Genomic DNA, 54,864 nt, shown 5'->3' with positions numbered 1-54,864 from the left:
CCTTTCGTTTTCAGCTATAGACAAGAAAAACGAAAACGGGAGGGTTGCCATATGTATCTGTCGCCCCGTCATGCCGAAATCATCCAGATAGCCAAGGATCAGGGCCGCGTGCTGGTCGACGATCTGGCCACGCATTTCAACGTGACGCCGCAGACCATCCGCAAGGATCTCAACGATCTGTGCGACCAGCGGCTGCTCTCGCGCATCCATGGCGGGGCGCTGTTCCCGTCCGGGATCGAGAACATGGAGTATGAGGCCAGACGCAAGATCGCCGCCGAAGAGAAGGAGGCCATCGGTCGCGCGGCGGCCAGGCTGATCCCCGACAACGCCTCGCTGTTCATCAACATCGGCACCACGACAGAGTCGGTCAGCAAGGCGCTGCTCGATCACAACGGCCTCATGGTTATCACCAATAACATCAATGTTGCCAACAGGATGCGGATATATCCTTCGATCGAGGTGGTGATCGCCGGCGGTGTCGTTCGCGGCTCCGACGGTGGTGTCGTCGGCGAAGCGGCGGTCGATTTCATCAGGCAGTTCAAGGTCGACTACGCGGTGATCGGTGCCTCGGCGATCGATCATGACGGCGCACTGCTCGATTTCGATTTTCGCGAAGTCAAGGTGGCGCAAGCCATCATCGCCAATGCCCGGCATGTCATCCTCGTTTCCGACCAGACCAAATTCGAACGCACGGCGCCGGTTCGCATCGGCCATCTGTCGCAGGTCAACACCTTCATCACCGACCGCTGCGATATCCCGTCGGTGCGCAAGATCTGCCAGGAAGCCGAGGTTCAACTGATCGAGACGTCTCTCGGTTAAGCGGTTCTCGGGGCCTCATCACGGGCTCGTGATATTTCGTTTGACATTCGTTATCATTTCGAAATAATTCCGACATGGTTTCGCAAAAGACCAAAAATGCTGCAATGCGAAATCGCTGGAGGACTTCTTGGACGCATCCCCGATCCATGACATTTTCGTCATCGGTGGCGGCATCAATGGTTGCGGCATTGCCCGCGATGCCGTTGGCCGCGGCTTTTCGGTTTTCCTTGCCGAGATGAGCGATCTGGCCAGCGGAACTTCCTCCGGCTCGACCAAATTGATCCATGGCGGCTTGCGCTACCTCGAATTCTACGAGTTTCGTCTCGTCCGTGAAGCGCTGATGGAACGCGAGGTTCTGTGGAAGAACGCGCCGCACATCATCTGGCCGATGCGCTTCGTGCTGCCTTACGCCGAGGGCCTGCGTCCGGCCTGGCTGATCCGGCTCGGCCTTTTCCTCTATGACCACATTGGCGGCCGCAAATTGCTGCCGTCGACCAGAACGCTGGACATGGCAAAAGACCCGGCCGGCAAGCCGTTGAAGCCGCTGTTCAGAAAGGCCTTCGAATATTCCGATGGCTGGGTCAACGATGCGCGGCTGGTGGCGTTGAACGCCCGCGACGCCGCCGATCGTGGCGCGACGATCCGAACCCGAACGAAAGTGGTTGACGCGCGCCGCGAGGGTGACCTGTGGGCGATCAGGCTGGAAAACGTGCAGACGGGGGAGGCCGAGGAGGTCAAGGCCCGGCTGCTGGTCAACGCCGCCGGTCCGTGGGTCGACCATGTCCTGTCCGCCACGGTCGGCCTGAACGACGTGCACAATGTCCGCCTCGTCCAGGGCAGCCACATCGTCATCGGCAAAAAGTTCGACGACCCTCGCGCCTATTTCTTCCAGAACAAGGACGGGCGCATCATTTTCGCCATCCCCTACGAGGATGAGTTCACGCTGATCGGCACCACCGACCAGGACTATCTTGGCGACCCCCATGAGGTGAAGATCAGCGATAGCGAGATCGACTATCTCTGCGCGGCGGCCAGCGAATATTTCGCACAAGCCGTCAAGCGCTCGGACATAGTCTGGACCTATTCCGCCGTGCGCCCGCTCTATGACGACGGCGCTTCCAAGGCGCAGGAAGCGACCCGCGACTATGTGCTGAAGGCCGACGGCGGCGAGGGCGCCGCCCCGATTGTCAACGCCTTTGGCGGCAAGATCACCACCTATCGCCGGCTGTCGGAATCGATGCTGGAAAAGATCGAGGGTTTTCTCGGCAAGCGCGGCAAGCCCTGGACGGCAAACGCGCCGCTGCCGGGCGGTGATTTTCCGGCCACCGGTTTCGACGCCGAAGTGGCGAAGCTGAAAACCGCCTATCCGTTCCTCGACGCGCGCCTGGCCCGCCGGCTGACCCGGCTCTACGGCACCCGCGCAAGGATGCTGTTGGGCCTCGCCAAGTCGAATGCCGATCTTGGCCGGAATTTTGGCGCCGATCTTTTCGAGGCCGAAGTGCGCTATCTCGTTCAAAACGAATGGGCTGTCACCGCCGAAGATGTATTGTGGCGCCGGACCAAGCGTGGCCTGCATCTCAGCCGCGAACAGGCGGCATCTCTCGACGAATTCATGCGTGGAATAAGCCGGCGCCATGTCGCGGCTGCCGAATAGGGGTGGGCGACTGATGCAGAAAGCCTGGGAGGAGGCATCATGCTGGAACTAAGAAACGTGACGAAGACGGTCGGCGCGGCGGAGCATATCCGCGACGTGTCGCTGACGCTTCAGCACGGCTCGCTCAATGTTCTCTTGGGACCGACGCTTTCCGGCAAGACCAGCCTGATGCGGCTGATGGCCGGCCTCGACGTGCCGAGCTCGGGCTCAATCTGGTTCGATGGCCAGGATGTCACCGGCATGCCGGTACAGAAGCGCAAGGTCGCCATGGTCTACCAGCAGTTCATCAACTATCCGGCGATGACCGTCTACGAGAACATCGCCTCGCCGTTGCGCGTGGCCGGCACCGATCAGGCAAAGATCGACAAGGAGGTGCGCAATGCAGCGGCACTGCTCAAGCTGACGCCCTATCTCGACCGCACGCCGCTCAGCCTGTCGGGTGGCCAGCAGCAGCGCACCGCGCTGGCGCGCGCCATCGTCAAGAACGCCAGCCTGGTGTTGCTCGACGAGCCGCTCGCCAATCTCGACTACAAGTTGCGCGAGGAACTGCGCGCCGAACTGCCGAAGATCTTCGCGGCGGCCGGCACCATCTTCGTCTATGCCACGACCGAGCCGCACGAAGCGTTGCTGCTCGGCGGCAACACTGCGACGCTTTCTGAAGGACGCATCACCCAGTTCGGTCCGACCATCGAAGTGTTCCGCAAGCCAGTCGACCTGGTGACCGCGGAAACCTTTGCCGATCCGCCGCTCAACACCATCGTGCTCGCCAAGAGGGGCGGGGGTTTCCTGCTCGAGGGTGGCTTGAACCTGCCGGTGCCGGCCGAGCTCTCCGGCATTGCCGATGCCAACTATACGATCGGCTTTCAGCCGCACCATCTGTCTCTCGAGCGGCCCAACGCCGCCGCCGTGCCGGTGCGCGCAAAGGTCACGATCACCGAGATCACCGGGTCGGAGAGCTTCGTCCATCTCGATTTCGCCGACGCGCGCTGGGTCATGCTGACCCACGGCATCCGCAGTTTCGAACCGGACGAGGAGGTCGAGGTGTTCATCGACCCGCGCCACATCATGGTTTTCGACGAGCACGGCCGCGCCATGACCGCGCCGAAGCTGGCCGCGTAGGAGCAAGAGATGGCGCGCATCGACGTCAACCACATCCGCCATTCCTACCTGCCGAACCCGCAGAAGGATGCCGATTTTGCGCTGAAGGAAGTGCACCACACTTTCGAGGACGGCGGCGCCTATGCGTTGCTCGGCCCGTCCGGCTGCGGCAAGACCACGCTGCTCAACATCATTTCGGGATTGCTGCACCCCTCGCATGGCCAGCTGCTGTTCAACGGCACGGACGTGACCAAATTGTCGACGCAGGAGCGCAACATCGCGCAGGTGTTCCAGTTCCCCGTCATCTACGACACCATGACCGTCTACGACAATCTGGCCTTCCCGCTGCGCAACCGTGGCGTGCCGGAGGCCGATGTCGACCGCAAGGTGCGCGAGACGCTGGAGATGATCGATCTCGCCTCCTGGGCGAAGAAGAAAGCACGCGGGTTGACCGCCGACCAGAAGCAGAAGATCTCGCTCGGCCGCGGGCTGGTGCGCTCGGATGTCAACGCCATCCTTTTCGACGAGCCGCTGACCGTCATCGATCCGCATATGAAGTGGGTGCTGCGCTCGCAGTTGAAGCAGCTTCACCGCCGCTTCGGCTACACCATGGTCTATGTCACGCACGACCAGACCGAGGCGCTGACCTTCGCCGAGCAGGTCGTCGTCATGTACGATGGCGGTATCGTCCAGATCGGCACGCCGGCCGAACTGTTCGAACGGCCGCGCCACACCTTCGTCGGCTATTTCATCGGCTCGCCGGGCATGAATGTCATGCCGGTGGCGATCGACGGCAAGATGGCGAAACTGGGCTCGCAGCGCATCGAACTGCCGGGCGCGCCGAAGGCAGGCAGCGGCGCCATCGAGCTTGGAATCCGTCCCGAATATGTGCGGTTGGGCAGCCAAGGAATGGCTGTCTCGATCAGCAAGGTCGAGGATCTCGGCCGCCACAAGGTGGTCCGCGCCAATCTCGAAGGCCGCGAGATCGCTGCCGTCATCGGCGAAGACGAGACCGTTCCTGCCGATCCGAAAGTGCGGTTCGATCCGGCCGGCATCAACATCTATGCCGATTCCTGGCGCGTCGAGATGGGGGCATAGATGGAAAAGACCTGGAACAACAAGGCTTGGTTCATGGTGCTGCCGGTGCTCCTGCTGGTGGCGTTCTCAGCGGTGATCCCGCTGATGACGGTGGTCAACTATTCGGTACAGGACACGTTCGGAAACAACGTCTTCTTCTGGAATGGCTCCGACTGGTACACCGAAATCCTGGAATCGGAACGTTTCTGGCTGTCGATGGTCCGCAACCTGATCTTCTCCGCGATCATCCTCGTCATCGAGATTCCGCTCGGCATCTTCATCGCTCTCAACATGCCCAAGAAAGGCTGGGGCGTGCCGGTCTGCCTGGTGCTGATGGCCCTGCCGCTGCTGATCCCGTGGAATGTCGTCGGCACGATCTGGCAGGTGTTCGGCCGCATCGACATCGGCCTGCTCGGCTACACGCTGTCGGCGCTCGGCTTCGACTACAACTACGTCAACGACCCGACCGACGCCTGGGTGACGGTCATCATGATGGACGTCTGGCACTGGACGAGCCTCGTCGTTCTGCTCTGCTACGCCGGCCTCGTCTCCATACCGGATGCTTATTATCAGGCCGCGAAGATCGATGGCGCGTCGCGCTGGGCGATCTTCCGCTATATCCAACTGCCGAAGATGAACCGCGTGCTTCTGATTGCCGTGCTTCTGCGTTTCATGGACTCATTCATGATCTACACCGAGCCCTTCGTCGTCACCGGCGGCGGTCCCGGCAATTCGACGACGTTCCTGTCGATCGACCTGGTCAAGATTGCCATCGGCCAGTTCGACCTCGGGCCGGCAGCCGCCATGTCGATCATCTACTTCCTGATCGTCCTGCTGCTGTCATGGGTGTTCTACACCGTCATGACCAACATCGATGCGGAGCGCTGAGATGAGCGGCGCCAACGAAAGAACGACGAGGCAGGACCGGGTGAGCGGGCCGACGGTTTCGGACGGGCTCGCCAGCACCTTGTCGCAGGACCAGGTCGCCCGGCTGATGCGCCGGCGCGGCGAAGAATCCCGGTTTTGGTGGCTGGTGCCGACGATCTACATCATCGTTCTGATGCTGCCGATCTACTGGCTGGTCAATATGAGCTTCAAGACCAATCAGGAGATCCTCGGCGCCTTTTCGCTATGGCCGAAGCAGCCGACCATCGCCAACTACATGGTGATCTTCACCGATCCGTCCTGGTACAAGGGCTACATCAATTCGATCATCTATGTCGTCATGAACATGGTGATCTCGGTCTCTGTGGCGCTGCCTGCGGCATATGCCTTCTCGCGCTACCGGTTCCTCGGCGACAAGCACCTCTTCTTCTGGCTGCTGACCAACCGCATGGCGCCGCCGGCGGTGTTCGCGCTGCCGTTCTTCCAGCTCTATTCGGCCTTCGGCCTGATCGACACGCATATCGCGGTGGCGCTGGCGCACTGCCTGTTCAATGTGCCGCTGGCGGTGTGGATCCTCGAAGGTTTCATGTCCGGCGTGCCGAAGGAGATCGACGAGACGGCCTATATCGACGGCTATTCCTTCCCGCGCTTCTTCCTGAAGATATTCATGCCGCTGATCGCCAGCGGCATCGGGGTGGCCTGCTTCTTCTGCTTCATGTTTTCGTGGGTCGAACTGCTGATCGCGCGCACCTTGACCACGACCGCCGCCAAGCCGATCGCGGCGATCATGACGCGAACGGTCTCGGCCTCGGGCCTCGACTGGGGCGTGCTCGCCGCCGCCGGTGTGCTCACCATCTTGCCAGGCGCGCTCGTGATCTGGTTCGTCCGCAACTACATCGCCAGGGGCTTTGCCCTGGGGAGGGTATGACCATGAACCTCACCTGGATGGCATGGACGCTGCCGACGGCGCTGTTTTTCATCACGATCCTGGCGCTGCTGTGCGGCATGGCGGTCTGGGAATACGCCTCGCCGGGCGGCAATCCGCGCGTCGGCATCCTGCGCTTCGAGACGACGCGCGGCGACCGCCTCTTTGTTTCGCTGCTCGGCAGCGCCTTTATCCATCTCGCTTGGCTGGGTCTTGTCGGACCCAACCTGTGGTGGGCTCTCGCTCTCTCCGTAGTCTACGCCGTCGGCGTGTTCCGCTACGTATAGAGGGGGAAACTGTTGGAGCGGCCGCGTGCCGACGGCCGCTCCAGATCGCACTTGAAACCTGAAAGTGGAGGAAACGAAATGCGAAGGCAATTTTTAACATCAACGACTGCGCTTGTCCTGCTCTGGGGAGCAGGCCAGGCCTATGCCGGAATGGACGAAGCCAAAACCTTCCTCGATACCGAAATCAAGGATCTGTCGACGCTCGATCGCGGCGCCCAGGAAGCCGAGATGCAATGGTTCATCGATGCCGCGAAGCCTTTCGCCGGCATGGACATCAAGGTGGTCTCCGAGACCATCGATACGCATAGCTATGAGTCTAAGGTTTTGGCGCCCGCGTTCACCGCGATCACCGGCATCAAGATCACGCACGACCTGATCGGCGAAGGCGACGTCGTCGAGAAGCTGCAGACCCAGATGCAGTCGGGCGAAAACATCTACGACGCCTACGTCAACGACTCCGACCTGATCGGCACGCACTGGCGCTACCAGCAGGCGCGCAGCCTGACCAAGTGGATGGCGAATGAGGGCAAGGATGTCACCAACCCCAACCTCGACCTCGCCGACTTCATCGGCACCAAGTTCACGACCGCTCCGGACGGCGACCTCTACCAGCTGCCCGACCAGCAGTTCGCGAACCTCTACTGGTTCCGCTACGACTGGTTCAACGACGAGAAGAACAAGGCCGATTTCAAGGCCAAGTACGGCTACGACCTCGGCGTTCCGGTCAACTGGTCGGCCTATGAGGATATCGCCGAGTTCTTCACCGGCCGCGAGATCGACGGCAAGAAGGTCTATGGCCACATGGACTACGGCAAGAAGGACCCGTCGCTCGGTTGGCGGTTTACTGATGCCTGGCTGTCCATGGCCGGCAATGGCGACAAGGGCCTGCCGAACGGTCTTCCGGTCGACGAATGGGGCATCAAGGTCAACGAGAAGTCACAGCCTGTCGGCTCGTGCGTCGCGCGCGGCGGCGACACCAACGGCCCGGCTTCCGTGTATTCGATCCAGAAGTACCTGGATTGGCTGAAGGCCTATGCGCCGCCGGAAGCCCAGGGCATGACGTTCGGCGAATCCGGCCCCGTCCCGTCGCAGGGCACGGTCGCGCAGCAGATGTTCACCTACACCGCCTTCACCGCCTCCTTCGTCAAGGACGGTCTGCCGGTCGTGAACGCGGACGGCACCCCGAAATGGCGCTTTGCTCCGTCGCCGCATGGCGTCTACTGGAAGGATGGCATGAAGCTTGGCTACCAGGACGTCGGTTCCTGGACGCTGCTGAAGTCCACGCCCGACGATCGCGCCAAGGCTGCCTGGCTTTATGCGCAGTTCGTCGTGTCGAAGACGGTCGACGTGAAGAAGAGCCATGTCGGCTTGACGCTCATCCGCGAGTCGACGATCCAGGACAAGAGCTTCACGGAACGCGCTCCGAAGCTCGGCGGCTTGATCGAGTTCTACCGCTCGCCGGCCCGCGTCCAGTGGTCGCCGACCGGCACCAACGTGCCTGATTATCCGAAGCTGGCACAGCTCTGGTGGCAGGCGATCGGCGATGCGTCGTCGGGTGCCAAGACGGCGCAGGAGGCGATGGACTCGCTTTGCGCCGAGCAGGAGAAGGTCATGGAACGCCTGGAAAAGGCAGGCATCCAGGGCGATATCGGCCCGAAGATGGCCGAAGAGCATGACCTCGCCTACTGGAACGCCGACGCGGTCAAGAACGGCCATCTCGCTCCTCAGCTCAAGATCGAGAACGAGAAGGAAAAGCCGGTCACCATCAACTACGACGAACTGGTGAAAAGCTGGCAGAAGTAAGTTTCTGCAACTACAGTTTGCCGGGGCATTGTGCCCCGGCAAACGCTACGGAGCGAACGTTTGATCTTCTCGCTTTTTCGGCGCGCCGCACCTTGGACTCCAGCCACCATCCGTGAGAATGGGCAGCTGCTTTTCACCCCGGAATTCACCCACGAACTGGCCACGCTGCGCCTTTCAGACAATGGATATCACAGCGAAATCGAGGCCAGGACGAAGCTCGCTTCGAATCAATTGGGCCTGATCTTGCAGAATCCGGAGTTGCGGCTGGGTTATGAACTTGTTCCAGAAATCATAGCGGAATACGCGTTGAGAAAGATCTCTACTCCAAAGGACTTTGAATACGTGCTTAGCGACCGGCACGGCCGACCTCACTCTTTCAAAGTCGCCCAACACCCAGCGTTTCAAACGGTCCATGATAATCTCGCGCACGACCTGCTGCCGGCTTCCGCAGTGCGAGCCATTGCGGAAGGCTCCAGCTATGCAGCCGCAGTATCCAGAGCGCTGAATGCGGGCGAGAAGTTGGAAAACCTGGCTGTCTGCGTTGCACCCATTGGGTTGCACCTTCATCAAGGCAGGCTTGAAATCACATAGGATTGCCGAACTTGACCAGATACATCCTAGCCATCGATCAGGGCACGACATCGAGCAGGGCGATCCTGTTCGACGACAGGATGAAGGTTGCAGGCACAGGCCAGCAGGAATTCACCCAGCATTATCCGGCCTCCGGCTGGGTCGAGCACGACCCGGAGGAGATCTGGTCGAGCGTCGTGACCACGGTGAAGGCGGCACTGAAGAATGCCGGCAGCGCCGCATCGGATGTGGCGGCCATTGGCATCACCAACCAGCGCGAAACCGTCGTGATCTGGGACAGGGCGACCGGCAAGCCGATCCACAATGCCATCGTCTGGCAGGATCGCCGCACCGCGCCGCTGTGCCAGAAACTGAAGAAGCAAGGCCTGGAAAAAAAGTTCACCCGCAAGACTGGCCTGCTGCTCGATCCCTATTTCTCCGGCACCAAGATCGCCTGGATTCTCGACAGAGTGAAGGGCGCCAGAAAACGCGCCGAGAAGGGTGAGTTGCTGGCCGGGACCATCGACAGCTTTCTGATCTGGCGGCTGACCGGTGGCAAGGTTCACGCCACCGACGCCACCAATGCCTCGCGCACGCTGGTCTACAACATTGAGCACAATGTCTGGGACGACGAGTTGCTGGCCATCCTCAACATACCGGCAAGAATGCTGCCGCAGGTGAAGGACTGCGCCGACGACTATGGCGTGACGGAGAAAAGCCTGTTCGGCGCCGAGATCAGGATTCTTGGCGTCGCCGGCGACCAGCATGCGGCGACCATCGGCCAGGCCTGTTTCGAGCCGGGCATGATGAAATCCACCTATGGCACAGGCTGCTTCGCGCTGCTGAACACCGGCAGCGATCTGGTGCGCTCGAAGAACCGGCTTTTGACGACCATCGCCTACAGGCTGAACGGCAAGACCACTTACGCGCTCGAAGGCTCGATCTTCATCGCCGGCGCGGCGGTGCAGTGGCTGCGCGACGGCATCAAGGTGATCGGCAAGGCCGAGCAGAGCGGCGTGCTGGCGGCAACCGCCGACCCGACGCAAAACGTCTACCTGGTGCCGGCTTTCGTCGGGCTTGGCGCGCCGCACTGGGATGCCGAGGCACGCGGCGCCATCTTCGGCCTGACCCGCAATTCGGGGCCGGCGGAATTTGCCCGCGCCGCTCTAGAATCCGTCGCCTACCAGACCCGCGACCTGCTCGACGCCATGCGCAAGGACTGGAAGGGCGCCTCCGCAAAAACCGTGCTCAGGGTCGATGGCGGCATGGTGGCCTCGGACTGGACGATGCAGCGGCTGGCCGACATCCTCGATGCGCCGGTCGATCGTCCGACCATTCTCGAGACGACAGCACTTGGCGCGGCATGGCTGGCCGGTTCCAAGGCGGGCGTCTGGCCGAAGGCCAAGGAGTTCGCCAAGACCTGGGCGCTCGACCGGAGGTTCAAGCCGGATATGGACGCTTCGACGCGTTCCGCCAAACTGGAGGGTTGGCGCGATGCTGTGCGCAGAACCTTGAGCACGTTGTAGGTTCGGCGCACAGAATGAAGCCCGCGCCGTCGCCGGCACGGGCTCCATCAGCCTCCCTTACTTTACCCGGTCCGAACCGTGTCAGTACGGCGAATAGCACTGCTGACGCGGGCCGTTGTAAGGCTGGAACGTATTGTCATACGCCCTGTAGGATCTGTAGCGGTCGTAGCACCACTGAACATGGTCGTCGCCACCACGATAGACACGGTTCTGGTTGTTGATGATCGCGCCGGTGATCAGCGCACCAGTGGCGAAGGCAGCCAGCGGGAACCAATAGTCGCCATGACGGCGATAGCCACGATGGTAGTCGCGATAACCGCGATGGCCGTTCCAATAAGCTCCACCGTTGTTGCCGGAAAAATTGCGATTAACTCTGAAATCGCGATTGCCGGAATTACGATTGCGATTGAAATTGCGACGATTCCCCTGGTTCGGTATCCATTGCAAGTCGCCGTTGCGGGCTTCCACATTCAGCACATCGGACGAGACTGACGGGGCTTGCGGCATGAATGTCTGGGCTGCCTCGGTCGGCACGATCGCCGCGGCAGCGAACGAGACTGACAGTGCGGTCGCCAGCAAACCCGTTGCGATCCTGTTCATGGTCTTCTCCTTGAAGGGTTGGTTGATGTCCCTTGTGGCGAGAAAACGGGCAGGCGGACCAATTGTTCCGGGGTAAATCGCAAGTTACTGATTTGTAATGTTTCTCTCGTCACGCCCGTGGATCAAGAGAGCCAGTATTCGGCATCTCGGTGAAGGCTGCTCCGTCTTAGTCGAAGCGTCGCGGCGCTGTGGATAGCCCGGCTTGCGAGCCATCTTTTTCCGGTTGACCGCTCGCGGCACTCTCCCTATGTTCCGCGCAATTTCGAGGGCTGCCTTTTCGCACCCGCGGGAGCGCGTAGCTCAGCCGGTAGAGCAACTGACTTTTAATCAGTAGGTCTCGGGTTCGAACCCCGACGCGCTCACCAGAAACACAATAAAATTCAATAGCTTAGATATAAAACCCACTTACCCATTTGGCGGGTTCCGAAGGGTTCTTGGCAATGACTTTCGATGCAATAGCGCTCCAGCAAGCGCACTCGCCGTAGTTCGGGCAATTGCAATGACAGTGCTGTTCGTCGTAGCCATTCCGACCGCTTGATTTCAGAGGAGACGCAGCATGGACCGATTCACCGGTGGTTGCCTGTGCGGCGATGTCCGAATTGTGGCGTCGGGTACCCCATACCGGGTCGGCATTTGTCACTGTCTCGATTGCCGCAAGCATCATGGGGCCCTTTTTTACGCTTCGGCGGTGTTCCCTCAGGACGCGGTGACGATCGACGGCGAGACACGCGATTACCTCGGGCGATTTTTCTGTCCCCGTTGCGGTTCGTCCGTTTTCGCACGTAGCGCAGACGAAATTGAAGTCCACCTGGGATCCCTGGATGGCCCTGACCAACTGGTGCCAACCTACGAAAGCTGGACCGTCCGTCGCGAATCCTGGTTGCCGCCGTTTCCGCTCACGAGACGATACGAGCGCGGTCGTGACGCCCCGGGTCGCTTTGAGGAGTAAGTAGCTCGAACGGTGCGAAGGCGCCGTTGCGAGGTGACTGAGTTGCCTTGGCCAAGATCTCGAACCGGATGCTCGAGGACAGCGCCTTCAATCACTCCGGAAGACCGGCCTTGCGAAAGCCGGCAACGAAATGCTCTAGCGTCGCGGCGTCGCGGAATGGCTCGGTCGTCGCCCAATGGCGGGTTGTGAAATGCGGGTTGCCGACGAGGAACAATTCGGCCTCCGCGCGCGCCTCGTCGAGGCGGCCCAATTGGGCAAGGCTTGCCGCCAGGAAACGGCGTGAGCTTGTACGATAGGTCTCGTCCCTGCGCAGTGTCTCGACGGCGGCTTCGTATTCGCGCGCCGCATATTGCGCCTGGCCGAGTGTCAGATAGTACCAACTTGCCGGAAACGGGTTCAGCCGGAACGCCTTGCGAATATGCTCGAGACCCTCCTCGACCCGCCCGGCCAAGACCGCGATGTCGGACAATGCCGCCCAGGTGTCGGCCTCGTTCGGGTCGAGCTCAATCGCCTTGGCGAATTCCGCATCCGCCTCGGCGAAGCTGCGCTCATACGCAAGCAGGTAGGCCAGAATCCAGCGACAGCCGGCGTCATTGGGATCGATCGCCACGGCTTTGCGCGCCAGGTCAAGGGCAACCCTGCGGTCCGCTTCAGTTGGTCCGCCCCAATGCACCCATCCCATCCAGTGGTTCATGGCAAGCCAGCGATAGGGCTCGGCGTAATCAGGATCGAGCGAAACCGCGCGCGTCAGCATCAGATGCGCTTCCTGCGCCATCTGCGGCGAATCGTCGATCAGCTTCCGAGCCCGCACGCAGAGATCGTAAGCCTCGAGATTTTTGGGCCGGTTGCGTGGCGGCGGTGCGCGCAGCCGGCCGAGCAACGCCTCGACGATCTTGGCCGTCACCTCGTCCTGAACGGCAAATATGTCTTCCAGGCTGCGATCGTACCGTTCCGCCCATAGATGATCGCCACTCACCGCATCGACCAGCTGTGCGTTGATGCGCACGCGCCCCGCGGCGCGTCGTGCGCTACCCTCCAACAAGTAGCGCACCCCAAGATCCTGTGCGATTTCGCGCACGTCCGTCGCCTTTCCTTTGTAAGCAAAGGCCGAGTTGCGTGCGATGACGAACAGGCCGGAGATCCTCGACAGGTCGGTGATCAGGTCTTCGGTCAACCCATCCGCGAAGGATTCCTGTTCGGGATCGTTGCTGAGATTGACGAAGGGCAGCACGGCTATCGATGGTTTGTCGGGCAGCGGCAAGGGTTTTCGCTTCGCGGCGCCGAGCTCTTCGATGGCCCCCGTGAAGCGGTAGCCGACTCGCGGAACCGTTGATATCCATTCACCGCCGTCGGCGGGCGGGCCAAGCAGCTTGCGCAGCTGCGCGATCTGGACGGTCAGGTTGCCTTCCTCGACGGCCGTGCCCGGCCACGCCGCGTCCATCAACTCAGCCTTGGCCAGGATTTCGCCGGGCCGTCCGACGAGCGCCGCAAGCAGCTTCAGCCCGCGGTAGCCAACGGCAACGGGGACATCGTTCCGCAGGAGCGTTCCCGCACCGGGATCAAGAACGAACGGACCAAAGGCAAAGCGCGATCCCTGCATACGGCGCATCTATAGAGCAATTCCAGGAAAAGTGTGAAACGGTTTTCCGTCCGGAATTGCATCAAAACAAAGAGTTAGAGCAGTCTGCCGATTCTGTGAACCGGTGAACTGCCATAGCCCGTTTGGAAGTTTTGAGAACTATTTGGGAGGGCTTAATTACGACGCCGTTCATATCCTGCAGAGTTCAACCTCTTTCAGGTCGAGGGCCTCTTGCCCTCAAACCACATGGAGGTTGCCATGACCAATACTCTTGCGTCGGCCCCGCATCGGGCAGCGCGGCCGGAAACCGTAGGGCCGGCGTCGCGTCGGCACCTGGCCACCCTGCGAAGCATTATCGCGACCTGGCGCGAGGGAACCTGGCGCGAGCGGATACGCTTTCGCTGGCAACTCAGGCAAATGTCGAAGGACAATCCCCATTTGATCGACGATATCGGTCTGACCAGACGGCAGGTCGAGGCAGAGATCATCAAGCGCTTCTGGCAAGCATAAGGCGGATGCTGCAAATGACACTGGATCGCGGCGCGTGAGCAGCAGGGGGCCGTGGTTGCAGCGCGCAATGGCCCTACAATCGCCGCCCGGTCTTGACGTCGAAAAGATGAGCACAGGCGCGATCGATCTCGATCCGCATCTGCGCGCCTTGCTTCAGCGCAAGCCGCTCGCGGAAAAGGCAGGAGATTTCTTCGCCGGCGCAGTCCACCCTGGCGAAGATTTCCGAACCCGTGGCTTCCAGAAGCACGATTGTGCCGGCGATACCCTGGGTGCTCGTCGCACGGATATGTTCGGGGCGGATGCCGTAGATGAGTTCGCCCCCTGTGGCGTGCGCGGGGTGGATGCCTTCCGGCAGCGGCAGGGTCAGTCCACCGTTGCTGCGGAACACGCCTTCCTCGATGTGGCCGCGAACAAAGTTCATCGCCGGCGAGCCGATGAAGCCGGCAACGAAGAGATTGGCCGGAGTGTCATAGAGGTCGAGCGGCGCGCCGATCTGCTCGACCAGGCCGTCATGCAGCACGACGATCTTGTCGGCCATGGTCATGGCCTCGATCTGGTCATGCGTGACATAGATGGTGGTGGTGCCCAGCCGCTGGTGCAGCGCCTTGATCTCGCCACGCATCTGGACGCGCAACTTGGCGTCGAGGTTGGAGAGCGGCTCGTCGAACAGGAAGACCTGCGGGTCGCGCACGATCGCCCTGCCCATGGCGACGCGCTGACGCTGCCCACCGGAAAGCTGGCGTGGGTAGCGGTCAAGCAGCTTGTCCAGGCCAAGGATGCCGGCGGCCCTGCCGACGCGACCAGCGGTGTCGGCCGGATCGGCTTTCTTGATCTTCAGGGCAAAGCCCATATTGTCTGCTACCGTCATATGCGGATAGAGCGCATAGTTCTGGAACACCATGGCGATGTTCCGGTCCCGTGCCCGCAGATTGTTGACGATGCGCTCGCCAATGGTGATCTTGCCGCCCGAGATGGTTTCAAGCCCGGCAATCATGCGCAGCAGCGTCGACTTTCCGCACCCCGACGGCCCAACCAGGATGACGAACTCGCCATCGGCGATATCGACGCTGACATCGTGAATGATCTTGGTGGCTCCGAAAGCCTTCTGGACGTTATTGATTGTTACCGATGCCATTGGATTTCTCCGAAAATAGAGTGATGTCCGGCCACGCGCTCAGCCGCCCTTGACGGCGCCGGCGGTCAGCCCGGCGACAATCTGCCTTTGCGCGAACATGGTCAGCACCAGCACCGGCAGTGTCACCACAAGTGCTGCTGCAGCGAGCGGCCCCCAGCTCACCTGCTCGTAGGAAAGCATGTTGTAGACGGCGACCGGCAGCGTCCGCGTCTCGCGGCTGGCGAGCACTATGCCGAAGACGAAATTGTTCCATGAGAAGATGACGGACAGGATGAAGGCGACGACGATGCCCGGCTTGGCGATGGGCACGGCGACCAGCCGGAACACCTGCCAGGAGCTGGCGCCGTCAATATTGGCCGCCTCTTCCAGTTCCATCGGCGTGGTCTCGAAGTAGCCGATCATCACCCAGACCACGATCGGCACCGTCACCACCAGATGGATGATGATCTGCGGCCACAGCGTGCCGAGAATGCCGACCCATTGGAACAGCAGGAACAGCGGGATGAGGTAGGAAAGCCCCGGCGTCATGCGGGCGATCATGATGACCACCGCCGACCGTTCGGCCTTGAGCCGTGCGATGCCATAGCCGGCCGGCACGCCGATCAGCAGCGCCAGCAGCGTTGCGGTGCCCGTCACCAGAACGGAATTCCAGAAATAGAGCAGGAAATTGTTCTCCTCGAACACCTTTGCATAGTTCGACCAGGCGAGATGTTCGGGGATCAGGATCGGCGGATAGGCGCCATTGTCGATCTCGAATTTCAGCGACAGCGAGATCATCCAGAGGAAGAACAGGATCGCCGGCGAGACGAAGACCAGAGCCGCGAAGAACAGCCCGATCTGGTTGAGCAGCCGTGAACTCATCTATTTGCCCTCCACGCCGATCCATTGGGAGCGCTGACGCAGCATCAGGAGGATGAAGGACAGAGCGACGATGACGATGAAGAACACCACGGCCATGGCCGAGCCGTAGCCGATGTCATAGTAGGAGAAGGCGGTGTTGTAGAGGTAGATGTTGATGGTTTCCGAGGCCGTGCCCGGTCCGCCCTGGGTCATCGCGTAGATGATATCAAAACTCTTCAGCGCATCGATGGTGCGGATGATCATCGCGATCATCAGGAACGGCGCGATCATCGGCAAGGTCAGGTAGCGGAATTGCTGCCAGGCGTTGGCGCCATCTATCTCGGCGCTCTCGAAGGGCTCGCGCGGTACGGACGCCAGGCCGCCCAGCACGATCAGCATCACCAGCGGCGTCCACTGCCAGGTCTCGACTGCAACCAGTGAAGGGATGACCATGTTGGCGTTGAAGATCCATTCCTGCGGCGGGATGCCGACCAGCGACAGCAGGTAGTTGAGCACGCCGAGCTGGGGGTGGAACATCATGGTCCAGACCAGCGCCACGGCGACCGGCGTTGCCATCATCGGCATCACGAAGACGCCACGCAGCAGGCCGCGCAGCGGAAATTTGGCGTCGAAAATCAGGGCCGCGACGGTGCCGAGGAACATCGGCGCGGCAACCGAGAGAAAGGTATAACTCAACGTATGGACAAGCGATTCCCAGAAGCGTTGGTCGACCGCCAGCCGCAGATAGTTTTCCATCCCGGCAAAGCTTCGCTCCTGGCCGAGCGTCCAGCGGTTGACGCTCATCCACAGCGTGAAAGCCCAGGGAAAGACGATCACGGCGCTGACGACGACGAGCGCCGGAACGACGAAAGGCCAGTAGTTGGGAGCCAGCCGGACGGTCTGGCTCCCTTCGATGGCTTGCGTCGTCACCCCGGCGCGTTCTGGGGTGGTGGCGGTCATCAGCCTTGCTCGCTCCTGTCGAGGACCGGCTGGAATTGCTCGGTGGCCTTCTTCAGTTCCTCTGCCGGATCGGCGCCTGCGATCAGGTTGGTCAGCGCCACGCCATAGATGTCGCGGAACTCGGTGACCGGGATGATGACCGGCAGCGACAGCCGGCTGACATTGCCGGAGCCGACCACGGCGTCGAGCCAACTCGCCGGCATGGTGACGCCTTCGCGCACCTTGGGATCTTCAAGCACCGATTTGCGGAACGGCACGCCGGCGCCTGCCTGCAGCAGGCGCGCGCCCATGGAAGGCGAGATCGCCCACTGGCAGAACAGATAGGCGGCCTCCTTCTTTTCGCTGGTGGCCGTCACGCCGAGGCCGTCGCCAAAGGTGCCCGCGGCGTGCGCCTTGGGGCCCTTGGGCATGACGCCATAGCCGACCTTGCCGACCACCCGCGACTTTTCCGGATTTTCCATCGGCGGGGCAAAGCCCACGCCATCGAACCACATGCCGATCTTGCCTTGCAGGAAGGCGGATTGTGCTTCGGCCCAGTTGAAGCCGGTGACGCCCGGAGGCGCGGACTTGGTCATCAGCCGTTGGTAGAGGCTGGCGGCCTCGATCGCCTCGGGCGACGTCGTACGCAGCTTGCCCTTATCGTCGAGCGGCGTCATGTCGTAGCCGAGCATGAGCGACGTCCACACCGGTGTGTTGGCATTCTTGAGGCCGCGGGCAACGAAGCCGTAGGTGTTGGTCGATGGGTCGGTCAGCGCTTCGGCGGCGGCCACCAGCTGCTCGAAGGTCTCGGGATATTTGAGGCCCTTGGCCTCGAACAATTCCTTGTTCCAGTAGACGATCCAGTAGTCGACCGAGAACGGCAGCGAGCGCAACACGCCCTGGCCATCCTTGGCGAACAGCATGCCGGCATCGGCGAAGTCGCTTTCGACCAGCCCGGGATCGGTGAGGGTGGGGTCGGCAAGATAGCCGGCGATGTCGGCCAGCCAGCCGCCCTTTTCGAATTGCCGCTTCTGCACGTGGTAGCTCAGATGCACGACGTCGAAGCTCGGCTTGCCGGAGCTCAGCTCGATCACCGTCTTCTGGCGCTGCTGCTGTTCCGGCGTCGCCTCGGCATTGACCTTGATCCCGGTCAGTTCCTCGAACTCGGCGAGATATTTTATGATGGTGTCGCTGCGCGGGCTTTTCACCAGATTGACGTCGATCGTGGTGCCGGCAAAGCGCTTCCAGTCGACGCCGGCGGCAAAGCTCGGACGAATGCCCGCAAGGCCAGCGGCGGCAAGTGCGGCGGTTCCCTGAAGGAGTTGCCTCCTGGTGGGGTTGAACAGATTGGACGACATTTCTTCCTCCCGGTTGTTGTCGTTATAAATTGCGCCACGGACCGCAGCGCGGCTCATGCTTCCTTAGATCTGGAGCGCCAGCCGGCGCGCATTGTCGATATGCAGGCTGATCGCCTCGACCGCCTTCTGCGGATCGCGGCTCTCGAGCGCTTCGATCACTGTCAGGTGCTCGCGCATGACCGGCACGACGCGCCCGTCGATGCGGAAACGCTCCTGGTGGATCAGGCGTATCTTTACCGAATTGACCAGATAGGCCTTGGCGATGATCTCGTTGCCAAGCGCGTCTATGAAGCTGTCGTGCATGGCCCAGTCGATATTCTGGGCCTCGGCTTCCACTTCCGTCGTCGGGGTCTGCGCCAGCGCCCGGGCCAGCATGTCTTCATGTTCGCGTCGCAGGCGGGCGAGTTCGGCATCGGATGCGGTGGTGGTGAACAAGGCCACTGCTTCGCGCTCCATGAACAAACGGAACTGGAAGGCCTCGCGGATCAGGCTGATGTCGATATGAGCGATCTGCATGCCACGCTGCGGAATCGTCGTCAAAAGTCCTTCGGCCTCGAGACGCGGCACGATTTCGCGGATGGCGCCGAGCGTCAGCCCGGTAAAGGCGACCAGTTCGCGTTGCGACACGAACTGGCCCGGCCGCAGGTCGCGGGCCAGCAAATGCCGCGTGAAGCTGGCATAAGCTTTTTCCCTTAGGGTCGCCGGTTCGCTGCTATCGTCCATTTCAGCGCGCTTCCTTTTGCCGGTCAGGCCGGCTCCGTCGCGAACAGCCTGTCATAGGCAGCCACAAGCTGCTGTTGTCCCTGGGAAGCGATCGGCTCCAGGGGCGGACGAACCGCCAGCCAGCGCTCGTCGCCGGTCTTGCGTGCCACCATGACCTTCACCGCCGGTATGACCGGAAATTTGAGCAATTCGAGCACGAAACTCTCGACGCGGGCATCATCGCGGCCGTCTTCGGCCATGGCGCGGATTTCGCCGGTGGCGAAATTGGCCATGCCGGAGATTGCGCCTTGCGCACCAATTCGCACCGCGCGCGCCAGATGCCGTTCGTCGCCGATCAGGATCACCAGATCGCCATGGGCGCCAAGCAGCGCCTCACTGTAGCTCCAGTTCCCGCCGGAATCCTTGACCCCGGCGACCACGTCAGGAAAAGCGGTGCGCAGGCGGCCAATGAGGCTGAGCGACAGCTGCACCATGGTGACCGAGGGGATGTTGTAGAGGAGCACGTCACGGGCGAGGGGGCCAAGCGCGGCAAACACGGCCGAAAACCAGCCGAAAAGACCGTCATCGCCGACATTCTTGAAGTAGCTCGGAGGAGCGAGGAGAATGTTGCGGGCGCCGCGTTGCAAGGCATGTCGTGCCTGTTCGGCGGCGTCTTCGGCAGCGTCGACCAGCACGCCGGCAACGAGTTGATGCGGCAGAATGCCGGCAGCCAGCATAGAGTCAGTCACCGACCGCCGTTCCACCGCACCCACCGACGCGCCTTCCCCGGTGGTCCCGAAAAGCGTCACGCTGCCGCAGCCCTCGGCCAGGCAACTCCTGGCCTGGGCGACCATGGGGGAAATGGCGATCTGCCCGGAGGCATCGAAAGGCGTGGCGAGGGCGGCCGAAAGGCCAAAGCGTAATGTCACCGGGAGGTCTCCGAGAAGAAGTTGGTGAGCAGTGGTATCACACTAACATGTTAGTAGTAAATACGGTTGATGAGATTTTTGGAAGCGCAGGCTGCCAGCCTTCCGCAATCACGCCACAGCCCAACGACTCGGTCATGTTTCGACCGCGGCGGAGCTGTCTTGCCAGCTGGCGCCCAGCAGTCTCCATGGTGTGCGGCGCCCAGCCTTCCGTGATCGCGCCATACCCAATTCCCTGGCCTCTGCTAGCTTGTTCCTTGGCGGACGTTTTCCGCCCGGCCGGCGCCTATTAGGCATTACCCCCACCCGCCCCCCTGTGGCGCCGGCCAACTTCCTCCTTCTCAAACCGTCGTGTGCGCCTTTGTGGGCAGGGCGAGAGATATCTGTGAGGAAACCCGACAGGGCATAGCGGATGCCTTGCACCGAATATTAGTTTTGGCGCATGTAATGTCAGCCGGCAGTGGCCACTACCGGTCAGGCCCGGTAGTCGAGACCCCAACCCTTGGCTCCCGGGCCGTTTTGGTGTCGAGCGATCACGCGCAACCGCATCCTGGACCGAAGAAATTTGCCGGGTTTCTGCTGGATTGTGGCAAGCTCGAAGTTTCAAGAACCTCCGAAAACCAGCGAGACATTCCCCCCGGCGTGACGTTCCAGCCGGCCGGCAAGGTCGAGTTCCAGCAGCACCATGGAAACCTGGGCGGGATGCAGGCCGGTATGCCTGATGATCTCGTCCACCGCCACGGGCGTCGGACCGAGCACATCGAGGACACCGGCGCGCTCGTCCTCGCCGGGAGGTGGGGTTGCTGAAAAGTCCGGCGGCTCTTCCAGCGGCGCTGTCCTTGGCACCCGCGCGCCGGCCAGCGGTGCGATGGCGCCGGAAACATCTGATCCCTCGGTGACAAGGGTGGCGCCGTCCTTGAGCAGGCCATTGGTGCCGGCGCAGCGTGGATCGAGCGGCGAGCCGGGGACGGCAAAGACCAGCCGACCCATCTCGCCGGCAAGCCTGGCGCTGATCAGCGAGCCCGAGCGCTGCGCCGCTTCGACCACCACCAGCCCAAGCGCCATGCCGGCAACAAGGCGGTTGCGGCGTGGAAAATCCTGCGCTCGCGGCTGCCAGCCGAACGGCATTTCCGAGACGATGGCGCCGCCATGCTCTGCGATCTCGTTGCACAGTCCAATATTTTCGGGCGGGTAGGGGAGATCAAGACCGCCGGCCAGCACGCCGATCGTTCCGGTCGACAGGCTGCCCCGATGCGCTGCCGTGTCGATGCCGCGCGCCAAGCCGGAGACGATGCCGTAGCCATCGCGGCCGAGATCCGCCGCAAGCATCCGCGCCATCTTGATGCCGGCCAGCGAGGCATTGCGGGCGCCGACAATGGCAATCGCCGGCAGACGGAACACCGCGCCTTCGCCCTTGACCGCCAGCAGCGGCGGCGGATGGTCCATGTTTTTCAACAGCGCAGGATAGTCGACCTCGCCGATGCCGACGAAGCGGGCGCCAGCTCGCCCGGCGGCTTCCAGTTCTGCCTCGGCCTCAGCAATGGAGGGAACGCGGACGATCCGTTTGGCGCCGCCTGAAATCAGTAGCTCGGGCAGGATCTCCAGCGCCGCCTCGGCCGAACCGAAGCGGTTGATCAGGTCGCGAAAGGAGGCCGGGCCGACATTCTGGGTGCGGATCAGGCGAAGCCAGCTCAGCCGCTGCCGGTCGCTGAGGCGTGACCCAGCGGCAGGCTTGCTCACCCCTTGGCTCCGATCTTGCCCTCACTGCCGGCAAGCAGCCGCGTGATGTTGGCCCGGTGTTTTATGATGACGATCAGGCTCATCACCGCGAACAGGCCGGCAATCTCAGGCGTACTCAGAAAGTAGAGCGCGATCGGCACGACGACCGCAGCCGTCAGCGCTGCGAGCGAAGAGTAGCGGAACAGGAAAGCAATCGCCAGCCAGACAAGGCCGAAGATCAGCGCCACTTGCCACGAAAGGCCGATCAGCACTCCGAGATAGGTGGCCACGCCCTTGCCGCCCTTGAAACCGAGCCACACCGGGAAGAGATGGCCGAGAAAAGCGCCGAGGCCGGCCCAAAGCCCAAACTCCGGCGCAAAATAGCCGGCAATCAGCACAGCCGCCGTACCTTTCAGGGCGTCAAGCAGCAGCGTCGCTGCGGCCAGACCCTTGTTGCCGGTGCGCAGCACGTTGGTGGCGCCGATGTTGCCGGAGCCGATCTTGCGCACGTCGCCGAGCCCGGCGGCCCGCGTGATCAACAGCCCGAACGGAATCGATCCAAGCAGATAGCCGAACACCAACGCCAAGACGAGGCCATAAGCCATTGTTTCCCCTCGCATTTCCTCGGCCGACAGATCGACGCATAGCGCGCCGGAGCCAGCCTAGGTTGAAAACACTGTGCGGCCCGCAACCAGTGTTTGCAAGACCTTGCCCTGCAGCCGCGCGCCTTCGAAACAGGTGTTTTTCGAGCGTGAACGAATGCCGCTTTCGCTGACGATCCATGGCTCGTCCAGATCGACAAGCGCGAGATCGGCTACCGCACCCGGCTTCAGCGTTCCGCCGGGCAGGCCGAACAGCCTTGCCGGTGCGGTCGACAGCGTCTCGATCAGCCTGAGCAGTGTCAGGTCGTCATTGTGATAGAGCCGTAGCGCTGCGCCCAGCAGCGTTTCCAGCCCGATGGCGCCGGCCGCCGCGTCGGCGAAGGGCAGGCGCTTGGTGTCGACATCCTGCGGGTCGTGCGAGGAGACGATGATGTCGATCGTGCCGTCCTTGACCGCCTCGATCATCGCCAGCCGGTCTTCTTCGGCGCGCAGTGGCGGCGTCAGCCGGAAGAAGGTGCGGTATTCGCCGACATCGTTCTCGTTCAGCGACAGATTGTGGATCGATACGCCTGATGTGACATTGGCGCCATCGGTTTTCGCCCGCGTTAGCGCCTCGGCCGCCATCACCGTCGAGATCTTGGCCGCGTGGTAGGCGCCGCCAGTCAGTCGCGCCAGCGCCAGATCGCGTTCCAGCGGGATGGATTCGGCCTCGCGCGGAATGCCGGCAAGACCGAGCCAGGTGGCATAGAGGCCTTCGTTCATCACCCCTGACGAGGCGAGGTCGGCATCCTGGATCTCGTGCGCGATCACGCCACCGAAATCGCGCGCATAGGTCAGCGCGCGGCGCATCACCAGAGCGCTGGCAATCGTGTGCCGTCCGTCGGTGAAAGCGACCGCGCCGGCCTCGCGCAGCAGGCCGAACTCTGTCATCTCGCGGCCAGCAAGGCCCTTGGTGATCGCCGCGGCGGGAAAAATGTTGACGACGGCCGTATCCTTGGCGGTGCGCAGCACGAATTCGACCAGCGCGACATTGTCGATCACCGGGTCGGTGTCTGGCATCATGACGATGGAGGTGACGCCACCGGCTGCCGCCGCAACGCTGGCCGAGGCAATCGTCTCGCGATGTTCGCCGCCCGGCTCGCCAATGAAGACACGTGCGTCGATCAGGCCGGGGATAACAGCCTTGCCGGCGCAGTCGATGACGGTTGCACCCTCGGGGGCGCCCTGGTTCAAGGCCGCCTTGCCGGCGGCAACGATCCTGCGGCCCTCGACAATGACCGTGCCGACTTCATCGATGCCGCGCGACGGGTCGACGATCCTGGCGCGATTGAAGACCGTCGTGCTCATGCGCCGCGGCCCTCATCGTTGCGGCGGGGGTCGAGCAGTGCTTCCATGACCGCCATGCGCACGGCGACGCCCATCTCGACCTGTTCCTGGATGACGCTCTGCGGACCATCGGCGATCTCCGAGGCGATCTCGACGCCGCGGTTCATCGGCCCGGGATGCATCACCAGCGCGCCGTCCTTGGCCGCTTTCAGCTTCTCGGCATCGAGGCCGAAATAACGGAAATATTCGCGCACAGAAGGCACGAAGGCGCCCTCCATACGTTCGCGCTGCAGGCGCAGCATCATCACCACATCGGCGCCCTTGAGGCCCTCGGCCATCGAGCGGGTGACGATCACCCCCATTTTCTCGATGCCGGTCGGCAGCAATGTCGAAGGTGCGACGACGCGTACCTGGGCGCCGAGTGCGTTGAGCAGCATGATGTTGGAGCGCGCGACACGCGAATGCAGGATGTCGCCGCAGATCGCCACGATCAGCTTCGACAGCGGACCCTTGGCGCGGCGAATGGTCAGAGCGTCTAGCAGCGCCTGTGTCGGGTGCTCATGGGCGCCATCACCGGCATTGACCACCGAGCAGCCCACTTTCTGGGCGAGCAGTGCCGCTGCACCTGCCGACTGGTGGCGGATGATCAGGATGTCGGGGCGCATGGCGTTCAGCGTCATCGCCGTGTCGATCAGCGTCTCGCCCTTCTTCACCGAAGAGCTTGCCACAGACATGTTCATGACGTCGGCGCCGAGCCGTTTGCCGGCCAGTTCGAACGACGATTGCGTGCGGGTCGAGGCCTCGTAGAAGAGATTGATCTGGGTGCGGCCGCGCAGTGTCGAGGTCTTCTTCTCGGACTGCCGCGAGATCGCAACGGCCCGATCCGCCCGGTCGAGCAACAGCTCGATGTCTGCGGGGGAAAGATCGCGGATGCCCAGAAGATGGCGGTGGGGATAGAGCGGCAGGGACGAAGCGTCAGTCATCTCAAGGCGCTGCTATAGGGCGCAGACCTTTTGCCCGCAAGCGTCGACATTGGATTGCTGCATTTCTCCCCGGTATTTTCGTCGCGCGCGTCGCATTGCTTGGGCTATATCTAGCCGATGGCTTCGGATTCGTAGCCTGCTGATGATAAGGACAGGTGCGTGACCGATGACGTGACCAACCAGCCGCCGCCGCTGGCAGGCGGCAACGCCTGGCGGGGCGATCCATTGCTGATCCAACTCGCCGAGCGCTTTTCCGATCCGGTGCGCAAGGATCTCGACAGCCTCGGCCGTTTCGTGTTGACGCATGAGGCGCAGGAACTGGCCCGCCTCGCCAATGTCGAGACGCCGAAGCTCAGGAGCCATGACCGCCAGGGCCGCCGCGTCGACCAGGTCGAGTTCCATCCAGCCTATCACGCGCTGATGCGCCGCTCGGTGGCCAACGGGCTGCATTCGTCGATCTGGGAAAATGGCGATGCCGAGGTTGGCCGCCGCCATCAGGTGCGCGCCGCGCGCTTCTATCTCACCGCCGAACTCGAGACCGGGCATCTGTGCCCGATCACCATGACCAGCGCTTCGCTCGCTGCGCTGATGGCAAGCCCAAAGCTCTTTCGCGAATGGGCGCCCAGGGTGACGACGCGCAAATATGACCAAAGCCAGAAGCCGCCGGTCGAAAAGACCGGGTTGACGCTCGGCATGGGCATGACCGAGAAGCAGGGCGGCACCGATGTGCGCGCCAATGTCACTCGGGCCGAGCGCGCCGGCAGCGGATTTTATCGCCTGACCGGCCACAAATGGTTCATGTCGGCGCCGATGTCGGACGCGTTCCTGGTGCTCGGCCAAGCGCCGGAAGGGCTCTCGTGCTTTCTGGTCCCGCGCATTCTCGGTGACGGATCCGGCAACGGCTTCCGCTTCCAGCGGCTGAAGGACAAGCTCGGCAACCGCTCTAACGCGTCGTCGGAAGTGGAGTTCGTCAACGCCATCGGCGAGATGGTCGGCGAGCCAGGAGCTGGCGTGAAGACGATCATGGATATGGTGACGCTGACCCGGCTCGACTGCGCCGTCGCCTCGTCGGCGATCATGCGTGCCGGCCTGGCCGAGGCTGTCCACCACACCCGTCATCGCCAGGTGTTCGGTGCAACGCTGATCGAGCAGCCACTGATGCAGCGCGTGCTGGCCGACATGGCGCTCGATGTCGCCGCCGCCACCGCGCTGTCGTTCCGGCTGGCGCGTTCCTTCGACGAGGCGGCCAGCGACCGCGGCGAGGCGGCGTTTGCCCGCGCCATGACGCCAGTCGTCAAATACTGGGTCTGCAAGATCGCGCCGCCGCTGCTCTATGAGGCGATGGAATGCCTCGGCGGCAATGGCTATGTCGAGGAAGCGCCGCTCGCCCGCTACTACCGTGAGGCCCCGGTCAACGCGATCTGGGAAGGGTCGGGCAATGTCATGGCGCTCGATGTGCTGCGCGTGCTTGGCCGCGCGCCGGGCTTGTTCGAGGACGTGCTGGCCGGCATCGACCGCGATCTTGGGGCCGGCGGACGCGGCACCATCAGCGTGCTCAAGGCGGCGATGCAGGTCGCGGCAACCGACGAGGGGTCCGCTCGTCTGCTCACCGAGCAACTAGCCTTGTCGGCTGCTGCAGCGGAATTGCGCCGGCTGGGGGCAGGGCGGATCGCCGATGCATTCGTCGAGACACGCCTCGCCGGCCAGTGGCGCAACACCTACGGCATGCTCGATTCGCGCCACGACGCGCGCATGATCATCGACACGCTCTATCCGCCGATCAACTAGCTCGCTGCGCGAGGGGTTTTCGCGCCAATTTAATGCGCTCTGTGGATAGCTGTTAACCTTAACAAATGGTTTCCGTTGCAGCGGCAGGCGGCAAAGCCCACTGTCTTTCCTATCAAAGCAGGAACGCCATGCGGCACATTCTGACCTCTTTTCTGGCCTTGCACTGGGCAGTCGTTTTCGCCCTGCTGGCGTTCATCTGTATCGACGGAAACCGCGGTGTTGCGGCAGCACTTGGCGTGCTGGGCGTTGCCGTCCAGGATACCCATTTCGTCGATCTCGAAAACGCCGTCGTCGTGGCACCGCTCGCCATGGCGCTGCTGGTCGTGGCGGTGTTGTTCTGTTGGGCCTTTGTCGAGACCTTGGTTAACGTCGCGACCAGTCCGGACGCCGCCGACAGTGTCGTGCGGATCGCCTTCATTTCCGCGTCCGGCGTGTTGTCGCTGATCGTGATCGGCGGCGCCGCGCAAGGCATCAACGGGCTGTTCATGGTTGTCGCCGTGCAACTGGCGGCACTTCTGGCGTCCTATGTCGCCATGCTTGCCGAGCGGCGGTCGGTATTTGCCACGGCGGTTGCTGCCGACAGTGAAATCCGCGCCGCTGCCCATACCATGGCAAAAGGAGCAGCGCACGGTTCGTTGCTCTCTCGCATTTCCGGTCGACCGGATTTGGGGGATGGCCACTGATGCGCACTCTGTTCGCACTGTGGGCGGCTCCCATGGCTCTGTTCTGGGGCTGGTTCTACCTGTCGCTCAACGACATCAATTTCGGCTATGTAATGTTGAGCCGCCAGTTGCACGACCTCGTGTTCCAGCTCTACGGCCAGATGCTGGGCATCGATCCGGCAATCATTCCGGGCATGGTGGCAAGAGCCTGCGTCTTCGACGGGTTCCTGTTGATGGCGCTGTGGGCGTTCCGCCGCCGCCGCAAGATTGCCGCCTGGATCAGGAAGCGGTGGATGGATCAGGTTCCGCCCGAGCGCCTGCAGCGAGCGACTGAAGACGGTCCAAGACTCCCTGCAGAATAAAGGCGGCTGCCGCAGAATCGATCTTGCCGGCGCGCTTCTTGCGCGAGAAATCCATCTCGATCAGCGTCCGCTCGGCCGCGACCGTCGACAGCCTCTCGTCCCAGAGCACGAAGGGCAGGTCGGTCATGCCAGCCATGTTGCGGATGAAGGCGCGGGATTTCTGGGCGCGGGGGCCCTCCGACCCATCCATGTTGACGGGCAGGCCGAGCACCACCGCGCCGACATTGTCCTTCTGCAGCAACGCAAGCAGCGCCGCTGCGTCCAGCGAGAATTTCTTGCGCATGATGACCGGCCGCGGATGGGCGAAGGAAAAGCCCCGGTCGGAAACCGCGACGCCGATCGTCTTGTCGCCGAGATCGAGCCCGGCCAGCGTCTTGCCGCCGCCAAGCCGTGCCGGCAATTCCTCGATGGTGATGATGGCCAATGGCGTTCCCTCGGCTTACAGCGTGCCCTTTTTGACGCGCAAACGACGCTGTAACACTTAAATCTGCAAACACTTTAATTTGCACATGGCCCCAGGCGAAAACCGATTCCGGTTTTCGAGGGCATGCGCTAGCGTGCCGGCGTTCTATCCCCGGGCGAAGCAAAAATCGAGGAACGCATTGATGAAATTGACATGGTACGGACATTCGGCCTTCCGCATCGAAACCGCAGGGGCGACCATCCTCATCGACCCCTATCTGATCGGCAATCCGTCATGGACGGGGGGTTGGGAGGGGCCTGCCGAAGGGGTCACGCACGTCCTGTTGACCCATGGCCACAGCGATCATGTCAGCGGCGCGGTGGAAGTTTTGAACAAGAGTGGTGCCATGCTGGTCGCCAATTTCGAGATCTGCATGTACCTGGTCGGCAAGGGCGTCAGCGACAAGAAGATCAATCCCGGCAATATCGGCGGCACTGTCGATTGCGGCGCCTTCACCACTACGTTCGTCCAGGCGCTGCACTCGTCATCGTTCCCGGGTGACAATGGCCAGAACACCTATCTCGGGAATCCGGGCGGGCTGGTCCTGCATTTTCCTGAGGAAAAGACGCTCTACCATATGGGCGACACCGACATCTTCTCCGACATGGCGCTGATCAACGAACTGCACGAGCCGAAAATCGGCATCGTGCCGATCGGCGACCGCTTCACCATGGGGGGTGCCGTGGCAGCCCTTGCCTGTCGCCGCTTTTTCCGCTTCGATACGGTCGTTCCTTGTCACTTCGGCACGTTTCCGATCATCGACCAGACTGCCGAAAAGTTCGAGGCGGGATTGGATGGATCGGGTGTCGAGGTCGCGTCGCCGAAAATAGGGCAGACCATCACACTGTAGAGAAATGGAATAAAACCATGGCCTTGAGACAATCTCTTTGCATTTCTATGCTGGTTGCGGCGTCTCCTGCACCCGCCGCGGAGGATTTCATCGAGGGTGTCTATCTCCAATCCCAGGAGCTTTGCGCACAAGCCAAGAAGGAGACGCTGCAGAAACTGATCGAGGCCGGCAATATCGTGCTGTCGGCTCACGGCCTGGAAAGCATCGAGTACAATTGCGAGTTCCTTCAGGTCACCAAGGCGACACTCTCGCCGAGCTGGGCGGTGACCGCCATTTGCCAGCAACCGGACTACGTTTTTCCGGACGTCCTGTCGGTGACGCAAATGAACTCCAAGCAGATTGATCTGGTTTCCGTTCGCCCAGCCGATGACGAAGGCGAGCAGAGCGGCAACAGCGGCAGCTATTTCCTCTGCGATGGCGTCGCGTTGCCATAGGATGAAGGCTCGCGGAGAAGACGGTAGAGCGCGTGCGCAGCGAGCGTGAGCCGATGGCAATCCTGAAACGAGCGAGGTCGCTTCTCGGCTTGAAGCGACCTGTGTTCCAGAAGCTCGAGCTGCATGTCGCGCATGGCTGCAACCTGTCCTGCGAAAGCTGTTCGCATTATTCCAATCATGCTCACGCGGGCACCGTCTCGCTGGAGGATGCGGACTGCTGGATGGGGCTATGGAGCCGGCGCGTATCGGTTACGCGGTTTTCGCTGCTTGGCGGCGAACCCACCATCCACCCTGAGTTGCCGCGTTTCGTTGGGCTGGTGCGACGACATTGGCCGGACACCCGCATCGAAATCGTCAGCAACGGTTTCTTTCTGCATCGCCACCCGACGCTACCGGCCATCCTTGCCGCAGATCCGGCCGCTCGCCTGGTCATCTCTGTCCATCACGATGCGCAAGAGTATCGCGACAGGTTGAAACCGGTCTTCGCGCTGCTGGAGGCATGGCGGCGGGACCACGGCGTTGTCGCCACGATCCGCCCCGCGCACAAGAACTGGACCCGGCGCTACGAGGGATTTGGCGAAAAGATGCTGCCTTTCGAGGACAGCGACCCTCGCGCCAGCTGGGATATATGTCCGGCCCGCCATTGCAAGCAGCTTCATGAAGGACGCATCTGGAAATGCGCGCCGCTGGCCTATCTGCCGATGCAGAAGGCAAAATATCGTCTCTCCGGAAAATGGGATGCCTATCTCGGCTACGAACCGCTTGGCCCCGACTGCTCTCGCGCCGAGCTGCAGGCCTTTGCTGAACTGGAGGACGAGGCGGCCTGCGGCATGTGCCCGGCGAAGGAACGCCTTTTCGAATTGCCGGTTCCGTTGCGCATGCCGAAGTCCAGACCCAGCCCCGTGGTGTAAGTCCCAGCACGATGCATGTTGCGCGGCACGCGCCGCGCCGCTATAGCGCGAGCTGGTTTTCCCAAAGGCAAAGATATGTCCGTTGATCTTCAGACAGTGAAGCGCGTTGCGCGTCTCGCCCGCATTGCGGTGAGCGAGGAGGATGCCGAGCGCATGACCGGCGAGCTGAACGCCATTCTGGGCTTCGTCGAGCAGTTGAACGAGGTCGATGTGTCCGGTGTCGATCCGATGACTTCGGTCACCCCGATGGAGATGAAGAAGCGCCAGGACATCGTCACCGATGGCAGCAAGACCGCCGATATCGTCGCCAACGCACCGGCCACCGAAGAGAATTTCTTCCTCGTTCCGAAGGTCGTGGAGTAACGCGCCGATGGCAATCGAGATCGCCGTCGAAACGCCGCTGCAGGATGACGTGCGCGGGCTGGTCCACGAGCTCAACGCCACGCTGCTTGAACTGACGCCGCCTGAGCATTGCTACCACCTGACCGTCGAGCAGATGGCCGGCGAGGACACGACCGTGTTCATCGCCCGCGACGATGGGCTGGCAATAGGCTGCGGGGCGCTGAAGCGCCACGACGGCGCCATAGGCGAGGTCAAGCGGATGTACACGCGGCCTTCGCATCGCGGACGCAAGGTCTGCGCCAAGATCGTTGAGCGGGTCGAGGCGCTGGCGCGCAACGAAGGGCTTAAACGGCTGGTGCTGGAAACCGGCGACCGTCATCCGGCAGCCTGGGCCGTCTATGAACGTGCCGGCTTCTCGCGCTGCGGCCCGGTGCTGGACTATCCCGATTCCGAATGGTCGGTGTTTTACGAAAAGAGTCTTGCCTGATGAGCGACCTGACCCAGCTGACGATTTCGCAGGCCCGCGCCAAGCTGCGCGCCAAGGAGATCACCGCGACAGAGATCACCGAAGCCTATCTCCAGGCGATCGACCGCGCCAATCCGACGCTCAATGCCTATATCGTCGTCACCGGCGACAAGGCGCGCGACATGGCCAAGGCCTCAGACGCCAGGCTGGCGAAGGGCGACGGCGGTTCGCTGGAAGGCATCCCGCTCGGCATCAAGGATCTGTTCGGTACCGAAGGCGTCCACACCCAGGCCTGCAGCCATGTGCTGGATGGTTTCAAGCCGCGTTACGAATCGACCGTCACCGCCAATCTGTGGGCCGATGGCGCCGTCATGCTGGGCAAGCTCAACATGGACGAGTTCGCCATGGGCTCATCCAACGAGACCTCCTATTATGGCCCGGTGATCAACCCGTGGCGGCGTTCGCGCCTCGACACGGTGGTGATGCCGACGACGCATCAGGGCGATGGCGGGTTTGTCTCGGCGGGTGGCACGAGGACCGCGCGCACGCTGGACAATGCCCAGCTTGTGCCGGGCGGCTCGTCGGGCGGCTCGGCCACGGCCGTCTCGGCCTTTCTCTGTGCCGGCGCCACCGCGACCGACACCGGCGGCTCGATCCGCCAGCCCGCCGCCTTCACCGGCACGGTCGGCATCAAGCCGACCTATGGCCGCTGCTCGCGCTGGGGCATCGTCGCCTTCGCCTCGTCACTCGACCAGGCCGGGCCGATCACCCGTGACGTGCGCGACTCCGCGATCCTGTTGAAATCGATGGCCTCGGTCGATCCGAAAGACACCACCTCGGTCGACCGGCCAGTGCCGGACTACGAGGCGGCGATCGGCAAGCCGATGAAGGGCATGAAGGTCGGCATCCCCAAGGAATACCGCGTCGACGGCATGCCCGAGGATATTGAGGCTCTGTGGCAGAAGGGTATTGCCTGGCTGAAAGATGCCGGTGCCGAGATCGTCGATATTTCGCTGCCGCACACGAAATATGCCTTGCCGGCCTATTACATCGTCGCGCCCGCGGAAGCCTCGTCCAACCTCGCCCGCTATGACGGCGTCCGCTACGGGTTGCGCGTACCGGGCAAGGACATTGTCGACATGTATGAGAAGACCCGCGCCGCCGGCTTCGGCCGCGAGGTCAAGCGCCGCATCATGATCGGCACCTATGTGCTCTCGGCCGGCTATTACGACGCTTACTATTTGCAGGCGCAGAAAGTGCGCAACCTGATCAAGCGGGACTTCGAGAACGTGTTTGCGGCCGGCGTCGATGTCATCCTGACGCCGGCGACACCGTCGGCCGCCTTCGGCATCGCCGACGAGGACATGGCCGCCGATCCGGTCAAGATGTATCTCAACGACATTTTCACGGTGACCGTGAACATGGCCGGCTTGCCGGGCATTGCCGTGCCCGCCGGCCTCGACGCCAAAGGCCTGCCGCTTGGCCTGCAGCTGATCGGCCGGCCCTTCGACGAGGAAACGCTGTTCCAGACCGCCCATGTCATCGAACAGGCGGCCGGCACATTTCAGCCTGAGAAGTGGTGGTAGAATCGCTCCTCATCTGATCGGGTGAGGGATGTTCTTCTATCTGTCCAAGATCTTCTGGTTCTTCATCCAGCCGCTCAACCTGGCCATTTTTTTGCAATTGGCTGGCTTGTTCGCCGGATTGATCGGCCGGCGGCGGCTGGCGGCCATCGGCAGCGTGCTGGCCTTCCTGATGCTTGCGCTTTCGGCCTGGACCTCGCTCGGCGCCATGATGCTCAATCCGCTGGAGGAGCGCTTTCCGCGGCCGCCGCTGCCGGAAAAAATCGCCGGCATCGTCGTGCTCGGCGGCGGCTTCGAGGGCTCCATCAATCTGGTGCGCGGCGGCTACGAATTGAACTCCGGCGGTGACCGTATGGTCGAGACCGCGATCCTCGCCCGGCGCTTTCCCGAGGCGAAGGTGGTTGTCTCGGGCGGCAACGGCGAACTGTTCCTCGACGGCGAGGGCGACGCTACCACCGCACCGCGCCTGCTCACGGCGCTTGGCGTGACGGCCGATCGCCTGGTCCTCGAGAGCAAATCGCGCAACACCTATGAGAATGCCGTCTTCACCCGTGAACTGGTAACGCCGAAACCGGGCGAGACCTGGCTGCTGGTGACCTCTGCCTTCCATATGCCGCGCGCCAAGGCGCTGTTCGACAAGGCTGGTTTTTCGACCATTCCCTGGCCGGCCGACTACCGCACATCAGGCAAGGAAGGCATCGGCATTTTCCGCGACAATGCCGCCGATTCGTTGCAGGCCACGACGATGGCCACCCGTGAATGGATCGGTCTCTTTGCTTACTGGCTGTCGGGCCGGATCGATCAACCTTTCCCAGGACCAGGCGGCTGACCGATCACCGCCTGTCTGGCCGCGGAGAAGAACTGGCGGCGTACCAGCACCGCCAGCAGCAGCAGTGTCGATAGCACGAACACCATCGGGTCGACGAACCAGCCGAGATAGGCGATCGAGAAGAACACGCCGCGGAGGCCGGAATTGAAATGCTTGCCGGCCAGCATGTTCATGCGCGCCGCGCGCCAAACCGCCATTTGCGTAACCGTATTTCGCGCTGCTTCGCCATGCGGGATCGGCACCGCGCCGATCAGGATCGAGCAATAGTTGAAGAGCCGGTAGGCCCAGCCGAATTTGAAGAAGGCAAAGGCCAGGATCAGCACCAGTCCGAACACTTTCACCTGGAAGGCGGAGCGGGATGATGTCGCGCCCAGCGGCAGATCGCTCAAAACCGTTAGAACCTGGTCGGAAGCGCCCAGCAGCGCAAAACAGCCGCCGAGCGCGATCAGGGAGCTGGAGGCGAAGAAGGCGGTTCCCTGCTGCAGGCCGCTCATGATGGCGGTGTCGACGATGCGGATCTCGCGCTCGGCCATGGTCCGCATCCAGGCTTCGCGCTGCGCATTCATGGCCGTGGTCAGCGATATGCGGCTGACCAGCTTCCCGTCGGAGGCGAGCGTATGCAGCACCCACACCACAAGGAAGAAAGCCAGCGCCGCCAGATCGGCCGTCGACAGGTGGAAGGAATCGCCCATGCGTTCCTTTTACCACAAGCAGAGCAGCCGCTTCGATGCCCCGGAATCAATCGGCGTTCAGCGATCATGTCGCTGCCGGAGCAAACAAGGTCGGCAGGTGTTGCGCCGCGATCCTCAAAAGAGCGGAAACATCATGGGAATTCCTATATGTAGGTCCTCGATCCAATCCCGGAGACAGCGCAGCGTGTTCCTCTCGGTTTTCGACCTGTTCAAGATCGGCATCGGACCGTCGAGTTCGCACACGATGGGCCCGATGACGGCTGCCCGGCGTTTTCTCGACGAGATCGCGGGAGACGACTGGCCACGGCCCGCCGGCGTCAAGGTCGATCGCATTGCCGCCAGCCTGCACGGCTCGCTCGCCTATACCGGGATCGGCCATGGCTCGGACCGTGCCGTGGTGCTCGGCCTTGCCGGCCTGACGCCGCAGACGGTCGACCCCGATCAGGCCGATGGCATCGCCGCCGGCATAGCAGCCGAGAAGCGGATTTCGCCCCCCGGCCATCCCTCCTATCGCTTCGATCCGGCCTCGGATCTGGTGCTGGACCGCAAGACGCAGCTTACCGGCCACGCCAACGGCATGGCGTTCTACGCCTATGATGCCGGCGACCGCCTGCTGCTCAAACGCATCTACTATTCGATCGGCGGCGGCTTCGTGGTTTCGGAAGAAGAGCTGCAGCGGATGAAGGCCAAGGGGTCGGTGACATCAGAAGGCAAGAAGGTGCCCTATCCGTTCAAGAACGCCGTCGAGATGCTGGCAATGGCGGCAAGGAGCGGGCTTTCCATCGCCGACATGAAGCGCGTCAACGAAGAGACGCAGATGTCTCGTGAAAAGCTGGACGAAGGCCTCGACGGCATCTGGAGCGCCATGCTTGGTTGCATCGATCGTGGCCTGTCGCAGGATGGCATCATGCCGGGCGGACTGAAGGTGCGCCGCCGTGCGCGCCGGCTGCACGACAAGCTGCAGGAAGAATGGCAGCAGAACCGGCCCAATCCGCTGCTCGCCAATGACTGGCTGTCGATCTATGCCATGGCTGTCAATGAGGAGAACGCCGCTGGCGGGCGCGTCGTCACCGCGCCGACCAATGGCGCTGCAGGTACGCTGCCGGCGGTGCTGCGCTACTGGCTGCACTTTCATCCCGAGGCTGACCAGCCAAGCATCCGCGATTTCCTGCTGACCGCGGCGGCCGTCGGCGGCATCATCAAGACCAATGCCTCGATCTCCGGTGCTGAAGTCGGCTGCCAGGGCGAGGTGGGTTCGGCCTCGGCGATGGCAGCGGCCGGCTTGTGCGCGGTCATGGGCGGCACGCCCGAGCAGGTCGAGAATGCCGCCGAGATCGCGCTGGAGCACCACCTCGGCATGACCTGCGACCCGGTCGGCGGGCTGGTGCAGGTGCCTTGCATCGAGCGCAATGCGCTCGGCGCCGTCAAGGCGGTGACCGCCGCCTCGCTTGCCATCAAGGGCGACGGCACCCATTTCGTGCCGCTCGACGCGGCGATCGAGACCATGCGCCAGACCGGCCTCGACATGAACGAGAAATACAAGGAAACCAGCCTCGGCGGGCTGGCCGTCAATGTCGTGGAGTGCTGAGCGCCGGCTTGATAGCTATGGACCGGCACTGTGGAGAAGTCGATCAGGCCGTTGACGCATCCGCGCACCGGGCTAAACCTTAAGCGATGTCTCTCAATCTCATAAAACTCTGCGTCGGCTGCGACAGCGTCGAGGATCTCGAGGAGTGGATCGCCTTTCGGCTTGATGAGCGGCGGCGTGCCGGTGAACCGGTCGAGCAGTACCACACCACGCGCATGGTACCGACGCGCGGCGCCGAGATCATCGATGGCGGCTCGCTCTACTGGGTGGTCAAGGGCAATGTGCAGTGCCGGCAATTGATCACGGAAATCCGTCCCTTCACCGACGACGAAGGCATCGGCCGCTGCCACCTGATCCTCGATCCGCAAGTCGTGCGCACCGATTGGCAGCCGCGCCGTGCCTTTCAGGGCTGGCGCTATCTGAAACCCTCCGATGCGCCGCTTGATCTCGGCAAGGGCAAGGCAGGGCTGATCGAGATGCCGCCGAGCCTCAGGCGCGAGCTTGCCGACCTCGGCCTGCTCTGATCCCTCGGAACATCAGTATCTGGCCCCCAATGTTGCCTTGCGCAGGGCTTGCAAGTGGCGGAACAACGCCACATCTTGCTTTCATGAGCGACAAGAAGCAGCCCGTGCCCGCGAAGGCCAACCCTGCGCCGGTCAAACCTCAATCCAACGCCGGCGAGATCGACGCCTTTATTCGTCAGGCGAGGACCCTCGCCGCCTCCGCGACTGGCTCAGGCAGGCTGATCCTTTCCCTCGACGCGACGATGAGCCGCCAGCCGACCTGGGATCTGGCCTGTACGCTGCAGGGCCAGATGTTCGATGCCGTCGGCAAGGCCGGAACTCTCAGCGTCCAGCTGGTCTATTTTCGTGGCCTCGGCGAGTGCCGTTCGTCTGCTTTCTTTACCGACACCAATGCCTTGAAGCAGCTGATGACGCGGATCGAATGCCGCAGTGGCAACACCCAGATCGGCAAGGTGCTAGCGCATGCGCTGAAACAGACGGCGGCAGCCAAGGTCAATGCGCTTGTCTATATCGGCGATGCGATGGAAGAAGACATCGACGATCTGGCCGAAAAGGCCGGTAGCCTCGGCCTGCATGGGGTTCCAGTCTTCATCTTTCAGGAAGGTCATGATTCCGGCGCAGAAAAAGCGTTCAAAGAGGTCGCGCGGCTGTCCAAAGGGGCTTGGTTCCGATTTGATCGGCGGGCTGCCGCGACTTTGGCAGGACTGCTTTCGGCCGTCGCCGTGTTTGCGACCGGCGGTTTGAAGGCGCTCGAGGCCAGGGGCAGGCCGGAAGACCGGCTGATGATCGAGCATCTGCGGGGCGGCGGAAAATAATGGGCGCAATCATCGCTTTTGTAGCGTTGCTTCTGGTGCTTCTCGGCGTGGTGACGATCTTTCTCCGCGCCGAGCCGGCGAAACTGGCGAGCGGAATGCGGACGCTTGGGCCGGTTCTTCTGGCGCTGGTCGGCGTTGCCGTGCTCGTGGTCGGGCGCGAAGGTATCGCCGGCATCATCCTGGCCGCGGCCTTTGCCTGGTATTGTTCGGTGCGGATGAAACGGCAGGTGGCAGGGCAGGCGCCGGGCAAGCGTTCAGCGGTGCGCACCGCGGCATTGGAAATGGAACTCGATCACGATACCGGCGGCCTGGAGGGCCTGGTGCTGGCCGGCCGCCATGAAGGCAAGATGCTTGGTGCGATGGGGCTTTCGGAACTGCAGCAACTTTATCGCGAACTCTCCGGCGATCCGGAGAGCCGCCAGTTGCTAGAGACGTATCTTGACGGCAGGTTTCCCGTCTGGCGCAAAGACGCTGAGGCGAACGGTGGCGAAGGGCTGGGTGTTGCGCCAGGTTCTGGCGCCATGACTAAGGAGGAGGCCTACAAGGTCCTTGGTCTTGAAGCGGGGGCCGCCGCGGCGGATGTCCGCAAGGCGCACCGCCGCCTGATGCAGCGCCTGCACCCCGATATCGGTGGCACGTCTTTCCTGGCGGCGCGGATCAACGAAGCCAAGGACGTCTTGCTCTCCAATCACAACTAGTTCTCCTTCGACGCAAAAAATTTCCGGGAGATAATTTCGACGCCGTCCTACTGTTGGACGGCGTAGCAGGCGATTTTCTTCTTCTTCAAAGCATTGCAGGCGTTCCAGGCGGAGTTCTTCGAACCAAAGCCGAACCGCGCGCGGTAGTAGGTCACGCCGTCCTTGTCGAAGGCGACGGTGAAGCCGGACGCGTCGGCGAGAATCGAGCGTGCCTGCTTGGTCGTCTTGTCGAGGAAGGCCTGCGCTTCTGACTGGCTTGGCGAAGAGGCGACCTGCACCGCCCAGCCTGACGGGACAGAAGCAGTATTGACCGGATCGACAGCCGGCGCCGGTTCTGCAAAGGCGGCGACGACCTGAGCGGTCGAAGCGTCGGTCGCGGCTGCTACAGCCACCGTCTTGACCTTCTTGATCTGGACGACGGGCGTGACCTCCTCGACGGTAGCCGATGTCTGCTCGACATCAGGCGTCGTCGGATCGTCGTTGGACGCCACGGCATTGTCTTCGACTGCCGGCTTGTCGTCCGGCGTCGGCGCGTCATGTTTCGGCAGGAAGACCTTGACCAGTGCCTTCATCGGACCGTCGCCGCCGGCTTTGGCGATCAAGTCGCCGCCGCCGCGCGACGATGCCCGCGGCAGGTAAGCTTTGATCAATCCGGCCATCTGATTGTCACGGCTGCGGCCCGAGTTTCCACCCATGACGACCGCAACGATGCGGCGGTCGCCATCGGCAACCGAAGACACGAGATTGAAGCCGGAAGCGCGCGTGTAGCCGGTCTTGATGCCGTCGACGCCCTTGATGCGGCCGAGCAGACGGTTGTGGCCGTTGATGCGCTGGCGGCCATAGAGGAAGGAGCGCTGCGAAAAATAGCCATAGTACTGGGGAAAGTGTTCCCTGAGCGCGATGCCGAGGGTCGCCATGTCGCGGGCGGTGGTGAACTGGCCGGGGTTGGGCAAGCCGTTGGCATTCCGGAAAACGGTCCCGTTCATGCCCAGCGCCCGTGCCTTGGCAGTCATCATCCGCGCGAAATTGGCTTCACTGCCGCCGAGGAGTTCGCCAAGAGCCGTCGACGAATCGTTGGCCGACTTGGTCACCATCGACAGGATCGCAGTCTCGACGGTTACCGATCCGCCGGGCCTGACGCCGAGCTTGGTCGGTGGTTCCGCCGCGGCATTGGCCGAAAAAACCACTGGAGTGTTCTTGCTGATCCTGCGCTTGGCCAGCGCTTCGAAGGTCAGGTAGAGCGTCATCATCTTGGTGAGCGAGGCAGGGTAGCGACGGCCGTTTGCATCGGACGAATAAAGGACCTTGCCGGTCTTGGCGTCGATGACGATCGCAGCGGACTTGGCGGCAAGCGACGAGCCAGCGTCCGCCACGACAAATGACATCGCCAAGGCGACAATCATGATCGTCTTGAGGGAAAAAACGGATTTGGAAACGAAGCCCGACAACGCCTGACGCACTGATAGTTCCTTTGAATTTCATTGCCCTGGAGGCGGCAAAGGGATCCTGCCTCACTTCCAGCCAAACTATCGCGACCAGCGTTACCAATCCGTTTATGGTAACCGCCGCGTTCACCATTTTCTTCGGGCTTGAGCCTCCCTTTATTCGAATTTTAGCCGTTGCCGGCGAGTTGGCGGCGGCATACGGCCGAAATCTTGACTTTTTGTGCAGCGCACAATATGTTCACGTGCATTGCACAAAAGCGCTCGGGCAAGGGCGCCTCAACCCAAGGGAAGCGTGAAATGACCCAGACCTACGAGGACTTCAGCAAATACGGCAAGGACTTTGCCGACACCGGATTGAAGAGCTTTGCTTCCCTCTCGAAGGGTGCGCAGGCGATTGCCGCCGAGGCGGGCGATTACACCAAGAAGAGCTTCGAAGCTGGTAGCGCCGTGGTCGAGAAGATTCTTTCCGCCAAGTCGCTGGAAAAGGCGATCGAGATCCAGTCCGACTATGCCAAGCAGTCCTATGAGAGCTTCGTCGCCGAGGCCACCAAGTTTGGCGATCTCTACGCGGAACTCGCCAAGGAAGCCTACAAGCCGTTCGAATCGATCGTCGCCAAGGCGAAGTAATTTCGCCCAACAGTGCGAAAATGGCCTTTCGGGCCTGTGAAACAGACCCGGTCGCGAGCGCGCGGCCGGGTTTTTTCATGCCGGGTTCAAATTGCGGGCTCTGACACCTTCACGATTTTGAAAATCAGCCAAGTTTGGCCACCTAGCCATATTGTCAGCTAAACAGAAGGGCTTAAAATCGTTCATCGAACACCTACATGTCGAACTCGCATGAGGATTCGAAAGAGGCAGGACTACGTGACGATCGGTTTGACTGCCACGAGACACGTGGCGCGGATGCAAAACGGCAGCGACGGCAATGAAGCCGGTCGCGGTACGGCCGTCATTACGCGCACGAAAACCAAGACCAAGAAGCCCAGCCTTTATCGGGTCCTCATCCTCAACGACGACTACACGCCCATGGAGTTCGTGGTTCACGTGCTGGAGCGCTTTTTCCAGAAGGACCGCGAAGCCGCCACACGCATCATGCTTCATGTTCACAATCATGGGGTGGGCGAGTGTGGGGTCTATACATTCGAGGTGGCCGAGACCAAAGTGTCCCAGGTCATGGATTTCGCACGACAGAATCAGCATCCGCTGCAATGCGTGATGGAGAAGAAGTGAGGTAACATGCCGGCTTTCTCCCAAGGCCTGGAAAAGGCGCTTCACCAGGCGCTGACGCTCGCCAACGAGCGGCACCATGAATACGCAACCCTTGAACATCTGCTGCTCGCTCTCATCGACGACACCGAGGCGGCCGCCGTCATGCGCGCCTGCAACGTCGATCTCGACGAGCTGAAGCACACGGTACTCACCTATATCGACACCGAGCTCGACAACCTCGTCACCGGTTACGATGAGGATTCCAAGCCGACGGCCGGGTTCCAGCGCGTCATCCAGCGCGCGGTCATCCATGTGCAGTCGTCCGGCCGCGAGGAAGTGTCCGGCGCCAACGTGCTCGTCGCCATCTTTGCCGAGCGCGAGAGCCATGCCGCCTATTTCCTGCAGGAACAGCAGATGACCCGCTATGACGCGGTCAACTACATCTCGCACGGCATCGCCAAGCGCCCCGGTGCGTCTGAAACGCGCTCGCCGCGCGGCGCCGACGACGAGCAGGGTGGTGGCCAGAACGGCTCCGAGCCGCAGGAGGAAGGCGGCAAGAAGAAGCAGCAACAGGACGCGCTGACTGCCTATTGCGTCAATTTGAACAACAAGGCCAAGGCCGGCAAGATCGATCCGTTGATCGGCCGCGAGTCCGAGATCAACCGCACCATCCAGGTGCTGTGCCGTCGCTCCAAGAACAATCCGCTCTATGTCGGCGATCCCGGCGTCGGCAAGACGGCGATCGCCGAAGGGCTCGCCAAGCGCATCGTCGAGGGTGATGTGCCTGAAGTGCTGCACAATGCCACCATCTTCGCGCTCGACATGGGCACGCTGCTGGCCGGCACCCGCTACCGCGGCGATTTCGAAGAGCGGCTGAAGCAGGTCGTCAAGGAGCTCGAGGATTATCCGGGCGCGGTGCTGTTCATCGACGAGATCCACACCGTGATCGGTGCAGGGGCCACGTCGGGCGGCGCCATGGATGCGTCGAATCTCCTGAAGCCCGCGCTGTCGTCCGGCGCCATCCGCTGCATCGGCTCGACCACTTACAAGGAGTTCCGCCAGTTCTTCGAGAAGGACCGCGCGCTGGTGCGGCGCTTCCAGAAGATCGACGTCAACGAGCCGACCATCGAGGACGCCATCGAGATCATGAAGGGCCTGAAGCCCTATTATGAAGAATTCCACAAGGTGAAGTTCACCAACGAGGCGATCAAGGCATCGGTGGAACTCTCGGCGCGCTACATCAACGACCGCAAGCTGCCGGACAAGGCGATCGACGTGATCGACGAGACCGGTGCCTCGCAGATGCTGGTGCCGGAGGCCAAGCGCAAGAAGACCATCGGCATCAAGGAGATCGAAGCGACGATCGCCACCATGGCCCGCATCCCGCCGAAGACGGTTTCGGCTGACGACGAGAAGGTCCTGCAGGGCCTCGATATCGAGCTGAAGCGCGTCGTCTACGGCCAGGACACCGCAATCAGCGCGCTGACCTCGGCGATCAAGCTGGCGCGAGCCGGCCTGCGCGAGCCAGAAAAGCCGATCGGTTCGTACCTGTTCTCCGGCCCGACCGGCGTCGGCAAGACCGAAGTGGCAAAGCAGCTCGCCGCCTCGCTCGGCGTGGAACTGATCCGCTTCGACATGTCGGAATATATGGAGCGTCACACTGTCTCGCGGCTGATCGGCGCGCCTCCCGGCTATGTCGGCTTCGACCAGGGCGGCCTATTGACCGACGGCGTCGACCAGCATCCGCATTGCGTGCTGTTGCTGGACGAAGTCGAAAAGGCGCATCCGGACCTGTTCAACATCCTGTTGCAGGTCATGGACCACGGCAAGCTGACCGACCACAACGGCAAGCAGATCGACTTCCGCAATGTGATCCTGATCATGACCACCAATGCGGGCGCATCCGATGCGCAGCGCGCGGCGATCGGGTTTGGTTCGACCAAGCGCGAAGGCGACGATGTCGAGGCGATCAACCGGCTGTTCACGCCGGAGTTCCGCAACCGTCTCGATGCGATCATCCCGTTCGGCTCGCTGCCGGTGCCGGTCATCCATCAGGTGGTGCAGAAATTCGTCATGCAGCTCGAGGCGCAGCTTTCCGAGCGTGGCGTCACCTTCGACCTGTCGCCGGACGCAATCGCCTGGCTGGCCGACAAGGGTTATGACGAGCGCATGGGTGCACGGCCGCTTGGCCGCGTCATTCAGGAGCACATCAAGAAGCCGCTGGCTGATGAGGTGCTTTTCGGCAAGCTGAAGAAGGGCGGCACGGTGCGCGTCACCGTCGAGAAGAAGGAAACCGGCGAAACCGGCCTGAAGCTCGAATCACTCGCCGACGAGGCGCCGGTCAAGCCGAAGAAGGAAGAGCCTGAAGATACGCTCAAGCCGAAGAAGGCCGTGGCGAAAAAGCCAGCGGTGAAAAAACTGGTCGCGCAGAAGCCGGAGCCCAAGGGCAAGGATGGCGGCAAGCGCAGCCTGGTGCCGCAACTGCCGCGCAAGGGCTGACAGGCCCGAATATCGAAGGAAGCCCCGGAAACGGGGCTTTTTTCATTGAACGAGAGGTGACGCATGGCTGAGGCCGGACAAATCATCATCCTCAACGGCGCGCCACGATCGGGGAAATCGAGCATCGTTCATGCCATTCAGGAGAATTTCGCCGGGCCTTGGATGAATCTCGGCGTCGATGCCCATGTCGAACACATCACGCCAAGGCGATATCGCCCCGGCATCGGGCTGCGGCCAGGCGCAGAGCGCCCGGATATAGAACTTCTCATCCCCGGATTCTTCGCTGCTCTCTACGAATCGATCGCAGCTCACAGCCGATTGGGTCTGAATGTCGTGGCCGATTTCGGCCACCACGACGCCTATTCGAAACCCCTCAATGTCCTCGTCGATTGCGCCCGGCGTCTCGATGGCCTGCCGGTCTTGTTCGTGGGCGTTCGCTGTTCGATCGAGGTGATCCTGGAAAGGCGTGCTCGCAGCGCAGCGGAAAAAGGCTACGTGACCGGATCCCGCGACGATCCTGCGCCGCTGCCGGTCCGCCTGTGGCAGCAGGCAGTGCACAAGCCCGGCGTCTATGATTTGGAAGTCGACACCTCGCTTCTGAGCCCGGCGCAGTGCGCGGATGCGATCGGAGAGCGGCTTCGGCAGGGGCCGCAGCCGACAGCGTTTCAGAAACTATCCAATTCCTCTCTCTCCGCCCTTGGGCCGCTTTGACCAGTACGGCCGCCGCGAGCGAGTTCGTTCGGATCGTCGAATTTACGTCGCGGAGTGGGTTGGCGGCCGCAGAAAAGAGGGGGCGTTTTCAGCGGCGACGCCGTCCGGCGCGAAGCGGACCAGGAAATATCCGCATGCCTTCCAGATGGCGATCGATATCAGCGCGCCTGCATAACCATCCAGGGCATAGTGCCAGCCAAGGACAACCGAGCCGACCATGATGATTGCGGCGAATGCCCACATCAGCAAACCAGCCAGCCGAGAACGGCGAGTTGCATAGAGCGCGAACAGCACCGCCATCGCAACGTGCATGGATGGGAAGGCAGATATCCCGATACTGCCGTGGGTGGCGCCAATGTAGCCGCTCCACAGCAGATCCTGCGTGCTGAGCGCCCAGACCGGATAGATGCGATCGGCAGCAGTGAGTGCCTGCATGAGGGGATGAAAGTCACCGCCGAGCCCCAGTCGCTCATAATAGCACGGCCCTGCCGACGACAGGCCCATCGCAAGGAAGAAGCCGCCCAGCGTCCACACCAGCATGAAGCTCATCAGGAACTGATGACGCAGCCTCGTATCTTTGCGTGTTATGCAGGCGGTGAAAATCGTGGCGATAAGCACGATGAACCAGAAATTATATGCGATGTTGAGCATCTTCAACGCGGACGGCGACTGGACGATAAACCATAGCCATTCGTGCGGGGCTCGACCGAAGTGCAGCACCCGATCGGCATGAGCCAATGCCTGGTCCCATGAAAATGGGGAAAGGATCGCAATAGCGCCCTTCAGCACACCGACAGAAGATATAAAGCCAAGCGTTGCGGCCAGGCCATTCAGGCTGTTGGCATTGCGCTCGGCGTCGCCGAAGAAGCTGCCCAGCGATCTGAGGAAGGTGCCGAGTGGTTCAGGATCCCGCTTGATCACCGCAAGGTGAAAAAAGACCGCAAGTGCGAATACACAGCCGCAGATCCAGAAAGCGAGGAGAAGATACTGAGCGTATTCTTTCAGCGCGCCGAAGTCCGGCATGTTTCCGGTATGCATCCCGACCGCCGCCGCCAAAAGCAGGGCGGCGATGGCCATCGCGTGGAGCAACCGGTGCCGCCGGTAAGCGTCCGCCAACGTGCGCAAAACAGCGCGCCCGACAACTGCCCTTGCCGGGGGGCGCGATTCCGCAACGGAATTTTCCATGCCTTGAAGCCCAAGCTCGCCACCGTTCGGCGCTTTTACGACGAGAGGGCTTGATATTCCCTTACCAGGCGGTCCGAATGCACATGGCCGCTCGCGCTCGCGCTCGTCTTCAGCCTGCCAGCGCCATCCGTATCTTGCCGGCGTTTTCCGCTAGCACCTCGGGCTTTTCCATCTGTCCCGTGTGCGGCTTCAAAGGGACGCCCTCGAAACGCGGGATCACATGGACATGGAGATGATAGACGGTTTGTCCCGAAGCCGGCTCGTTGAACTGCAGAACGGTGACGCCGTCGGCGCCGAAAGCCTGTCTGACCGCTTGCGCTATCTTCTGGACGATCACGAAAAGCGGGCCGAGCGCTGCCGGATCGGCGTCGAGCAGGTTGCGCGATGGCGCCCTCGGCACCACCAGCGTATGACCTGGCCCCTGCGGCATCACGTCCATGAAGGCAACGACCGTATCGTCCTCATAGACGCGATGCGAAGGAATTTCGCCGCGCAGGATTTTTGCGAAAATATTGTTGATGTCGTAGGCAGCTTCAGCCATGGCGAACGCTCCGGATTGTGCCTTCCCGTGTAACGAAGCCGCTCCGGACCGGCAAGGCGATCAGGAGCAACTGGCCGATCAGGCGGCTCGCTACTCCGCTAGATCCTTGCGGAACGGCGTATGCTCTTCCAGATATTCACCCATCCGCTCGACTTCGCGCCGCTCACGCCTCAGATAGTCGGCCACCGCATTGCGCAAGCCTGGATGCGCAATGTAGTGCGCCGAATGCATGGTCACCGGCCGATAGCCGCGCGCCAGCTTGTGCTCGCCTTGCGCGCCGGCCTCGACCACCTTCAGCTTGCGGTCGATGGCGAAGTCGATCGCCTGATAATAGCAAACCTCGAAATGCAGGAAGGGGTGGTCCTCGATGCAGCCCCAGTTACGCCCGTAGAGCGCGTCGGAACCGATGAAGTTGATGGCGCCGGCAATGTAGCGTCCGTTGCGCTTGGCCATCACCAGCAGGATGTCGTCGGCCATGCGCTCGCCGATCAGCGAGAAGAATTCCCGGCTGAGGTAGGGGCGACCCCATTTGCGGCTGCCGGTATCCGTGTAGAAGGCAAAAAAGTCGTCCCAGGCCTTTTCGGTCAGATCCTTGCCGGTCAGCCAGTCGATTGAGATGCCGTTGGCGAGCGCCTCACGCCGCTCCTTCTTCATCGCCTTGCGCTTGCGCGAGGCCAGCGTGGCAAGAAAGTCGTCGTAGCTCGAAAACCCCTCGTTGAAAAAGTGAAACTGCTGGTCGGTGCGATGCAGGAAGCCGGCCGCTTCCAGCGCTTCGATGTCTGTCTCGGGCGCAAAGGTGACATGCGCGGAAGACACGCCGAGCTTGTCCGTCACGGCCTTCAGGCCGGCGGCGAGGCCAGCCTTCACGGCAGCGCTGTCCTCGCCTTTGCTGACCAGCAGGCGAGGGCCGGTGACGGGCGTGAACGGCACCGCGCATTGCAGTTTTGGGTAGTAGCGCCCGCCGGCGCGCTCGAACGCGTCGGACCAGCCATGGTCGAAGACATATTCGCCCTGGCTGTGCGATTTCAGGTAACAGGGGACCGCGCCGAGGAGTTTGCCTTGGGCTGTCTCCAGCCTGAGGTGATGACCTTGCCAGCCGGTGCGCCGCACCGCGCAGCCGGAATCCTCCAGCGCGCTCAGAAAAGCGAAGGAAACGAGAGGGTTGTAGCCGTTTTTCGTATCGGCGCGTGTGGTGCCGTCGAAGCCGTTCCATTCATCGCAGGTGAAGGCGCTGATGCCGGCGGCGACGCGGACCGAATACGCTGCTTCGACCGTTCGCCCATCGCCTTCATCACCTTGATCCATGAGGCTTATTTAAGCTCCGTGCGGGCCCGTACAAGCCCGCTTTCAGGCGACCTGAACAAGATCGGGCTCGAACCCTTCGAACGTCATCTGGTCGGCATATCTGAAGGTCAGGTCCACAGCCGGTTGGTCATGCACGGTCCAGGTGATCACCGGCATCCCAAGCTTTTCGCGCACAAAGCTGACGAACGGGTTCGGCAGGTCGCCGGCGGCATAGGAGGTGAAGGCGATGTCGTGCGCCAGCATGGCGAAATGCGCCTCGATCAACTGGTTATCCTTGCCATAGGCCGTCAGTCCGCCCGGGATATCTGGCGCATGTTTCGGGAAATCGCGGATCAGCCAATGGTCGAACGACATGATCGCCGCCTTGCCCTTGTAGCGCTTGAGCATCTTGCCGACACTCGCCACCAGGCCTTCGTCGTGGCCGGGTGCGCCCTTCAGCTCGACGACCATCGGCACGCGACCGTCGACCAGGTCGAGCGCTTGCTGCAGCGTCGGCAAATGGTCTGATGTGCCGCCGACCTTGAGTGTCATCAACTCCGCAGCCGTCCGCTGCCACACGAAACCATCCTGTCCGGTCAACCGCTTCAAGTCGCCATCATGGATGACGACCGGAATGCGGTCCGACGACAGATGCACGTCGCATTCGATGGCATAGCCGCGCTCGGCTGCCGCGGCAAAGGCGGAAAGCGTGTTCTCCCAGCGCGTCTTGTTCATGTCGTGAAAGCCGCGATGGGCAACGGGCCGGGCGGTCAGCCAGGAAAGATCTGTCATGTCAGGCTCATTCGACTTCGAAGATCGCTTCGATTTCCACTGCGGCATTAAGCGGCAGGGAGGCGGCGCCGACGGCGGAGCGGGCATGTTTGCCGCGATCGCCGAGCACGGCGACCAGAAAATCCGAAGCGCCGTTGGCAACCAGATGCTGCTCGATGAAATCCGGCGCCGAGGCGACGAAGACGGTGATCTTCACCAGGCGGCGGATTTTCTCGAGGTCGCCAAGAGCGGCCTTGGCCTGCGCCAATATGTTGATGGCGCAATATTTTGCCGCTTCCTTGCCGGCTGCGGTATCGACGTCGCGACCGATCAGGCCGCTCGCCTGCAGCTTGCCCTCCTTCAGCGGCAACTGCCCGGCGGTGAACAGCAGGTTGCCGGTTCTGCAATAGGGCACGTAGTTGGCGGCGGGCGCTGCGGCGACAGGAAGCGTCACGCCGAGATCGCTTAGCCGCTTTTCGATTGTTTCACTCATGGTATTTCCCTATTGCTTGATGACGCCGCGCCGGCCGGGCCGAAATTGCTATTTTTGCCTCGCTTCCGCCACGACTTTTTTTAAGCTGGACCATCTTTCCCTGCGGGCCTGCCATCAGCCGCGATGATTGGAGCACCTCATGCGCGCAACGCGCCTTGCCTTCCACGCCGTTCTGCTGCCAGCGGTCTTCTCGATGGCGCCGGCTTTCGCTGTGCCGGCACTGCAGGCGCATCGCGCCGTCTATGACATCACCCTCAACAAGGCGTCGGATCGCTCCGGCATCACCGGCATTTCCGGGCGCATGGTCTATGAGTTCAACGGCTCGGCTTGCGAAGGCTACACGGTGAAGTTCCGCATGGTCACCCAGATCGTCACCAACGACAACACGCGGCTGACCGACCAGCAGACGACCACTTTCGAGGATGCCGAAGGCAAGACCTTCTCGTTCGTGACCAAATCCTTCGTCGACCAGAACCTCGACAAGGAGGTCAAGGGCACCGCAACGAAGGAGACGAAGGGGCTCAAGGTCGAGATCGACAAGCCCGAGAAGAACAGCGTCGAACTGGCTGCCACCCAGTTCCCGACCCAGCATCTGGTCGAACTGATCGGCAAGGCCGAAAAGGGCGAGAATTTCTACGAAACCAACCTTTTCGACGGCTCGGAAGATGCCAACAAGGTGATGACCACCACTGTCGTCGTAGGCAAGAAGACCGATGCCGACAAGGCTGATCTGGAAGCGCCGGCGCTGGCGAAGCTCGCAACCGACAAATATTGGCCGGTCGACATCGCCTATTTCGACGACACCGACAAGTCAGGCGAAGAGGTGCCGGAATACCGGATCAGCTTCAAGCTGCACGAGAACGGCATTACGCGCGACATGGTCATGGACTATGGCGATTTCTCGATGACCGGCAAGCTGGTCGACCTGTCGCTGTTCGATCAGTCGAAAGCCTGTCCGACGAAATAGTGCCGCCAAGCCATGGCGGTCTATGTCGACGCGGCGATCTGGAAATGGGTCGGCCATCGCTGGTGCCACCTGATGGCCGACGACACTGACGAACTGCATCGCTTTGCAGCACAGCTCGGCATCAAGCGCTCATCCTATCAGGGGCCACCGAAGACGTCGGCGCCGCACTATGATATTACCGGCTTCGAGCGCGACCGCGCGGTGCGGCTCGGCGCGATCGAGTGCAGCCGCGAGGAGATTGTCGCGATTTTCCGGCGTGTCCGGGTGCCGAAAGGGAAGATACGACCATGACATTGACGGCATTCCTGGCCTATTGCGCCGCGATCACGCTTGCCGCCGCCACGCCCGGCCCGGCGATGTTCACGGTCATAGCCAATGGCGTCTCGCGTGGCTTCATCAGAGCTTTCATGGCCGGTGTCGGCATCGCCGCCGGCGACGCGGTGCTGGTCACCTTGGCGCTGCTCGGCCTCGTGGCGCTGGCCCAGACCTTCGAATGGGTTTTTCTCGTCCTGAAATATGCCGGTGCCGCTTATCTGGTCTTTCTCGGCATCAGGATGTGGCGGTCGGCCGCCGCGCAATCGAATGGGCCCCAGGCAACGCAGCCAAGGCTGTCCCGCTCGTTTTTCCTCGGTGCCTCCATCGCACTGGGCAACCCCAAGGCGATCCTGTTCCACGCTTCCATCATGCCGCTGATCCTCGACCTCAACACCATGACCTTGGCCGACGGCCTGCTCGTGGTTGCGGTGGTGGTCAGCGTCAACATTGTCACGATGGGCGTCTATGCAGCACTGTCCGGGCGGGCCTCGGGCTGGTTCAGGACGCCAAGGCGCATGCGCCTGATGAACAGGTTTGCCGGTGGCGCCATGATTGGCACCGGTGCGCTGATCGCCGCACGCTGAGCCGCGAGACGCCACAGCGCTTGCGTTTGTCGCACATCCCCTCTATATGCGCGCTCATTCCACACACGGACTTTGGTGTCTGCCCGGGAGAAATCCGGCTGAAACCTCCGGTGGCGTTCGAGGATCTGGATCCGAAAATGCCTGTGTCCGTGGAGGCTAACCGGAAAGGAACTAAGAATGGCTCTGCCTGATTTCAGCATGCGCCAGCTTTTGGAAGCTGGCATTCACTTCGGCCACCAGACCCACCGCTGGAACCCGAAAATGGCGCCCTACATCTACGGCGCCCGCAACAACATCCACATCATCGACCTCTCGCAGACGGTGCCTTTGCTGCACCAGGCGCTGAAGCAGGTTTCCGACACCGTTGCCAAGGGCGGCCGCGTGCTGTTCGTCGGCACCAAGCGCCAGGCGTCCGACATCGTCGCCGATGCCGCGCAGCGCTCGGCCCAGTATTATGTCAACTCCCGCTGGCTCGGCGGCATGATGACCAACTGGAAGACGATCTCGAATTCGATCTCGCGTCTGCGCAAGCTCGACGAGATGCTGGCCGGCGAGGCTCAGGGCCTCACCAAGAAGGAGCGCCTCAACCTCGATCGTGAGCGCGAGAAGCTGTCCAAGGCCCTGGGCGGCATCAAGGACATGGGCTCGACGCCCGATCTGATGTTCGTCATCGACACCAACAAGGAAGCGATCGCCATCCTCGAGGCCAAGCGTCTCGGCATCCCGGTCGTCGCCATCATCGATTCCAACTGCGATCCGGACAAGATCGACTTCCCGATCCCCGGCAATGACGACGCGGCCCGCGCCATCCAGCTCTATTGCGATCTGATCGCCAAGGCAGCTCTTGACGGCATTGCCCGCCAGCAGGGCGCGCTCGGCGTCGACATCGGCGCCTCGGTCGAGGCTCCGGTCGAACCGGCGCTCGATCCGACCCCGGCGGCCGAGACCCCCGAAGCATAACAGCGAAGGCCGGTTCCGGCCTTCATCTTTCCTATATTTTGGCGCGCTAAGCGCTGGCGCTGGACGCATCATCGAGATTCGGTGGTGCGTCGGTGCATTTTAAAACGAAGAGGCGACAATGAGCATTTCGGCTGCACAGGTCAAAGAACTCCGCGACTTGACCGGCGCGGGCATGATGGACTGCAAGGCGGCGTTGACCGAGACCAACGGCAACATGGAAGAAGCCGTCGACTGGTTGCGCAAGAAGGGCATTTCCAAGGCCGACAAGAAGGCTGGCCGTACCGCCGCTGAAGGTCTCATCGGCGTCGACAATGGCGTGCGCGAGGCTGCAGTCGTCGAGGTCAATTCCGAGACCGACTTCGTTGCCCGCAACGCAGCTTTCCAGGAAATCGTCGCCAACGTGGCCAAGGTGGCGCTCGCTTATGGCACGACAGAAGCAGTGGCTGCCGCAAAGTACCCGGGTTCGGACAAATCGGTTGCCGACACCATCAAGGACGCTGTCGGCACCATTGGCGAGAACATGGGCTTCCGCCGCTCGGCCAAGCTGACCGTTCCGCACGGTGCGGTCGCCACCTACGTCCACAACGCGGTTGCCGACGGCCTCGGTAAGATCGGCGTGTTGGTTGCCATCGAAACCACGGGCAATGAGCATGCCGCCAACGCCTTTGGGCGTCAGGTCGCCATGCATGTCGCCGCCACGAACCCGATGGCGCTGACCGCAGAGCAGATCGATCCGGCAGCGGTCGAGCGCGAGAAGGCGATCTTCTCCGACCAGGCGCGCCAGTCCGGCAAGCCTGAGGCGATCATCGAAAAGATGGTCGAGGGCCGTCTGCGCAAGTTCTACGAAGAAGTCGTGCTGCTTAAGCAGGCCTTCGTGCTCAATCCCGACATCACCGTCGAGAAGGCGCTCAAGGATGCCGAAAAAGAGATCGGCGCGCCGGCCAAGATCACCGCCTATCTGCGCTTCGCGCTTGGCGAGGGCATCGAGAAGGAAGAGACCGATTTCGCGGCGGAAGTCGCGGCGGCGGTCAAGAAATAGGTCGCAAACCTAACTTTCTGAAGAGATTTTTCGGCCGGGTGTCCGCAAGGATGCCCGGCCGATTTCTTGTGCGGTGTCGATGAAGGCCCTGAGCTTCGGCGCCATCGCCGCGCGGCGCGGGAAATAGAGGAACAGCCCCGGCTCATCGATGGCTGATTGCGGCAGAACCTGCACGAGGCGGCCCGCGGCGATGTGGGCGCGCGCCAGCGGCTCGAACACATAGGCAAGGCCGACCCCGGCAAGCGCCAGGTCGATCGCGGCAAGCGAATCCGTGACGATGGCAGTGCCGCGCGTCTCCACCACGACATCCTTGCCACCCTCGGACAGATCCCAGCGATAGAGGGCGCCGCTGCGGACAAGCCGATAGCCAATGCAATTGTGGTTTGCGAGTTCGGCCACGCTGCCGGGGCGGCCATGCCGTCCGATATATGCCGGCGAAGCAACGATAACGACGTTGAAGGCAGGCGTGAGCCGGACCGTGACCATGTCCTGCGCAATCATCTCGCCTAGTCTGATGCCGGCGTCGAACCCTTCTCCGACGATATCGACGAGACCCTGGTCGGCGAATATCTCGACCGTCACATCTGGGTAGCGCTCCGCCATCGCCGCGACCACGGGCGTCACCGCCAAGGGGATCGCGATATTGGAGGCGTTGATCCTGAGCAGGCCAGCGGGCCGGCCCTTGATGCCGCGGATGCGATCCATCCGCTCAGCAATATCCTGGAGGGCAGGGGCGGCCGTCTCCACCAGCGCTTTGCCGGCTTCGGTCAACGAGACGCTGCGCGTCGTGCGCGCGAACAAGGGCTGGCCCACTCGCTCCTCCACGAGGCGCACAGCATGGCTGACCGCGGACGGACTCATGCCAAGTTCGGCGGCGGCAAGCGCGAATCCGCCGCGCCGGGCAACGGCGACGACGACCGGCAGATGGTTGAGAAGGTCTCGATGCATTCATGAGCAATATCGCATAGTCATTGCGAACAATGCAATCTTATCGATGCCAGTGCGTTGGCACACATTGTCGCCAACAGATCGGCTGCGGGCCGATGCGCAGAGGAGAAGAGACATGAATGCATTGAAGAATGCCACCTTCGCGGCGGGTATTGCGCTGGCGCCAGTCGATGCCGGCGGGGCTGAACCATCCCGGCAAATGGCGTACGCCGACGAGCGCGCCGTCATCCGCATCGCCGACGCCATCGACCGCGCTGTCGACGCTCAGGACTGGAAGCTCGCCCGCAGTTATTTTGCAGACAGCGTTTCCGTGGACTTCAGCAGCTTGAGCGGACAGCCTCCGGCCACCATCGCCTCGGACGACCTGATCGGAACCTGGGCAGCGAACCTCAGGGGCAGCAAGACAAGCCTGCATCTGCGCACCAACCACCAAGTCGTTATCGATGGCGACAGGGCGACGGTTTCCTCGAACGGCTATGCCTGGAACCGGATGGAAGGCAATGGCGACCCGCTTTGGGAAGTCTGGGGCACCTACGAGCACCGATTGGGCCGTTCCGGAGTGGGCTGGACAGTGGACGGCTTCACATTCCGCATGACGCATGAGCGCGGCAATCCCTGGGTCAAGACGACCCCCGGCCAGTGAACTGCGGCATCCATCGGATCAGGAACAAAATCATGACGATGACTTATTACAGCCTCGGCAACAGCGGCCTCCGGGTTAGCCGACTGGCGCTGGGCACGATGACCTTCGGCACCGCTTGGGGTTGGGGAGCGGACAAGGAAACCGCGAGCGCAATGTTCGACGCCTATGTCGAGGCGGGCGGCAATTTCTTCGACACCGCCGACCTTTATACCGACGGCACCAGCGAGGCCTGGCTGGGCGAATTCGTGGCCGAGCGCGGACTGCGCGACAGAGCCGTGATCGCCACCAAGTTCACCATGAATGCGGAACCCGGCAATCCGAACGCCGGCGGCAACGGGCGCAAGAACATCATGCGCGCGGTCGACGCTTCGCTCAGGCGGTTGGGCACGGACTATATCGACCTCTATCTCCTGCATGTCTGGGACAGGTTGACGCCGGCCGAGGAGGTCATGCGCACGCTGGATGATCTCGTCCGAGCGGGCAAGGTGCGCCATATCGGCCTGTCCGACGTGCCGGCCTGGTATGCCGGCCGGGCGCAGGCGATTGCTGAATTGCGCGGCTACGAGCCGGTGTCAGCCTTGCAGCTCGAATATTCCCTCGTCGAGCGCACGATCGAGCACGAATTCGTGCCTTTCGGCACGCGCCACGGGGCAGGCATCATGGTGTGGAGCCCGCTGGCCAGCGGGCTGCTTAGCGGCAAATACCGCCCAACCCAGATCGGAAATGTTGGCCGGCTCGATGGCTTCCGCAACACCACCCATCCTGGATTCCAGAAATTCACGGAGCGCAATTGGACGATCGTGGCCGAACTCGAAAACGTTGCGGTCGAGCTCGGCCGCAGCATGCCCCAGGTCGCGCTCAACTGGGTGGCGACACAGCCGGGCGTCGCTGCCGTCATCCTGGGAGCGACGAGGCTCGGTCAGCTGCAGGACAATCTCGGAGCGCTGGACTTCTCGATCCCCACCGTTCTTAGGGAGCGGCTGGATTCGGTCAGCTGGTCCCCGGCGCCATTTCCCCATTCCTATTTCGGTTCAGAGATACAGACACGCGTCACCGGCGGCGTCGTGACCGGCGACAAGCCTTCCGGCTATGCGCCGCCGGTGATTGTCGAGGGCGAGCCCGTCAGCATCACCAGCAGTTGATCGGTCGAAGCAGCCCGGGAATTTGCGGCAGGGCGCGGCGTGACATCGCCGCGCCCTTCGTGTATCGGGTCAACGCATCATGACAGACCGCCAGGTGATGCGGGGCAGGGTTTCGCCTCCCGATTTGCAGCGCCGAGACTTTCGAGGAACCAGATGACGGCAAAGCCCCTCTACCGACGTGTCTTGCTGAAAGCGTCGGGCGAAGCGTTGATGGGCGAACAGCATTTCGGCATCGATGTCTCGGTCGTCGATCGCATCGCCGCCGACATCGCCGAGGCCCGCGCCTTGGGCATCGAGGTCGGCGTCGTC

60 protein-coding genes and 1 tRNA gene (1 of these 61 cut by a window edge) are annotated in these 54,864 nt (G+C 62.1%); 40 read left to right on the top strand and 21 right to left on the bottom strand.

Annotated features, from left to right (window positions below; genetic code table 11):
- Window positions 1-51: 51 nt before the first annotated feature.
- The 10 genes from LHFGNBLO_RS24220 (at window position 52) to glpK (ending at window position 10,644) form a co-directional block, all read left to right on the top strand.
- Window positions 52-819: a DeoR/GlpR family DNA-binding transcription regulator gene (locus tag LHFGNBLO_RS24220; RefSeq protein ID WP_258601834.1), complete on the top strand. Its 768-nt coding sequence runs from the start codon at window positions 52-54 to the stop codon at window positions 817-819.
- Window positions 820-946: 127 nt separating this feature from the next.
- Window positions 947-2,473: a glycerol-3-phosphate dehydrogenase gene (gene glpD / locus LHFGNBLO_RS24215; protein ID WP_258601833.1), complete on the top strand. Its 1,527-nt coding sequence runs from the start codon at window positions 947-949 to the stop codon at window positions 2,471-2,473.
- Window positions 2,474-2,512: 39 nt separating this feature from the next.
- The gene (locus tag LHFGNBLO_RS24210; protein WP_258601832.1) at window positions 2,513-3,592 is read left to right on the top strand and encodes an ABC transporter ATP-binding protein; all 1,080 of its coding nucleotides are present in this window, start codon (window positions 2,513-2,515) and stop codon (window positions 3,590-3,592) included.
- 9 nt (window positions 3,593-3,601) lie between these two features.
- Window positions 3,602-4,669: an ABC transporter ATP-binding protein gene (locus LHFGNBLO_RS24205; RefSeq protein ID WP_258601831.1), complete on the top strand. Its 1,068-nt coding sequence runs from the start codon at window positions 3,602-3,604 to the stop codon at window positions 4,667-4,669.
- Entirely contained in the window at window positions 4,670-5,536 is an 867-nt protein-coding gene (locus tag LHFGNBLO_RS24200; protein WP_258601830.1) for a carbohydrate ABC transporter permease, read from the top strand.
- A gap of 1 nt (window position 5,537) precedes the next feature.
- Entirely contained in the window at window positions 5,538-6,461 is a 924-nt protein-coding gene (locus tag LHFGNBLO_RS24195) for a carbohydrate ABC transporter permease (protein ID WP_258601829.1), read from the top strand.
- 2 nt (window positions 6,462-6,463) lie between these two features.
- Window positions 6,464-6,745 carry a DUF2160 domain-containing protein gene (locus LHFGNBLO_RS24190; RefSeq protein ID WP_258601828.1) on the top strand — a complete coding sequence of 94 codons (282 nt, stop codon included), beginning with the start codon at window positions 6,464-6,466 and terminating at the stop codon, window positions 6,743-6,745.
- Window positions 6,746-6,823: 78 nt separating this feature from the next.
- Entirely contained in the window at window positions 6,824-8,548 is a 1,725-nt protein-coding gene (locus LHFGNBLO_RS24185) for an ABC transporter substrate-binding protein (protein WP_258601827.1), read from the top strand.
- A gap of 60 nt (window positions 8,549-8,608) precedes the next feature.
- Window positions 8,609-9,139 (top strand): hypothetical protein, encoded by a 531-nt coding sequence (locus LHFGNBLO_RS24180; RefSeq protein ID WP_258601826.1) that lies wholly within the window; start codon window positions 8,609-8,611, stop codon window positions 9,137-9,139.
- 11 nt (window positions 9,140-9,150) lie between these two features.
- The gene (glpK, locus tag LHFGNBLO_RS24175) at window positions 9,151-10,644 is read left to right on the top strand and encodes a glycerol kinase GlpK (protein ID WP_258601825.1); all 1,494 of its coding nucleotides are present in this window, start codon (window positions 9,151-9,153) and stop codon (window positions 10,642-10,644) included.
- 81 nt (window positions 10,645-10,725) lie between these two features.
- Here glpK and LHFGNBLO_RS24170 read toward each other — a convergent pair whose 3' ends face one another.
- Window positions 10,726-11,244 (bottom strand): BA14K family protein, encoded by a 519-nt coding sequence (locus LHFGNBLO_RS24170; protein ID WP_258601824.1) that lies wholly within the window; start codon window positions 11,242-11,244, stop codon window positions 10,726-10,728.
- Window positions 11,245-11,533: 289 nt separating this feature from the next.
- On the opposite strand from LHFGNBLO_RS24170, the gene LHFGNBLO_RS24165 reads away from it, so the two are divergent.
- Both LHFGNBLO_RS24165 and LHFGNBLO_RS24160 read left to right on the top strand, forming a co-directional pair.
- Window positions 11,534-11,609, top strand: a tRNA-Lys gene (locus LHFGNBLO_RS24165).
- Window positions 11,610-11,800: 191 nt separating this feature from the next.
- Window positions 11,801-12,193 (top strand): GFA family protein, encoded by a 393-nt coding sequence (locus tag LHFGNBLO_RS24160; protein ID WP_258601823.1) that lies wholly within the window; start codon window positions 11,801-11,803, stop codon window positions 12,191-12,193.
- 91 nt (window positions 12,194-12,284) lie between these two features.
- Here LHFGNBLO_RS24160 and LHFGNBLO_RS24155 read toward each other — a convergent pair whose 3' ends face one another.
- A complete protein-coding gene (locus LHFGNBLO_RS24155; protein WP_258601822.1) occupies window positions 12,285-13,802 on the bottom strand; it encodes a winged helix-turn-helix domain-containing tetratricopeptide repeat protein in 1,518 nt (505 codons plus the stop codon).
- Window positions 13,803-14,030: 228 nt separating this feature from the next.
- Here LHFGNBLO_RS24155 and LHFGNBLO_RS24150 point away from each other — a divergent pair, with 228 nt between their 5' ends.
- Complete coding sequence (locus tag LHFGNBLO_RS24150) at window positions 14,031-14,282, top strand: DUF1127 domain-containing protein (RefSeq protein ID WP_258601821.1); 252 nt, start codon at window positions 14,031-14,033, stop codon at window positions 14,280-14,282.
- Between the two features lie 73 nt (window positions 14,283-14,355).
- On the opposite strand, the gene LHFGNBLO_RS24145 is transcribed toward LHFGNBLO_RS24150, so the two are convergent.
- From LHFGNBLO_RS24145 to LHFGNBLO_RS24100, 10 genes are all read right to left on the bottom strand, one after another.
- Entirely contained in the window at window positions 14,356-15,417 is a 1,062-nt protein-coding gene (locus LHFGNBLO_RS24145) for an ABC transporter ATP-binding protein (protein ID WP_258601820.1), read from the bottom strand.
- Window positions 15,418-15,456: 39 nt separating this feature from the next.
- Window positions 15,457-16,278, bottom strand: a complete 822-nt coding sequence (locus LHFGNBLO_RS24140; RefSeq protein WP_258601819.1) for a carbohydrate ABC transporter permease — start codon at window positions 16,276-16,278, stop codon at window positions 15,457-15,459.
- Window positions 16,279-17,217 carry a carbohydrate ABC transporter permease gene (locus LHFGNBLO_RS24135; protein ID WP_258601818.1) on the bottom strand — a complete coding sequence of 313 codons (939 nt, stop codon included), beginning with the start codon at window positions 17,215-17,217 and terminating at the stop codon, window positions 16,279-16,281. It lies immediately after the preceding gene.
- The gene (locus LHFGNBLO_RS24130; protein WP_258601817.1) at window positions 17,217-18,554 is read right to left on the bottom strand and encodes an ABC transporter substrate-binding protein; all 1,338 of its coding nucleotides are present in this window, start codon (window positions 18,552-18,554) and stop codon (window positions 17,217-17,219) included. The genes LHFGNBLO_RS24135 and LHFGNBLO_RS24130 overlap by 1 nt, the downstream gene beginning before the upstream one ends.
- 63 nt (window positions 18,555-18,617) lie before the next feature.
- Window positions 18,618-19,277 carry a GntR family transcriptional regulator gene (locus LHFGNBLO_RS24125; protein ID WP_258601816.1) on the bottom strand — a complete coding sequence of 220 codons (660 nt, stop codon included), beginning with the start codon at window positions 19,275-19,277 and terminating at the stop codon, window positions 18,618-18,620.
- 23 nt (window positions 19,278-19,300) lie between these two features.
- Window positions 19,301-20,185: a dihydrodipicolinate synthase family protein gene (locus LHFGNBLO_RS24120; protein WP_258601815.1), complete on the bottom strand. Its 885-nt coding sequence runs from the start codon at window positions 20,183-20,185 to the stop codon at window positions 19,301-19,303.
- Window positions 20,186-20,785: 600 nt separating this feature from the next.
- Window positions 20,786-21,922 (bottom strand): DNA-processing protein DprA, encoded by a 1,137-nt coding sequence (gene dprA / locus LHFGNBLO_RS24115; protein WP_258601814.1) that lies wholly within the window; start codon window positions 21,920-21,922, stop codon window positions 20,786-20,788.
- On the bottom strand, window positions 21,919-22,506 hold the full coding sequence (gene plsY / locus LHFGNBLO_RS24110) for a glycerol-3-phosphate 1-O-acyltransferase PlsY (RefSeq protein ID WP_258601813.1): 588 nt from the start codon (window positions 22,504-22,506) through the stop codon (window positions 21,919-21,921). The genes dprA and plsY overlap by 4 nt, the downstream gene beginning before the upstream one ends.
- 57 nt (window positions 22,507-22,563) lie before the next feature.
- Window positions 22,564-23,850: a dihydroorotase gene (locus tag LHFGNBLO_RS24105; RefSeq protein WP_258601812.1), complete on the bottom strand. Its 1,287-nt coding sequence runs from the start codon at window positions 23,848-23,850 to the stop codon at window positions 22,564-22,566.
- Window positions 23,847-24,812 (bottom strand): aspartate carbamoyltransferase catalytic subunit, encoded by a 966-nt coding sequence (locus tag LHFGNBLO_RS24100; RefSeq protein ID WP_258601811.1) that lies wholly within the window; start codon window positions 24,810-24,812, stop codon window positions 23,847-23,849. Before LHFGNBLO_RS24100 ends, LHFGNBLO_RS24105 begins: the two co-directional genes overlap by 4 nt.
- Before the next feature lie 159 nt (window positions 24,813-24,971).
- Here LHFGNBLO_RS24100 and LHFGNBLO_RS24095 point away from each other — a divergent pair, with 159 nt between their 5' ends.
- The 3 genes from LHFGNBLO_RS24095 to LHFGNBLO_RS24085 all read left to right on the top strand — a co-directional run bounded on the left by LHFGNBLO_RS24095 (window position 24,972) and on the right by LHFGNBLO_RS24085 (window position 27,624).
- A complete protein-coding gene (locus LHFGNBLO_RS24095; RefSeq protein ID WP_258601810.1) occupies window positions 24,972-26,600 on the top strand; it encodes a DNA alkylation response protein in 1,629 nt (542 codons plus the stop codon).
- Window positions 26,601-26,728: 128 nt separating this feature from the next.
- A complete protein-coding gene (locus LHFGNBLO_RS24090) occupies window positions 26,729-27,283 on the top strand; it encodes a hypothetical protein (RefSeq protein WP_258601809.1) in 555 nt (184 codons plus the stop codon).
- Window positions 27,283-27,624: a DUF6105 family protein gene (locus LHFGNBLO_RS24085; RefSeq protein ID WP_258601808.1), complete on the top strand. Its 342-nt coding sequence runs from the start codon at window positions 27,283-27,285 to the stop codon at window positions 27,622-27,624. Before LHFGNBLO_RS24090 ends, LHFGNBLO_RS24085 begins: the two co-directional genes overlap by 1 nt.
- Here LHFGNBLO_RS24085 and ruvX read toward each other — a convergent pair.
- Window positions 27,542-28,048 (bottom strand): Holliday junction resolvase RuvX, encoded by a 507-nt coding sequence (gene ruvX / locus LHFGNBLO_RS24080; protein ID WP_258601807.1) that lies wholly within the window; start codon window positions 28,046-28,048, stop codon window positions 27,542-27,544. The two genes, LHFGNBLO_RS24085 and ruvX, sit on opposite strands and share 83 nt — an antisense overlap.
- Window positions 28,049-28,229: 181 nt before the next feature.
- Here ruvX and LHFGNBLO_RS24075 point away from each other — a divergent pair, with 181 nt between their 5' ends.
- The 7 genes from LHFGNBLO_RS24075 (at window position 28,230) to LHFGNBLO_RS24045 (ending at window position 33,502) form a co-directional block, all read left to right on the top strand.
- The gene (locus tag LHFGNBLO_RS24075) at window positions 28,230-28,937 is read left to right on the top strand and encodes a metal-dependent hydrolase (RefSeq protein ID WP_258601806.1); all 708 of its coding nucleotides are present in this window, start codon (window positions 28,230-28,232) and stop codon (window positions 28,935-28,937) included.
- A gap of 17 nt (window positions 28,938-28,954) precedes the next feature.
- The gene (locus LHFGNBLO_RS24070) at window positions 28,955-29,371 is read left to right on the top strand and encodes a hypothetical protein (protein WP_258601805.1); all 417 of its coding nucleotides are present in this window, start codon (window positions 28,955-28,957) and stop codon (window positions 29,369-29,371) included.
- Between the two features lie 53 nt (window positions 29,372-29,424).
- Window positions 29,425-30,282 carry a radical SAM protein gene (locus LHFGNBLO_RS24065; RefSeq protein WP_258601804.1) on the top strand — a complete coding sequence of 286 codons (858 nt, stop codon included), beginning with the start codon at window positions 29,425-29,427 and terminating at the stop codon, window positions 30,280-30,282.
- Window positions 30,283-30,357: 75 nt separating this feature from the next.
- On the top strand, window positions 30,358-30,645 hold the full coding sequence (gene gatC / locus LHFGNBLO_RS24060; RefSeq protein ID WP_258601803.1) for an Asp-tRNA(Asn)/Glu-tRNA(Gln) amidotransferase subunit GatC: 288 nt from the start codon (window positions 30,358-30,360) through the stop codon (window positions 30,643-30,645).
- Window positions 30,646-30,652: 7 nt separating this feature from the next.
- Window positions 30,653-31,111 (top strand): GNAT family N-acetyltransferase, encoded by a 459-nt coding sequence (locus tag LHFGNBLO_RS24055; RefSeq protein ID WP_258601802.1) that lies wholly within the window; start codon window positions 30,653-30,655, stop codon window positions 31,109-31,111.
- Complete coding sequence (locus LHFGNBLO_RS24050; protein ID WP_258601801.1) at window positions 31,111-32,676, top strand: amidase; 1,566 nt, start codon at window positions 31,111-31,113, stop codon at window positions 32,674-32,676. Before LHFGNBLO_RS24055 ends, LHFGNBLO_RS24050 begins: the two co-directional genes overlap by 1 nt.
- A gap of 28 nt (window positions 32,677-32,704) precedes the next feature.
- Window positions 32,705-33,502: a YdcF family protein gene (locus LHFGNBLO_RS24045; RefSeq protein WP_258601800.1), complete on the top strand. Its 798-nt coding sequence runs from the start codon at window positions 32,705-32,707 to the stop codon at window positions 33,500-33,502.
- On the opposite strand, the gene LHFGNBLO_RS24040 is transcribed toward LHFGNBLO_RS24045, so the two are convergent.
- A complete protein-coding gene (locus tag LHFGNBLO_RS24040) occupies window positions 33,475-34,194 on the bottom strand; it encodes a DUF599 domain-containing protein (protein WP_258601799.1) in 720 nt (239 codons plus the stop codon). The two genes, LHFGNBLO_RS24045 and LHFGNBLO_RS24040, sit on opposite strands and share 28 nt — an antisense overlap.
- A 184-nt stretch (window positions 34,195-34,378) precedes the next feature.
- Between LHFGNBLO_RS24040 and LHFGNBLO_RS24035 the strand changes: the two genes are divergently transcribed.
- The 4 genes from LHFGNBLO_RS24035 to LHFGNBLO_RS24020 all read left to right on the top strand — a co-directional run bounded on the left by LHFGNBLO_RS24035 (window position 34,379) and on the right by LHFGNBLO_RS24020 (window position 37,819).
- The gene (locus LHFGNBLO_RS24035; RefSeq protein WP_258601798.1) at window positions 34,379-35,782 is read left to right on the top strand and encodes an L-serine ammonia-lyase; all 1,404 of its coding nucleotides are present in this window, start codon (window positions 34,379-34,381) and stop codon (window positions 35,780-35,782) included.
- Window positions 35,783-35,868: 86 nt separating this feature from the next.
- Window positions 35,869-36,306: a DUF1489 family protein gene (locus LHFGNBLO_RS24030; protein WP_258601797.1), complete on the top strand. Its 438-nt coding sequence runs from the start codon at window positions 35,869-35,871 to the stop codon at window positions 36,304-36,306.
- 83 nt (window positions 36,307-36,389) lie between these two features.
- Entirely contained in the window at window positions 36,390-37,121 is a 732-nt protein-coding gene (locus tag LHFGNBLO_RS24025) for a VWA domain-containing protein (RefSeq protein WP_258601796.1), read from the top strand.
- Complete coding sequence (locus LHFGNBLO_RS24020; protein WP_258601795.1) at window positions 37,121-37,819, top strand: DnaJ domain-containing protein; 699 nt, start codon at window positions 37,121-37,123, stop codon at window positions 37,817-37,819. Before LHFGNBLO_RS24025 ends, LHFGNBLO_RS24020 begins: the two co-directional genes overlap by 1 nt.
- A gap of 47 nt (window positions 37,820-37,866) precedes the next feature.
- Here the strand turns inward: LHFGNBLO_RS24020 and LHFGNBLO_RS24015 are convergent, their stop codons facing one another.
- Entirely contained in the window at window positions 37,867-39,279 is a 1,413-nt protein-coding gene (locus tag LHFGNBLO_RS24015; protein ID WP_258601794.1) for a D-alanyl-D-alanine carboxypeptidase, read from the bottom strand.
- Window positions 39,280-39,290: 11 nt separating this feature from the next.
- On the opposite strand from LHFGNBLO_RS24015, the gene LHFGNBLO_RS24010 reads away from it, so the two are divergent.
- The 5 genes from LHFGNBLO_RS24010 to LHFGNBLO_RS23990 all read left to right on the top strand — a co-directional run bounded on the left by LHFGNBLO_RS24010 (window position 39,291) and on the right by LHFGNBLO_RS23990 (window position 43,683).
- Window positions 39,291-39,560 (top strand): hypothetical protein, encoded by a 270-nt coding sequence (locus LHFGNBLO_RS24010; protein ID WP_258601793.1) that lies wholly within the window; start codon window positions 39,291-39,293, stop codon window positions 39,558-39,560.
- Between the two features lies 1 nt (window position 39,561).
- Complete coding sequence (locus LHFGNBLO_RS24005) at window positions 39,562-39,891, top strand: phasin family protein (RefSeq protein ID WP_258601792.1); 330 nt, start codon at window positions 39,562-39,564, stop codon at window positions 39,889-39,891.
- Window positions 39,892-40,167: 276 nt separating this feature from the next.
- Window positions 40,168-40,494, top strand: coding sequence for an ATP-dependent Clp protease adapter ClpS (gene clpS / locus LHFGNBLO_RS24000; protein WP_036241697.1), 327 nt, complete (start codon window positions 40,168-40,170; stop codon window positions 40,492-40,494).
- Between the two features lie 6 nt (window positions 40,495-40,500).
- The gene (gene clpA / locus LHFGNBLO_RS23995) at window positions 40,501-42,972 is read left to right on the top strand and encodes an ATP-dependent Clp protease ATP-binding subunit ClpA (protein WP_258601791.1); all 2,472 of its coding nucleotides are present in this window, start codon (window positions 40,501-40,503) and stop codon (window positions 42,970-42,972) included.
- A gap of 63 nt (window positions 42,973-43,035) precedes the next feature.
- Window positions 43,036-43,683: a chloramphenicol phosphotransferase CPT family protein gene (locus LHFGNBLO_RS23990; protein ID WP_258601790.1), complete on the top strand. Its 648-nt coding sequence runs from the start codon at window positions 43,036-43,038 to the stop codon at window positions 43,681-43,683.
- A 42-nt stretch (window positions 43,684-43,725) separates the two neighbouring features.
- Here LHFGNBLO_RS23990 and LHFGNBLO_RS23985 read toward each other — a convergent pair whose 3' ends face one another.
- The 5 genes from LHFGNBLO_RS23985 to LHFGNBLO_RS23965 all read right to left on the bottom strand — a co-directional run bounded on the left by LHFGNBLO_RS23985 (window position 43,726) and on the right by LHFGNBLO_RS23965 (window position 47,957).
- On the bottom strand, window positions 43,726-44,760 hold the full coding sequence (locus tag LHFGNBLO_RS23985; RefSeq protein ID WP_258601789.1) for a phosphatase PAP2 family protein: 1,035 nt from the start codon (window positions 44,758-44,760) through the stop codon (window positions 43,726-43,728).
- Between the two features lie 217 nt (window positions 44,761-44,977).
- Window positions 44,978-45,409: an HIT family protein gene (locus tag LHFGNBLO_RS23980; RefSeq protein ID WP_258601788.1), complete on the bottom strand. Its 432-nt coding sequence runs from the start codon at window positions 45,407-45,409 to the stop codon at window positions 44,978-44,980.
- Between the two features lie 90 nt (window positions 45,410-45,499).
- Window positions 45,500-46,714, bottom strand: a complete 1,215-nt coding sequence (locus LHFGNBLO_RS23975) for a GNAT family N-acetyltransferase (RefSeq protein ID WP_258601787.1) — start codon at window positions 46,712-46,714, stop codon at window positions 45,500-45,502.
- Between the two features lie 42 nt (window positions 46,715-46,756).
- A complete protein-coding gene (locus tag LHFGNBLO_RS23970) occupies window positions 46,757-47,485 on the bottom strand; it encodes a glycerophosphodiester phosphodiesterase (RefSeq protein ID WP_258601786.1) in 729 nt (242 codons plus the stop codon).
- Between the two features lie 7 nt (window positions 47,486-47,492).
- A complete protein-coding gene (locus tag LHFGNBLO_RS23965) occupies window positions 47,493-47,957 on the bottom strand; it encodes a RidA family protein (RefSeq protein ID WP_258601785.1) in 465 nt (154 codons plus the stop codon).
- Between the two features lie 139 nt (window positions 47,958-48,096).
- Between LHFGNBLO_RS23965 and LHFGNBLO_RS23960 the strand changes: the two genes are divergently transcribed.
- The 5 genes from LHFGNBLO_RS23960 (at window position 48,097) to tsf (ending at window position 51,822) form a co-directional block, all read left to right on the top strand.
- A complete protein-coding gene (locus LHFGNBLO_RS23960) occupies window positions 48,097-48,924 on the top strand; it encodes a cell envelope integrity EipB family protein (protein ID WP_258601784.1) in 828 nt (275 codons plus the stop codon).
- A gap of 12 nt (window positions 48,925-48,936) precedes the next feature.
- Window positions 48,937-49,215, top strand: a complete 279-nt coding sequence (locus LHFGNBLO_RS23955; RefSeq protein ID WP_258601783.1) for a DUF4031 domain-containing protein — start codon at window positions 48,937-48,939, stop codon at window positions 49,213-49,215.
- The gene (locus LHFGNBLO_RS23950) at window positions 49,212-49,823 is read left to right on the top strand and encodes a LysE family translocator (RefSeq protein WP_258601782.1); all 612 of its coding nucleotides are present in this window, start codon (window positions 49,212-49,214) and stop codon (window positions 49,821-49,823) included. The genes LHFGNBLO_RS23955 and LHFGNBLO_RS23950 overlap by 4 nt, the downstream gene beginning before the upstream one ends.
- 177 nt (window positions 49,824-50,000) lie before the next feature.
- Complete coding sequence (gene rpsB, locus LHFGNBLO_RS23945) at window positions 50,001-50,783, top strand: 30S ribosomal protein S2 (RefSeq protein ID WP_258601781.1); 783 nt, start codon at window positions 50,001-50,003, stop codon at window positions 50,781-50,783.
- Window positions 50,784-50,901: 118 nt separating this feature from the next.
- Window positions 50,902-51,822 (top strand): translation elongation factor Ts, encoded by a 921-nt coding sequence (gene tsf / locus LHFGNBLO_RS23940; protein ID WP_258601780.1) that lies wholly within the window; start codon window positions 50,902-50,904, stop codon window positions 51,820-51,822.
- Window positions 51,823-51,831: 9 nt separating this feature from the next.
- On the opposite strand, the gene LHFGNBLO_RS23935 is transcribed toward tsf, so the two are convergent.
- On the bottom strand, window positions 51,832-52,770 hold the full coding sequence (locus tag LHFGNBLO_RS23935) for a LysR family transcriptional regulator (RefSeq protein WP_258601779.1): 939 nt from the start codon (window positions 52,768-52,770) through the stop codon (window positions 51,832-51,834).
- Between the two features lie 115 nt (window positions 52,771-52,885).
- On the opposite strand from LHFGNBLO_RS23935, the gene LHFGNBLO_RS23930 reads away from it, so the two are divergent.
- From LHFGNBLO_RS23930 to pyrH, 3 genes are all read left to right on the top strand, one after another.
- Complete coding sequence (locus LHFGNBLO_RS23930; RefSeq protein ID WP_258601778.1) at window positions 52,886-53,413, top strand: nuclear transport factor 2 family protein; 528 nt, start codon at window positions 52,886-52,888, stop codon at window positions 53,411-53,413.
- A gap of 32 nt (window positions 53,414-53,445) precedes the next feature.
- Window positions 53,446-54,555, top strand: coding sequence for an aldo/keto reductase (locus tag LHFGNBLO_RS23925; protein WP_258601777.1), 1,110 nt, complete (start codon window positions 53,446-53,448; stop codon window positions 54,553-54,555).
- A gap of 153 nt (window positions 54,556-54,708) precedes the next feature.
- Window positions 54,709-54,864 carry the start of a UMP kinase gene (gene pyrH / locus LHFGNBLO_RS23920; RefSeq protein ID WP_258601776.1) on the top strand. The gene runs 567 nt beyond the window's last position, so only the first 156 of its 723 coding nucleotides appear in the window; the start codon lies at window positions 54,709-54,711; the stop codon falls past the right edge of the window.

Origin of the sequence: Mesorhizobium sp. AR10 (assembly GCF_024746795.1) — a bacterium.
Taxonomy (GTDB): Bacteria; Pseudomonadota; Alphaproteobacteria; order Rhizobiales; family Rhizobiaceae; genus Mesorhizobium.
This window is presented reverse-complemented; position numbering and strand designations above follow the sequence as displayed.

Coding starts and splice junctions, on each gene's coding strand:
- LHFGNBLO_RS24065 (WP_258601804.1), top strand. CDS start 29,425: ATGGCAATCCTGAAACGAGCGAGGTCGCTTCTCGGCTTGAAGCGACCT.
- LHFGNBLO_RS23990 (WP_258601790.1), top strand. CDS start 43,036: ATGGCTGAGGCCGGACAAATCATCATCCTCAACGGCGCGCCACGATCG.
- LHFGNBLO_RS24205 (WP_258601831.1), top strand. CDS start 3,602: ATGGCGCGCATCGACGTCAACCACATCCGCCATTCCTACCTGCCGAAC.
- LHFGNBLO_RS23925 (WP_258601777.1), top strand. CDS start 53,446: ATGACGATGACTTATTACAGCCTCGGCAACAGCGGCCTCCGGGTTAGC.
- LHFGNBLO_RS24170 (WP_258601824.1), bottom strand. CDS start 11,244: ATGAACAGGATCGCAACGGGTTTGCTGGCGACCGCACTGTCAGTCTCG.
- LHFGNBLO_RS23975 (WP_258601787.1), bottom strand. CDS start 46,714: ATGGATCAAGGTGATGAAGGCGATGGGCGAACGGTCGAAGCAGCGTAT.
- LHFGNBLO_RS23980 (WP_258601788.1), bottom strand. CDS start 45,409: ATGGCTGAAGCTGCCTACGACATCAACAATATTTTCGCAAAAATCCTG.
- LHFGNBLO_RS24130 (WP_258601817.1), bottom strand. CDS start 18,554: ATGTCGTCCAATCTGTTCAACCCCACCAGGAGGCAACTCCTTCAGGGA.
- rpsB (WP_258601781.1), top strand. CDS start 50,001: ATGGCTCTGCCTGATTTCAGCATGCGCCAGCTTTTGGAAGCTGGCATT.
- LHFGNBLO_RS23960 (WP_258601784.1), top strand. CDS start 48,097: ATGCGCGCAACGCGCCTTGCCTTCCACGCCGTTCTGCTGCCAGCGGTC.
- LHFGNBLO_RS24190 (WP_258601828.1), top strand. CDS start 6,464: ATGAACCTCACCTGGATGGCATGGACGCTGCCGACGGCGCTGTTTTTC.
- LHFGNBLO_RS24075 (WP_258601806.1), top strand. CDS start 28,230: ATGAAATTGACATGGTACGGACATTCGGCCTTCCGCATCGAAACCGCA.
- LHFGNBLO_RS24125 (WP_258601816.1), bottom strand. CDS start 19,277: ATGGACGATAGCAGCGAACCGGCGACCCTAAGGGAAAAAGCTTATGCC.
- LHFGNBLO_RS24055 (WP_258601802.1), top strand. CDS start 30,653: ATGGCAATCGAGATCGCCGTCGAAACGCCGCTGCAGGATGACGTGCGC.
- LHFGNBLO_RS23935 (WP_258601779.1), bottom strand. CDS start 52,770: ATGCATCGAGACCTTCTCAACCATCTGCCGGTCGTCGTCGCCGTTGCC.
- LHFGNBLO_RS24085 (WP_258601808.1), top strand. CDS start 27,283: ATGCGCACTCTGTTCGCACTGTGGGCGGCTCCCATGGCTCTGTTCTGG.
- gatC (WP_258601803.1), top strand. CDS start 30,358: ATGTCCGTTGATCTTCAGACAGTGAAGCGCGTTGCGCGTCTCGCCCGC.
- LHFGNBLO_RS24090 (WP_258601809.1), top strand. CDS start 26,729: ATGCGGCACATTCTGACCTCTTTTCTGGCCTTGCACTGGGCAGTCGTT.
- LHFGNBLO_RS24155 (WP_258601822.1), bottom strand. CDS start 13,802: ATGCGCCGTATGCAGGGATCGCGCTTTGCCTTTGGTCCGTTCGTTCTT.
- LHFGNBLO_RS24100 (WP_258601811.1), bottom strand. CDS start 24,812: ATGACTGACGCTTCGTCCCTGCCGCTCTATCCCCACCGCCATCTTCTG.
- LHFGNBLO_RS24200 (WP_258601830.1), top strand. CDS start 4,670: ATGGAAAAGACCTGGAACAACAAGGCTTGGTTCATGGTGCTGCCGGTG.
- LHFGNBLO_RS24070 (WP_258601805.1), top strand. CDS start 28,955: ATGGCCTTGAGACAATCTCTTTGCATTTCTATGCTGGTTGCGGCGTCT.
- LHFGNBLO_RS24045 (WP_258601800.1), top strand. CDS start 32,705: ATGTTCTTCTATCTGTCCAAGATCTTCTGGTTCTTCATCCAGCCGCTC.
- LHFGNBLO_RS23985 (WP_258601789.1), bottom strand. CDS start 44,760: ATGGCCATCGCCGCCCTGCTTTTGGCGGCGGCGGTCGGGATGCATACC.
- LHFGNBLO_RS23930 (WP_258601778.1), top strand. CDS start 52,886: ATGAATGCATTGAAGAATGCCACCTTCGCGGCGGGTATTGCGCTGGCG.
- plsY (WP_258601813.1), bottom strand. CDS start 22,506: ATGGCTTATGGCCTCGTCTTGGCGTTGGTGTTCGGCTATCTGCTTGGA.
- LHFGNBLO_RS24160 (WP_258601823.1), top strand. CDS start 11,801: ATGGACCGATTCACCGGTGGTTGCCTGTGCGGCGATGTCCGAATTGTG.
- LHFGNBLO_RS23970 (WP_258601786.1), bottom strand. CDS start 47,485: ATGACAGATCTTTCCTGGCTGACCGCCCGGCCCGTTGCCCATCGCGGC.
- LHFGNBLO_RS24220 (WP_258601834.1), top strand. CDS start 52: ATGTATCTGTCGCCCCGTCATGCCGAAATCATCCAGATAGCCAAGGAT.
- LHFGNBLO_RS23965 (WP_258601785.1), bottom strand. CDS start 47,957: ATGAGTGAAACAATCGAAAAGCGGCTAAGCGATCTCGGCGTGACGCTT.
- LHFGNBLO_RS24050 (WP_258601801.1), top strand. CDS start 31,111: ATGAGCGACCTGACCCAGCTGACGATTTCGCAGGCCCGCGCCAAGCTG.
- clpA (WP_258601791.1), top strand. CDS start 40,501: ATGCCGGCTTTCTCCCAAGGCCTGGAAAAGGCGCTTCACCAGGCGCTG.
- LHFGNBLO_RS24195 (WP_258601829.1), top strand. CDS start 5,538: ATGAGCGGCGCCAACGAAAGAACGACGAGGCAGGACCGGGTGAGCGGG.
- LHFGNBLO_RS24140 (WP_258601819.1), bottom strand. CDS start 16,278: ATGAGTTCACGGCTGCTCAACCAGATCGGGCTGTTCTTCGCGGCTCTG.
- LHFGNBLO_RS24025 (WP_258601796.1), top strand. CDS start 36,390: ATGAGCGACAAGAAGCAGCCCGTGCCCGCGAAGGCCAACCCTGCGCCG.
- LHFGNBLO_RS24185 (WP_258601827.1), top strand. CDS start 6,824: ATGCGAAGGCAATTTTTAACATCAACGACTGCGCTTGTCCTGCTCTGG.
- LHFGNBLO_RS24030 (WP_258601797.1), top strand. CDS start 35,869: ATGTCTCTCAATCTCATAAAACTCTGCGTCGGCTGCGACAGCGTCGAG.
- LHFGNBLO_RS24040 (WP_258601799.1), bottom strand. CDS start 34,194: ATGGGCGATTCCTTCCACCTGTCGACGGCCGATCTGGCGGCGCTGGCT.
- LHFGNBLO_RS24210 (WP_258601832.1), top strand. CDS start 2,513: ATGCTGGAACTAAGAAACGTGACGAAGACGGTCGGCGCGGCGGAGCAT.
- LHFGNBLO_RS23950 (WP_258601782.1), top strand. CDS start 49,212: ATGACATTGACGGCATTCCTGGCCTATTGCGCCGCGATCACGCTTGCC.
- LHFGNBLO_RS24105 (WP_258601812.1), bottom strand. CDS start 23,850: ATGAGCACGACGGTCTTCAATCGCGCCAGGATCGTCGACCCGTCGCGC.
- clpS (WP_036241697.1), top strand. CDS start 40,168: ATGCAAAACGGCAGCGACGGCAATGAAGCCGGTCGCGGTACGGCCGTC.
- tsf (WP_258601780.1), top strand. CDS start 50,902: ATGAGCATTTCGGCTGCACAGGTCAAAGAACTCCGCGACTTGACCGGC.
- LHFGNBLO_RS24005 (WP_258601792.1), top strand. CDS start 39,562: ATGACCCAGACCTACGAGGACTTCAGCAAATACGGCAAGGACTTTGCC.
- LHFGNBLO_RS24020 (WP_258601795.1), top strand. CDS start 37,121: ATGGGCGCAATCATCGCTTTTGTAGCGTTGCTTCTGGTGCTTCTCGGC.
- LHFGNBLO_RS24145 (WP_258601820.1), bottom strand. CDS start 15,417: ATGGCATCGGTAACAATCAATAACGTCCAGAAGGCTTTCGGAGCCACC.
- LHFGNBLO_RS23955 (WP_258601783.1), top strand. CDS start 48,937: ATGGCGGTCTATGTCGACGCGGCGATCTGGAAATGGGTCGGCCATCGC.
- LHFGNBLO_RS24150 (WP_258601821.1), top strand. CDS start 14,031: ATGACCAATACTCTTGCGTCGGCCCCGCATCGGGCAGCGCGGCCGGAA.
- LHFGNBLO_RS24135 (WP_258601818.1), bottom strand. CDS start 17,217: ATGACCGCCACCACCCCAGAACGCGCCGGGGTGACGACGCAAGCCATC.